We start from the raw sequence: 57,671 nt of genomic DNA, 5'->3' as shown, positions 1-57,671 counted from the left end.
AGCAATTGGATCAGTAAGTTTTGGTGCCGAACGCAAGTTTGCTTTCAAACATAAAGAATCTAAAGAAACGGTTTCTCTAATTCTGGAACACGGAAGTTTATTGGTGATGAAAGACGAAACACAAACGCATTGGCTACATCGATTGCCTCCAACAAAAACGACTCAAAAACCAAGAGTAAATTTGACTTTTAGAACTATTGTGAGATAAAAAAGTTACTTCTTTTTTGTCGCAACATTTTCATACGAGCGTATTAAAGCGTCTTCAAACATTTCGGGTCTTACTCTTGAAAGTTCGACAATTGTCCAGCCTTGTTCTCCCCATTTGTTCGGAACTTCATAGAAAATCTTTTCGCTTGACGCACAAAAAACAGATTGATCTATTTCGTTTAATTTTAAAACGGCATGATTATTTTTTTCGTCAAAAGTGGCAAAAATCTTCTTTTTGATTCGAAAGGAAGTTTTCTCAAAATGAGGCTCTTCAGTTACATCTGGAAATGACATTGCTAATTTTCTGAATTCTTCAATTGAAACCATAATACCATTTTTTAAAGATTAAAGTTTACTTTTTACCAGCCTTGATTTAGTCCGTTTTTAAGTACCTCATTATATTTCTCTTTATCAAAAGAATATAAGTTTGGAGCTTTGTGTGCAACGTTACTTTTCTTTTCATCCAATTTAGTAAGGATTCCGATATTGGTAATTTTGCGTAAAAAATTTCTTCGATCGAGCTTTTTGTCCAAAATCGTTTCATACAATTTTTGCAGTTCAGGAATAGTAAATTTCTCTGGCAACAAATTGTAACCAACTGGCATTAAATTCAATTCGGTTCGTAAAGTATCCAATGCTTTATCCAAAATTTCTTTATGATCTAAGATCAATTCTGGAACTTCTTTATGATCAATCCACTCAACAACTTCATATCTTCCTGTTGGATTTGGGAGAATTTTAGAAAAATCTACCAAAGCATAATATCCAATTGTAACAAAACGGCGAGTTAGCCATTTTCCTTTTTCTTCTTCAATCTGAAGAAATTCCAGCGTTTTTTCATCAAAATGCTGATGGTTGCGATTTACTTTTCCAAAGGTTGCAAATTGTCTTAAAAACACTCCGTCAACACCTGTTCTGCCATTCAAAACCGTGATTGCTGCCGTATCAATATCCTGATCTACAGGAATAAAACCACCTGGCAGAGACCATTTATTGGCACGTTCTACTTTAATCAATAAAACTTTTAATTGATTATCGTGAAAACCAAAAATGACACAGTCTATAGAGAGTCCGGGCTGATAATTTTCGTTATTATCTAAAATGTCTTTTAACATCAGATTGGTATAAATTCTTTCTTTTAATAACTCTGCAATTTACTTCATTTTTATAAAACTGAAATATTTTCTAAAAACAAAGACTTCACTTTTAAAAACAGAAGTGTTGAAACTACAATTTTAACGTAAATTTAAAATCAAATTTAAAAAAAATAAGTACATTGCGTCATTATAACACATTAATGATTTTAATTGTTATAATTCAATCAAAAACAAAGAAAAATAATACAAGCTGTTCCCATTTTTCTTCAAGTGAGCGTAGAAATTTAAATACAGAAGTTATGATTACCAATCCTTTAAAAGACATCAATAAAAAAATTAGAACCAGAATATGGTCTTCATTCGGATTTGTTTCTAAAACCTATCTTCTGGAAGAATCTCTAAGATATAGTGAAGAACAGGAGCGAATCTTTAACGAAATGATTGTTGAAACTGATGTAAAAGATAAAAAAGCAAAACGAGAAGCTTATGAAAAAGCCTTGTATGCATCTTATAAAGGAATTGGCGCAATGGATTTTATAAATACCGTTTTAAAATAAATACCTACACATTTTTATAATTTATAATGCAGGCCTCACTTCGGTGAGGTTTTTTATTATAAATTTTACACTAAAATGAAAGAAAATGGTCATTTATTAATTATTTTAGCCACTTTAAAGTAAGAATATACCCCTATAGAAAAAGTACATGGAAAACATCATTGAATCAGAAAGTTACAAAATACAAAAACCAGAGAGCTGGGCGCCTACAATTAATGACGATCAGCTTATTGACTATATACAAGAATCGGATTTCTCCAACAAGCAAGTTGAAGAAGGTCGTGATTTCTGCTACTTCTTAGATAAAATCTACTACACAAGCGATACTGAAAACAGTGAATATGCTTGCGTTGCCTATACGCTGAACGAGCCATCAAATCTTGAAAGTGCTTCTGTAAGAGACGTTGTGGTAGAAGAAAATGAAACGTATTTGATACACAGAATCAGTGTGTTGAGAGATGGCGTTTTGATCGATAAAATTCCTGACACTAAAATTAAAGTTTTAGATAGCGAAAATCAGAGTGAAGGCGGAATTTTGAGCAGCAACAAAAAAGTAAATATTACGATTAAAGATTTACGTCTTTATGATATTTTAATTACGGAAGATTCGCGTACAAAGGTTTTTACAGATCGTGATTTTATGCGAAAAGAATTTCTTAAGTATGTGTATGTAACGCCAAGTACTTACTGGGCTTATGGCAAATACAAGTTTTCTTTTATCAATGACAGAAAAGAGGCCATCACATACAAAAAAACGTTCTTTAGAAATGAAGAAGGAAATGTTTTGGAGCCAGAAATTAATTTCTTGAAAAAAGGAGAGAAATTTGTAATCGAAAAAGAAGATTACATCAACTCTTTCGATTCAAACCGAGAAATTGCTCCTTTTATTGATTTTGCAACAGATCGCAATTGGACTGATTTATCAAATTACATTTCTCCGCTTTACGAAGAAATATACAGTAAAGCTTCTTTAACTGAATTTGCTCCGAAATTGGTAGAAAAGCTAGATGCAATTGCTGATCAAGATGAGAAATTGCAGTTTGCCATTGATTATGTGCAGAACCACGTTTACTATGTTTACAATGCTGATGAAATGAACGGTCACAAACCGCAAGAACCATCGGTTACTTATGAAAACAAACAGGGAGATTGCAAAGCTAAATCGGTTTTACTTAAAGTGGTTTTAGATTATATTAATGTTGATGCTTCTGTTGTTTTGGTTAATTTCAATTCTGACCATTACATGAAATATTACCTTCCGTCGCTATTGACTTTTAATCACGTTATTGTAAAAATCAATTATAAAGACGAAACTTATTTTGTTGATGCTACTTCGAGAGATGAATTTGGATTAATTGAAAATCGCGGTTACATCTATTTTATGCATTATCTGGAGGTAAAACCAAATCAGGAATTACAGATTAAAAAACCTTCTAAATTTCCTTATTATGGCATCAATGAAAAAGCAGATTTCAGTGCTCAAAATAATACTGGAACCCTAAAATTGGTTACGACTTACAAAGGAAATCGTGCCAATTATATGCGTAAATATTTCAAAAACACGAACAAAAGAGAGATCATTGACAGCTGGAATAATTTCTTGTTTTATACTTTAAATTATTCGAATGATAGAAATGGAACTGACATCAGAACCATTTTTAAAGATGCATCGATCGAAATTATAAGTGATGATAAAAAACTGAATGAGTTTACGATTCAATATAATACTTCTATTGAAAATCCGTATTTTACAGATGCTGAGAAGAATCGTTTTTTAATGTATTTTGATCGCAATGTGGTTAAAAATTCTGCTCGTGATTTTATTCATACGGACCTTTTGTTCTGGCATAATTTTGATAACGAGAAATACGAAATCAATTTAGCAACAGATCAAAAAATTGACACTCAGGAAAAATATACAATTCAGGAAAGTACAATTACAAATCCTTATTTTGATTATACAAGTCGTAAAAAAGTGACTAAAAATAGTGCTTCTATCTATGTTGATTTTAAACCATTAATCAATTTAGAAATTCCAAGCGAAGATTTTGAAGATTTTAGAAATGCACACCATGAAGTTGCTGACAGTAATTTCGGAATCGGAATTGACATTATCGAAGAAGGTTTATTGAATATGCTGAAATACAGTTTCAAGAAACGTCTAAAATAATTGAACATAAAAAAAGCGAGGTTGTAAAGACCTCGCTTTTTTATTTAATATATTGTACTTAATCAATTTAACACATAGAAACATAGTTCTTAAAGACTTAAAAAAGGCGTTTCACTAATTTCAATACACATAGGCTATGTGTTAAAGCTTGCTTTTTCTTTAGTCTTAAATAGAAACTATAAAGTCTATGTCTCTATGTGTTAAATTAAATTTCATTCTATTTCCTCGATGGATTAATTTACTAATTCAAAATCAGATTTTAATTTAATATCTGCTGATGAAGTTCCGATCATTACTTCAAAATCTCCTGGTTCAGTTCCCCATTCTAATTTATTATTGTAGAAAGAAAGTTTCTCTTTGTCAATTGTAAACTCGATTGTTTTAGATTCTCCTGCGTTTAATTTCACTTTTTGGAAATCTCTTAATTCTAAAACTGGTCTTACAACAGATCCGAATTTATCTTTCAAATACAATTGCGCTACTTCTTCTCCAGCTACTTTTCCAGTATTTTTCAATTGGAAAGAAACTTTGATTGTTTCGTTGTTTTTTATTTTAGTTGAAGATAATTTCAAACCAGAATAATCAAACGTTGTATAACTTAATCCATATCCAAAAGGAAACTTTGGAGAGTTTTTTAAGTCGATATAAGCTGAAACATAATTTGTTGCATTTTCATCTTTTGCAGGTCTTCCTGTGCTGAAATGATTGTAATAAATTGGCACTTGCCCTACTTCTCTTGGGAAAGTCATAGGCAATTTTCCAGACGGATTGTAATCTCCAAATAATACATTTGCGATTGCATTTCCTGCCTCAGTTCCTAACCACCAAGTGTAAAGAATTGCAGGAACATTATCTGCAGTATAGTTAAAAACTAAAGGTCTTCCAGCATTTATTAAAACTACAACTGGTTTTCCTGTTGCCATAACTGCTTTTACTAAATCTTCTTGAACTCCTGGCAAATGAATGTCGCTTCGGCTTTTTGCTTCACCGCTCATATCGTGTCTTTCTCCAATACTCAAAATTACAACGTCAGCTTGTTTTGCTGTTTCAACTGCTTCTGCAAAACCGTCTTTGTTGTCACCAGTAACATCACAGCCTTTTGCGTACAATAATTTTGTGTTCTTGCCTACTTTATTTTGTAAACCATCCCATTGCGAAACAACCCATTGATCGTATTTTACCTCTGGAAGTTCAACAGCCCAAAATCCCATATTGGCTTTGTACTCTTTTACCATTGGTCCGATGAAAGCAATTGTTTTTACGCTTTTAGAAATTGGTAAAGTTTGGTTTTCGTTCTTTAATAAAACGATACTTTTCTCTGCCATTTCACGAGCCGCTTTTCTGTGCTCTGGATTATTTAAGGCTTTTTCTTCACGTTTTCCATCCGAATATTTGTAAGGATCATCAAATAATCCTAATTCGAATTTCTTGCGAAGAATACGTCTTACTGCATCATCAACTAAATCAATAGAAACTCTTCCTTCTTTTACTAACTGAGCTAGATTGCCACGGTAAGCATTGCTTTCCATATCCATATCGCTTCCTGCAGTAATTGCTGAATAAGCTGCTTCTTTCAAATCTTTAGAATATCCGTGCGCTACCATTTCTCCAATTGATCCCCAATCTGAAACTACGAAACCTTGAAAATTCCATTTTCCTTTTAAGATATCTCTTTGCAAATGAGCATTTCCAGTTGCTGGAATTCCGTTAATATCATTAAATGAATTCATGAATGTTGCTGCACCAGCGTCTAAAGCTGCTTTAAACGGAGGCAAATAGGTCTCCAAAAGCATTCTTTCGCTCATGTCCACAGAGTTGTAATCTCTTCCTCCAACTCCTGCTCCATAAGCAGCAAAGTGTTTTACGCAGGCCATAACAGAATTTAATTCTCCCAATTTATTTCCTTGAAAACCTTTTACTCTCGCGTAAGCAATTTTAGAACCTAAGTAAGTATCTTCTCCCGCACCTTCCATTACACGTCCCCAACGAGGATCGCGACCGATATCTACCATCGGAGCAAATGTCCAGTGAATTCCGCTTGCTGCTGCTTCAGTTGCTGCAACTCTTGCGCCTAATTCGATTGCCGCTAAATCCCAACTTGCCGCTTCCGCTAAAGGAAGAGGAAAAGTCGTTTTGTAGCCGTGAATAACATCTTGTCCAAACAACAACGGAATTTTAAGTCTTGACTGCATTGCCAATTCCTGATATTGTCTGGTATATTTTGTTCCGATGACATTTAGCATCGAACCAATTAAACCTTGTTTGATTTCGGTTTGTTTGTTCGGATTAATGGTAATTGGTCCAGTTGCCTGGTTGTCTCCAGTGTACTGATTCAACTGACCGACTTTTTCTTCAATTGTCATTTTTTTCAACAGATCATTGACTTTCTGATCTATTGACTGCTGCTGGGCTGACGCCATAAGCGACAGCATAAACAGCGTAATTGTGGTTACTTTTTTCATAGTTTAAGTTTTTACCAAACGTAAGTAGCGACTGCTCCAGCGTTTAGTGTGGTTGTGGTTTGTTGTTGGTTGTATTTAATATTAAATGTTTCTGCCGAAGCTCCGTCATTTTCTACAATTAAAACAGTTTGTCCTGACGGAGTTTTGAAAGCTACATTATATAAGTTTCCTGCTATATTACTTCCTATTCTTACCGAACCTTCTGGAACAAATTTAGAAGCGTGTCCGATAATATAATATCCTACTTCTCTTTTGATGTTTTGATTTTGGTCAATCATCAAAGCGCCTTTACAAGTTGAACATCCTCCAGGTGTAAAAGGTTTGTAGAATTCATCATTTGCCAATCCCCAAGAAAGTGTATTTTTACTCCAGTTTCTCATAGAACCGATTACTACATTTTTTACACTCCATTTTAAATCGCTTTCAAAATTGCTTCCTGATCCTGTGTATTGTTCTGTAAAATACAAATCTTTATTTGGAAATTCATTATGAACTGTTGATAAAGCGCTAATGTCACCTTCGTACAAGTGAAAAGCCGATCCTGTTACAAACGGATTTGCTTTTGGATCTCTTAAAATCGTCAAAGGATATTCTGGTTTGTTACAGTTGTGATCGTAAACAATGATTTTGGTTTTGATTCCTGCTTTCGCGAAAGCGGGACCTAAATTATTCCCAACAAAATCTGCTTGCTGTTCTGCCAACATCAATAAACTCGGATTGTTTCCTGGGTGCAAAGGCTCGTTTTGAGGCGTAATCGCGTCAATAACAATTCCGTGAGATTTCATTGCTTGAATGTATTTCACGAAATATTCTGCGTAAACTTGATAGTATTTTGGCTGTAAACTTCCGCCTTTTGAACTTCCGTTGTCTTTCATCCAAACTGGCGGAGACCACGGAGAGCCCATTATTTTAATCTTAGGATTTATAGCTAAAATTTCTTTTAAAACCGGAATTACATCGTCTAAATCTGGTCCAAGATTAAAGTGTTCCAGTTTCAAATCGGTTTGTCCTTCTGGCATATCATCATACGAAAAAACTTTCTCATTCAAATCTGATGCTCCAATACTAATTCTTAAATAACTTAAACCAATTGCATTGTCTTTTCTTGAAAATAATTCCTGAAGTAATGCTTCTCTTTTTGACTTATCTAATTTTTTAATAGCCTGAGCGCTTCCTCCCGTTAAAGAAAATCCGAAACCTTCTACAGTTTGAAATTTCTCAGCTGGATTTATTTCAATGGTTTGATTTGAATTTGTTTCTGAAACAAAAGCCAAATCAGTTTGTTTTTTAAGTTTTGACGTTTCATCTGTTGTGGTAATCCAAGACGAAACTTTTCCAGTATTTTTTACAGCATTTGTTGAAGATCCACAGTTGAACTGCATTGCAATTAATGGCAGTAGAACTAGGATTTGAAGTTTTTTGTTGATGTTTTTCATTTTAATCTATTTCTATTAAGACAGGCAAATGATCCGACGGATATTTTAAATCCTTTGAATCACTTAACACTGCGTGTTTTTGAATTTTTAGACCGCTATTTTTTGAAATAAAAATGTAGTCTAATAATAATGTTACGGGTTCGTTGTGTTTGAAATCGTTGAAAGTTCCTGAAGGTCCAAAAGGTTTTTCTACTGAAACATCTTTGGTATCGTCCATCACTTTTTTGATTTCTCCAATTTGCGTTGTGTTTGGTTCCGAATTGAAATCACCCATTAAAAAAGCAGGATAATTTTTAGTGTTTAATTCTTTCATTTTAGAAAGCGCAAGCTGTACGCCTTTTACTCTCGCCTCTTCGCCCATGTGATCTAAATGCAAATTGAAAACCCAAAATGTTTTTTTAGTTTTTAGATCTTTAAAAAGTCCGTATGTGCAAACTCTGTTGCATGCTGCATCCCAACCTCTTGAAACCACATTTGGAGTTTCAGACAACCAGAAAGTATTTGATTGCTCCACTTTAAAACGGTCTTTTTTATAGTAAATCGTGCAAGCTTCTCCTAAACCTCCTTCTTCTCTTCCCACTCCGAATTTGTTATAATTTGGCAAAGCCGCAGCAATATCTAACACTTGATTTGGCGTTGCTTCTTGAACTCCGAAAATATCCGGACTGTAAAAACCGATTTGAGATGTAAAATAATCTTTTCGGTTTGGCCAAGCATTTTCTCCATCTGAAGCAACATCCAAACGGATATTATAAGTCATAATTTTTAAATTCTGACCATAAAATGAGTTCATGGTTAAAAGCAGCATTACTGCAAAAACAAGTTTGTTTATCTTTTTCATGTTAAAAAATTTTAATCTGGTAAAGCTAGTGTTTGCAAGACTTTAAAGAAAAAAATCTATTTAAAACTTATGTTAATTATATACCCTTACATAATCAATTTCATAAGTTGATCTTTGAAAATTTGGATCGACTGCTCCTCCAAAATTTCCTCCCATTGCAAAGTTTATAATCACAAAGAATTTCTCATTAAATGGAGTTGTGCTTGAGTTTTTGTAGGTGTAAAACAAATTATCATCTACAAAAAATTTGATGTTTTCGGCATCCCATTCGGCAGCATAAATATGAAACTCCGTTGTCGAATTTGGAGCCGTTGTTGTTTTGGTATCTGGCGTATTTCCTGAACGTCCTGGAGAATGCAATGACGAATGAATTACATTTGGATTGTTCCCAACTGATTCTAAAATGTCTATTTCTCCGCATAACGGCCAACCTGCAGTATCAATATTATCTCCCAACAACCAGAAAGCCGGCCAAGTACCACCGCCAACTGGTAATTTTGCACGAACCTCTGCTCTTCCGTATTTAAATGAAAATTTACCTTTTGTCAGCATTCTACTTGAAGTATATTTACTTCCTTGATAATCTTCTCTGATTGCTGTGATTTTCAAAAGGCCACCTTCGATTTTTACATTTTCAGAGCGGTTTGTGTAATATTGCAATTCGTTATTTCCAAAACCGTTTCCAGTTCCTAAATCGTAACCCCATTTATTAGAATCGGGAGCTCCATCTGTATTAAATTCATCTGACCAGATTAATTTTCTGGCTACGAAAATATTTACTGTTGCAGAAGTATTAGTGTATTTTATTCCATTAAATGCTGTAACATCAATGGTATAGGTTTGCGTTCCTGGCTTGGTAAATTCATAGGCGAAATTGCTGGTTGTAAACTCTTTTGTTTCGTTGTTTACCACAATTTTATAAGACTTCGCACCAGCAGCATCTATTTTTAAATTAATTTTTCCGCTTCCGTCTCCATTTGGCATTTCGGCAGTTTTACCCACTACATCAACTTGCACAGAAATTTTATCAGGAGTTACCACTGGAGGAGTTTCAGGCGAATCGTTGTTACTGCTACAAGACTGAAATACAAACAACAGGATTAAAGTAAAAATTCCGGCTCTATTTACGAGATTAATCATTTTCATCTTTTTATTATTTAATGGTTTAGTTAATAAATTGAATATCAAGATAAATATTATTTCTTCTACTTTTTTTTTTTTAATAACAAAAAAATTCAGGTTAAAAATGAGTTTTAAAATTGAAATGTTATTTCCAAGTGTAAGTCCCAACTGATCCAGCTTCTAGCGAAGTTGTTACCCATTTCCCATTAAATTTAATATTGAAAGTTTCTGTTGCAGAACCATCATTTTCAACAATCAATACTTTAGAACCCGAAGGTGTAATGAAAGCAACATTCTGCAAACTTCCTCCAGAATTACTTTCGATTCTTATAGATCCCATCGGAACAAATTTTGAAGCATGAGCAATAATATAATAAGCCACATTACGCTGAAAGGCATCACCTGAAGTTATCGTGATAGCACCTTTACACATGGTACAACCGCCATCTGTATGTGGCCCATAATTTTGATCATTAGCCACATTCCATTCTAATGCATTTCTACTGTAATTTCTCATTGATCCGATAATTACATTTCGAAGATGCCATTTTAAATCACCATCAAAACTACCTTCAGAAGAAGTCCATTGTTCTGTAAAATATACGTTTTTAGTCGGATAAGAGTTAAAAACATTAGTTAAAGCGCTAATATCTCCAGCATATAAATGGAAAGCCGATCCGTCTACAAATGGAAATGCATCTGCATCTGCCAGAATTGCTTTTGGATAGTTTGGATTATCGCAGTTGTGATCGTAAGCAATAATTTTTACGCTTAGATTTGCTGTTTTAAATGCTGGTCCTAAACTATTTTTAATAAAAGCTCCCTGATCTGTAGCAGACATATACATACTTGGATTATTTCCGTCATGTAAAGGTTCGTTTTGGGGAGTTACCGCATCGATTGTAATTCCTTCTGCTTTCATCTGCTGAATGTATTTTACAAAATATTTAGCATAAACATCATAATATTCTGTTTTCAGTTTTCCTCCTTTAAAACTAGCCACATCTTTCATCCAAATTGGTGCAGACCAAGGTGTTGCTAAGATTAAAATTTTAGGATTAATTGCTAAAATTTCTTTTAGCATGGCAATTAGATTTTTATCTTTTTCTAAACTAAATTTATCTAGATTCAAATCTGTTTCTCCAGCCGCAAGATCATCATAAGTAAAAGTCGATGCACTTAAATCTGAAGCTCCAATACTAATTCTGATGTAACTTACTCCGATTGAATTTTCGCCAGAACCAAATAATTCCTGCAAAAGAGTAGTTCTTTTTGTTGGATTTAATTGATTTATCACATCAACACTTCCTCCTGTTAAGGTATAACCGAAACCGTCAATAGTTTGATATTTTTGAGCAGCATTCACTTCAATATTTGCGTATGCATTTGATGTTGTACCAAATCCAAGTGTTCCAGATTGTTTTGCCAATAAAACGCTTTGATTCCCTTTTGTTAGCCAAAAATCAACATCGTTTGTAATCACTACAGGAGGTGTTACTGGTGGATCTACTGGAGGGTTTTCTACTGGATCGCTTGAAGAAGAGCATTTTACTTGAGCCAATACGGCTGCCATAAATAAAAATGCTTTTATGGTATTTTTTAAATTAAACTTCATTTTTCGTGGTTATTTAGTTAGTTGACAATTAATATACAATTGTCTGTATAGCGTGTGCCGGAATTGTAATTGTGGTTTTTTCCGTTTGATTTTCTAGCGAATAAACAATCTCTTTTTCAGATTGATTCATTACTACGGTAATCAATTGTCCGTTAGCATTTTTAAAAGAAGTACTTAACAACGATTTGTTGCTTATGGTTTCTATTACTCTTTTTGCATTTGGTCTAATGAATTTTGAGAAATGTCCAATATAATAATACATTGGCGTGTAGATTAATTCATCTTTTGTTATGTCAGCATGAATCGGTGCGAAACAGAAATTTCCAACATGATTTGGACCTCCTTTTTGGTCTAAAAGAATATTCCAGTCTGTCCAACCTACTGTTCCGTTATTAAAATCATTAATCATATTGATTCCGTAACGCTCTGCATTTCCCCAAAACTGATATTTTGAAGCATCAAACTTTTCGATACAGCCTTCTGTAAAAAGCAGATTTTTATTTGGAAAAGCTTCGTGAACTTCTGCTACAGATTCGAATTGAGGAGGGCCTCCGTTCCAAGTTTCATACCAGTGAAATCCAATTCCCCAAGCATATTTAGAAACCTCAGGATCTGAAAAAACAAGATTAGCTCTTTTGGTTAGCATATCTCCACGATTATGATCCCAAATAATAACTTTTTTAGAACCCAATCCTTCTTTTTCTAAAGTTGGCCCAAGGTTATTTTTAAGAAAATCTCTTTCTGCTTCCGGAGTGTAAATGCAAGATTCCCAACTTTGTCTCGCCATTGGTTCGTTCTGAACTGTCAATCCCCAGATCGGAATTTCTTCTTTTTCGTATTCCTTTATGAACTTCGTATAATACAATGCCCAAGCTGGAGCAAATTCAGGCAATAAAACGCCGCCGTGCAAAATATCATTATTGTCTTTCATGAAAGCTGGGGGACTCCAAGGACTGACAAATAAAGTTAGTTTTCCGCCGGCTGTTTCAATTGCTTTTTTGATTAAAGGAATTCTATATTTGCGATCGTGGTTTATATTAAAAGTCTTTAATTCTTTGTCTCCTTCAGAAACATAAGTATAGCTGTCACTGCTGAAATCGCAGCTGTGAATGTTTGTTCTAGCTAAAGAATAACCAATTCCTTTATTTTTATCGTAATAAGCAGTTAAGAATTCCTGCTGTTTTTTAGGCGATAATTTTGCGAAAACTTCTGCGCTTGCATCTGTAATTGCACCTCCGATTCCGAGGAAGGTTTGGTCTGTTTTTTTAGTATTTACAGCAATTGATACTGTTGCTATTTTTTGTGTGTTGTTTGAAATTAAATCATTTGATAATGACAATTTCCAGTTTGTATTTTCGGCAGTAGTAAAAACCTTTATTTTATTATTTTTTTGAGCTATTATTTGTGAATTAAAACAGCTTAATTGAATAAAGGCAAAGGTTAATAGCAATATTGGAGTTGTAACTTTCATATTGTTCTATAAACAGTTTTAAGGTAAAGTAAATAGAAGGCTAATAACTAATTCAAATTAGCCTTCTTCATTACTTCTAACAAAATATTAGTAAACAAGTGTTTGTATAGCATGAGGCGGAATTTTTACTTCTGCCTTTTTATCACCAATAATTAAATTGTATGTAAGATCATTTGCTGATTGGTTCATGACAATAGTTGCCATTGTTCCATCAGCATTTAAAAAAGATGTGCTTAATAAAGCGCTTTTGCTTGCAGCTGTGCTTACGCGAACAGCATTTAAGCGAATGAACTTTGAAAAGTGTCCAATGTAATAATAAGATGGAGTGTAAATTAATTCTCCTGTTGTCGTATCTGCATGAATTGGTGCAAAACAGAAATTTCCAACATGATTAGGGCCTCCGTTTTGGTCTAAAAGAATATTCCAATCTGTCCAAGCCACAGTTCCGTTATTAAAATCATTAATCATATTGATTCCGTAACGTTCTGCATTACCCCAAAATTGATATTTCGAAGCGTCAAATTTTTCGATACAACCTTCAGTAAACATCAGTTTTTTATCTGGATAAGCTTCATTTACTTTGCCTACATTATCAAACATCGGCGCACCGCCTGACCAAGTTTCGTACCAGTGAAATCCCATTCCCCAAACATATTTTGATGCTTCAGGATCTGAATAAATTACATTGGCACGGTAATTCATCAAATCACGGTTATGATCCCAAACGATAATTTTTTTATCGCCAAGATTTTCTTTTTTCAAAGTTGGGCCAAGATAATTTTTGATGAAATCTCTTTCTGCTTCAGCTGTGTAAATACAAGATTCCCAAGTTTGAACCGCCATTGGTTCATTTTGAGTAGAAGTTCCCCAAATCGGAATTCCTTCTTTTTCGTAAGCTTTAATAAATTTTACATAAAAGTTAGCCCAAGTCTGGTAGTATTCAGGAAGTAAAGTTCCTCCTTTTAATACATTTTTATTACTTTTCATAAAAGCATTTGGAGACCATGGCGCAACATAAGTTGTCAATTTTCCACCTGCTTTTTGAATAGCTTGTTTGATTAAAGGAATACGAAATTGCTTGTCGTGATCAATAGAAAAAGTCTTCAGATCTTTATCTCCTTCTTCGATATAAGAATAGCTTCCACTGCTAAAATCAGAACTTTGAATCGTTGTTCTTAGCAAAGAATAGCCAATACCTTTTTGCTGATCGTAGTAAGCATTTAAAAATTCTGCTTGTTTTTCTTTTGAAAGTTTAGCAAATATTTCGGCGCTAGCATCTGTAATAGCACCACCTATTCCCATAAAAGTCTGAAACTTTTTAGATGGTTGTACGAAAATAGAAGTTTCGGTTTCCAGAGGTTGTTTTGCGACAGAAAAAGTCAAATTATCTGTAGTAGTTAATCGTAACTTAGAGTTCTCTGCTGTAGTATAAACGGTTATTTTTTTTCCGTCGGTTGTAAACTCTTTTTTTGTTTTTGGCTGTTGTGCAAAAGCTGCAGCAGAAAACAAAAGGCATATAATTTTTAGGCTATTTTTTTTCATTCGCTTCTAATTATTATGTTTTAAAATTGAAGTTTAGAAGAAATCAAAAAAATGAGTTCTACCCTTTTGAAGGATTTAAAAAATAGCCCATACTCATAATGATTATGGGCTATTTACAACCAAACTTAAACTTAAACTTAACTTAACTTTTTATTTTCCTCTGAACTCAACCTTTTTAATTGTAATTGGTTCATTACCTGTTTTATTACTTCCAGATCTAATTACAAGATATATTGTACCATTTTCAGAGAATTTAACTACATTAGAAACTGTTTTCGTTGCATCATTTTTCACACATCCAACTCCAGATAATCTTCCAGAAAATTTAGCTTTTCCGCAACCATCCCAAGTACTTATTCCCATAACTCTGTTTTCTTTATACTCAGTACCTAGAACTGGCGCTGTTTTACCAGCGTATACTTCAAACCAAGTCTCATCTAAACCACTAGGGCAAGAAATTGTCATATCGATTGTGTACTCTCTATCTTTTACAACTTCGATAGCTTGATAAATACCTTCTTGAGCACCTCCGCCTGGCAAATGAATTGTAGCACCGTTGGCGCTGTAAGACCAAAAAGCAGCACCTGATGGGCTTAATTGTGCACTAGTCCATTTAGCTTGATCTGCAGCTGTTGCAAAATTCCCTCCTTGCACTAAGTTTCCTTTTGCAGGGTCTGTTTGTGCAACCACAATCTGTTGAGAAGAAGTTCCAGTAGCTGCTCCTGCTCCATAAGCTGTATGCGTAACTGTGTAAGTTCCTGCATCAGGTAAAGAAATCACTTGATTCATTTTTCCTGGACTTGCACCATCACCAGTATCCCAATGCGAAACAATAACTCCTTTAGGTTGCGCGGTTAGAAGATAAGTATTCATAGCTCCTGCAACTGGTGTTATAGTAAACGAAGCGTCAACATTTGTAGCTACAAGCGGATTCTCATTAACTTCTTCACTACAGCTGTTTAGTGTTCCTAATGCTAAAGCTAGCATTAGGTATACACTTTTTCTAAAATATATATTTAGGTTCATTTCTTTTTGTTTTGGTTATTAGTAAATACTATTGGTAATTAGGATTTTGTTTCAATTTAGTACCGTTAAGTTCTGTGTACGGAATTGGTAAAATCTCGTCTGTTCCAGCATCAAAACCTCTATCAGATAATGCTGCTGCTGCATCTCCCCATCTTACTAAATCAAAGAATCTATGTCCTTCACCTGCTAATTCCATTCTTCTTTCATGTTTAATAGCCTCTAATGTTACAGGAACAGAACCTAATCCAACTCTCTCTCTAACTGCATCAAGTAACGCTTGTGCTCTTGGTCCAGAACCTAAAGCTTCTGCTTCCATTAAGTAAGTATCTGCAAGTCTGATTACATAAGAGTTTTGTTTGTAGTTCAACTCTGAGTTACCTCCACCAGTACTAACATCTGACTGTCTTGGAAGATATTTGTTTAAGAAAAATCCAGTATCTTGGTAAGCTGGGATATAATCTGCTTTACCTGCAGCTTTTAATGCTTTTAAGTCAAGAATTGTAGCTCCTAAACGTGGATCGCCTTGCATTGCATCATATAATTTTTGAGTTGCAACGTTGAAAGCCCATCCTGCTGGAAGATCTGGTGCATCAGAACCTTTTGGTCTAGAATATCCTCTAGGTCCAACCATGATGTTTAAAGAGTTTCCTTCGTCTTTACCTTGTCCCCAGAATGTCCAATCAGAGTTACCAGCGCTACTGTGCGATACTTCGATTATTGATTCTTCGTTGAATTTATTTGAAGTTACCCATAAGTCGCTAAAATTATCCAATAATTTATTTCCATATTGATTTACCGCTCCTGGAGTACCATTTACTTCCGCAAGAACTGCCGCTGCTTGAGGTTTTTTACCTTCAAATAAAAGCACTTTTCCTAAAAGAGCCTGAGCTGCTCCTTTGTTAAATCTTCCTGATTCAGTATCTGCAGCTACAGTATTTGGCAAATCTGCAATAGCTTCTGTTAAATCTTTTTCGATTTGAGCATAAATTACCTCTGGTGCAACTTGTTCAGGATTGTAAATTGTTTCTGTAGTTAATGGCTCTAAAACTAAAGCAATGTTTTTGAACATTCTTACTAAATTAAAATAGTAAAACGCACGTAATGTCTTAGCTTCTGCTGCAAATCTCTTTCTAACTCCACCATCCATACTAGCATCTGGCAACTTAAACAATAAAAGATTTGCTCTAGAAATACCTTGGTAATGATCGTTCCAGTAACTTGCTGGAATAGTAATTGAAGAAAGTGAGTGTGTAGAGAAATTTTGAATTCCAGTTCCATCTGTAGAACTACCTCCACCAGCATAAAAATCATCAGAACCAGCATTTAGCAATGCTACTAAATTTTCAAAACCACCTGTATTTTTTCTCAATGGATCGTAAACTCCAACCAAAGCAGCGTAACATTGCTGTTCATTAGAAAAATACGTACTTGTGTCAAATTTTCCTTCAGGGTTAGTGGTCACAAAATCTTCAGAGCAAGAGCCTAGAACAGCCAATGCCACAGCCACATATATATATTTAAATTTTATCGTTTTCATGATTCTTTATTTTTTAAAATTGAACGTTAACTCCAAACAAAATAGATCTTGCTTGCGGGTAAACTCCCTTGTCTATACCAAAAACTTGGCCTCCAATTTCTGGATCAAATCCAGTGTATTTTGTAAAAGTGATTAAGTTTTCTCCTGTTAGATAAAAACGTAATTTATCTGCTCCAATTTTAGATGATAAACTAGCTGGCATTGTGTATCCAAGAGTTACTACTTTTAAACGGAAATAAGCTCCATCTTCCAAGTAAAAATCAGACATGTTAGTGTAGTTTTTATTTGGGTCATTATTTGTCAATCTTGGGTAATCGTTTGAAGTTCCTTCTCCAACCCAACGCTCTAAAGCTTTAGTTTGGTAGTTTGCATTAAGTACATCTAATCTTCTTAAACCTTGGAAAATTTTGCTTCCCGCAGCTCCTTGAGTAAATGCCATAAAGTCGAAGTTTTTGTAGTCTAAGTTTACTGTGAAACCAAAAGTATATTTAGGAATATTTGTTCCTAAGAATTGTTTATCATCATCAGTAATAGCTCCATCACCATTAGAATCTACCCAACGGAAATCTCCAGGTCTAGCATTTGGCTGAATTAAACCTCCATTTGCATTTTTGTAAGCAGCAACTTCAGCCTCATTTTGGAAAATTCCAGCTGTTTTAAATCCGTAGAATTCGTTAAATGAATGTCCAACTTGTGTTCTAGTTACAGGTCCCATAGATTGGAAAGTAGCATCTCCAACAATGAAATTAGTAGATGATCCTACATAAGTAATTTCGTTTTTCAAGTAAGCAAAGTTTGCATTAACTCCTAAATTAAAGTCTCCAAGTCTTTTCTTGTAACCTAATTCAACCTCAAAACCTTTATTGTCCATATCTGCAATGTTAGCAGAAGGTGCATCAGTTGCTCCAACATATCCAGGAATTACAACGTTTCTTAAGATTCCTTTTGTTGATTTTTTGAAATAATCAAGTGTAAGAGAAAAATCATTGAATAATTTTGCATCAAGACCTACAGTAGTTTGAGATGTTTCTTCCCATCCTAAGTTTGCATTTGGCAAAGTAGAGTTTCCGTATCCTGTTGTAATGCTTCCACCATTTCCAATAGTATAATTGTAACCTCCTACAACCGTAGCTCTATATTTAAATTCTTCGATATTATCATTACCTACAACTCCATAACCTCCACGGAATTTTAAAGTGTTTACCACATTGTTTTCTTTCCAGAAGCCTTCTTTAGAAACTACCCATCCTAAAGAGAATGAAGGGAAAACTCCAAATTTATTGTTTTCACCAAAACGAGTTGATCCATCACGACGAACGATTCCAGTGAAAAGATATTTCTCCATGTAATCGTAGTTAGCACGTAAAAACAATGAAGCCAACTTGTGTTCTACTTTATCGCTTGTTCTTGTTGTTCTATCAGCTTGAGGAATATCAAAATTCCAAGAAGCATCTTTGTAACTTGTAATTGGAAGACCAAACATTGTTGTTCCGATAGTGCTACCAATATTTTCTACATAAGCACCCTGTCCAGCTAAAACACTTACATTATGCTCTCCAAATTTGTTAGCATAAGACAAAGTGTTTTCTAAAGTCCAAGAAAGCGCTTTTTCATTATTTTGGTTGTAGTTATTTCTGTCAGCTTTCATGTTTGGGTTTAAGAAGTTAACCGGAGTAAACATTTCATTCCCCCAGTAAGCTAACTTACCACCAAGTGTTGTTCTAAATTTTAAATGACTAGTGATGTTGGCCTCTAAATAAGCATTACCAACAAAATCGTCTGACCAGTCAAATCCTCCTAATCTAGTTTGAGTATAAGCTAGAGGGTTTGTCATCTCTTGTTGCACTAAAGAAGAAATTCCGTAAGGATTACCGTTTGCATCTCTAACAACATTTGGGTTTGTGTAGTAACCTGAGTTTGCAACAGCAGGATCAGTAACTACAAGTGGAGTAAGCGGATCTAAGTTAATAGCAGAGCTTAAAGGTCCACCAAACTCATTGTTTACGTTACCAATTCCTTTAGTTTTTTGGTGTGTGTATCCAAAAGTCTGTCCGAAAGTAAAATAATTAGAAATTTTGTGTGTTGAGTTTAATCGGAAGTTTTTCTTTGTATAGTTAGAAATATCTGTCACAACAATACCTTGTTGATCTTGAATTCCGAATGAAGCGTAGAAAGTAGATTTTTCACCACCACCGCTAATGCTTAATTCATGTGTGTATCTGAAAGCAGAGTCATTAAAAATTGCATCCTGCCAATCTGTACCTTTTCCAAAAGCTGCTGGGTTTGCATATTTAATAGCGCCACCATCATTTAAAGACTTTTCATTCATGATAGTTGCATACTGAGTAGCATTCAACATATCTAATCTTTTAGCTGGAGCAGAAATACCTGCAAAACCGTTATAGTTCACAGAAATTTTTCCAGATTTTCCTTTTTTAGTAGTTACTAAAATAACCCCAGTAGCAGCACGAGTACCATAGATTGCAGCAGAAGCAGCATCTTTAAGCACCTCGATAGACTCAATATCAGATTGATTGATAAAACCAACTGCACCAGCATCAATAGCAATTCCGTCAACTACCCATAAAGGATCATTTCCACCTTCTCTAAAAGTAGTGATACCTCTTACACGAACTTTAGAAGCTGCACCAGGACTTCCGGAAGTAGCTGCAACAGAAACCCCTGCTACTCTACCTTGTAAAGACTGCTCAACTCTTCCGTTTGGTACTTTCTCAAGGTCCGCTGCTTTTACACTAGAAATAGCTCCAGTTACAACAGATTTCTTTTGAGTACCGTATCCAACAACTACAACCTCATTTAAAGATTGTGATTCTGGTTTTAATTGAATAGTAATTTTTGTTCTTCCGTTTATTGCTTCTGTTACTGTAGCGTAACCAATAAACGTAACTGTTAATGATCCGTTTGAAGGTACTTGCATCTGGAACTTTCCGTCAAAGTCTGACGCAGTAGATTTAGTAGTACCTTTTAATAAAATTGTTGCACCTGGAACAGGCATACCAGTTTCATCTTTAATCATTCCATTTACTGTGACATCCTGAGCCACAGCTATAACCGAGAATAACAAAGATGAAATACAAAAAACAAGTAATTTTGTTAATTTCATTTTTCTAAAAATTTTGGTTAATTAATTAGTAATTTGATGCAATACTAAAACTAAATTTTTACTTTTCACACTCATAAGTCATTACAAAAACACATCAAAAAGAAAAAAATAATATTATAAAAACACATCAAAAAAAACATAAATTATTGATTTTTAAATATTTAAAAAAACAAAAAATAGTACTAAAGAAAAGTTAATTTAAAAAAATAACACTACATGATATTTTCAGAAGAATACTTTACTAAAAATTATCAAAACTACAACGTGATAGTGCCTACTATTACGTTGTAAATCGTTATTATATAAATAATTAGACATAAAAAACCATCATTTTTTATAAAACATAAAAAATAAAGAATATCATTTTTTTACCCTACTTTTTTTACATTATCCATAATTATTTTTGCTATAAGAAAAAACTTATTTTGTAAAATTTTACAAGAAATTACGCTCTTTTAAAGGTTTTTTCAAGCATAAAAACTGAAAATTAGCACCCTGAAAAATGGAAAAAACGTCATTTTTGGCACAAAATGATGAATACGTCCATTTTTAGATGAAAATCTAATCCTTAAATTCTGGCTTTGTCCAAAGCGTTTTTAAGGGCTTTAAACGATTTATAGTGATAGAGAAAGAAAAAATCGAAGAGAACATTACAAAAGCTTTAAAGGCATTAAAAGCGCTATAATTTCACATGTTAGATCCGTCAATACTACTTTAAACAAAGATGGGAAGAGAATTTATTGGAATATGCCTTAGAAATCGAATGAAAGAATGTATTTCTAAATTTATAATCACATTTTACGGCTATATTTGAGTAGTTTCATCAACAAATAATTCAAGTCATAATAAGGCAAAAAAAATAGCCCATAATCGAAATTATGGGCTAAACCAGGCAATAAACTTAACTTAAACTAACCATAGTTTAAATCTTAAATATGCTTCATTTTAGAATGAAGCATAAAATGTTTGAAATTCGAAAAAGGAATTTTTTAGTCTTCCTTTTTCGAAATAACTAACACAAAATATTTTTATTCAGGTTTAAAAATAAAAGTCCAACCTGTTTTATTTGCATCATTATTGCTTAAATGAAGAACTAGTCTAGTTTCAGTAAGCTCAATAACTTCATATATGCCATCTGCATTACCTGCTTCATATCCTAACATTTTAGAATTGGAAATGGTCAATAACTTATTCTTAATATCTAGTTTAAAAGCACCTTTTGTAGGCGTAGCTGTTTTTGTTTCATAATGATTATAGTTTGCTGCTCCGTTAAGGTCAAAATGCATTTTTCCATCAACATCAACAGGCACTTTATCCCCAGAACCACCGGCATTCCACCAAACTACATCCCATTTATCTTTACCTCCATTGGCTATGTCTGGAGACATATACCACCAATGTCCACCATCTCCTCCAACACCATCAAAAACCCATGTTTTACCAGCAGATGTGTTCTCACTTACTAAATCATACCAATCTTGATCTAAACGTGTATCAATCCTGTCGACCTGAACATCAATAGTCTTTGTAAAAAACGTAGCTCCTAAAGTTCCAACAAAAGTAAAAGTCGATTTACCTGGAATTGGATAAACAATAGTTGTCTCATTCGTTAGTGATTTGTCTAAACCATAGTCCCAATAACCTGTAACTCCAGGTGTATTCATGCTAAGCGTAATTTTATTACCTCCTGGAGGAGATTGAGTAGCTACTAATTCGACTCCGGCAACATCGGTTGAATCCGCCAAATGTTGTTCATCTACAATTGGATCACACGCTGAAAAAATCAGCATAAAGACAGCAATTAGTAAATATTTTATATTATGAATTTTCATCTTTCTAATTATTAATAGTTATTAAAATATTACCAACCTGGATTTTGATTGTAAACTCCATTTAATAGTCTCACTTCAGTTTCAGGAATCGGAACTAACCCTTTAGTTTCAGATCTGTATTTTACACTATAATTAGCAGTAACACCAGAGTTTCTAACTTGAATTACATCATTAAAAGCAGTATCAACATCACCCCAACGAACTAAGTCAAACCAATGTAATCCTTCGAAAGCTAATTCATGCAAACGCTCTGTTTTGATATTATCAAGAGAATAGCCAACTGGCCCTAGATTAGCTCTAAGCCTTACTGCATTCATACCTTCTGGTGTTTTAGTAATTTCAGAATGCATTAATAATACATCAGCAAAACGCATGAAAATAAAGTCTTGAGCATGCATTAACTGCATATCAGTAATTTTCCAATCATACATCTGAACAAACATTCCAACATTTGATCCTTTACCATTATCGTGCTGTAATGAAACATATTTTTTATTAAAATACCCTGTTTCATGATCTCCTTTATCTGGTGCATAACTAGCAGTTCCTTGTTCTGCTTTACCTACTTCAAGTATAGAACCTCTCTTTCTTGGATCGGCATCATCCCATCCTGTAAATAATTTTGGGTTTACAGTACACCATCCCCAACCTTCTCCAAAAGGTGCTAATGAGTTGCCACGCAATGAATTAAACAGAGCAAGTCTATTAGTATAACTTTGACCATTTGTCCAATCCCAGTTACCAAAAGAATATCTTTGCATAAACATCGTTTCAAAGTTTCCTGTTCCAAATGTTGGTGTAGCGCCATCTTGACCTACCCATGATAAACCTTCTGTTGCTGCCCAAGGCAGTACAGTGTCACTTTTTGCACTTTTATTTACATAAGAATATGGCCAAAGATTTCTAAAATCAGATGCTAGCTTATAACCACTATTATTGATACAATCATCTAAATAAGCCCCAACTTGTGTTGCTGTTAAAGCACCGCCTTCAACAAGAGGCAAATCTGTCGTTGCTTGCTTTTCGATGTTGCTCATGTAACCTGTATAAAACAAAAATACACGCCCCATATATGCTTCTGCAACCCATTTATTAGCATGACCATATCTTGCAGTCGGAATGCTTGGAAACGGTGTAGAAGGCATAGTTTCGATAGCTAGTTTTAAATCAGATGCGATTTGTGCGAATGTCTCACTGTAAGTTGATCTAGCAACTAATCTATCTCCATCATATTTTATAACCAATGGCACTCCGCCAAAGAATTTTGCTAATCTGAAGTAAAAGAAAGCTCTCATAAACAAAGCCTCTCCAAGCGCTTGCTTTTTAAACTCATCTGCTTGTTGTGGTGTATCAAAATACTTAGAAAAATCTGCAGTTGGAACTTTTTCAATAATGGCATTTGCTCTCGAAATTCCGTTATATGATTGTCTCCACATATCGCGATAGGTATCTTCAGCAGGATCTTCAAAATTATCTACCCATTTTGCAGATTTATCATCAGGACCTCCTCCGCCAAACATCATATTGTCCATCAAGTTTGCAGCTACTTGTTCTTCACTATGAACATTCGCTGTATAGATAGCATTGTAAATACCTGCCATTGCTTCGTCTATATCAGTAGGAGATTTATAAAAACTTTCTAAACTCTTTTCTGAAAGGTTCTCCGTATCCAGTTCATCATTACAGCCATACACTGCAAAAATTGCTGAAATCGCTATTATATATCTTAATTTTTTCATTTTCAATGTTTTAATTATTAGAAATCTGCACTTAATCCAAACATTACTGTTCTAGATTGTGGATATAAACCTAAATCTACTCCCGAAGCCCATGAATAGTTTGTATTATCTCCTCCCCAACGCACTTCTGGATCCATACCATCATACTTTGTAAATGTGTATAAGTTATTTACAGCAACGTAGAATTTAAGATTTGAAATAAATTTAATGTCTTTCAATAATTCATTAAAATTATAACCTACTGTTAAATTGTTAATTCTCAAATAATCAGCATTGTGCATGTAGATATCAGAAATATAATTTGTATTTCTATTTGAAACAGAACTTAAACGAGGCATTTTGTTTGAAGTTCCCTCTCCGTGCCAACGATCAAATACATCTGAAGTATAGTTTTGTTTTGGACTATCAGCAAATGATCTGTACGATTGCATTACCTGCATACCGTATTTCCCAGCCATTGTAGTATTCAAATAAATATTTTTGTACTCGAAGTTTAACTGGATTCCTAATTGGAAATTTGCATTTGGATCTCCAAGAATTACTTTGTCTTTTTCATCAATAACACCATCGTTATTTTGATCAACAAAACGAACATCTCCAGGACGTTGGTCACTAAAATACGGCTGACCTGTAGGTCCTACATAAGCATCTGCTTCTTGTTGGTTCTGTAAAATTCCAGCTGTTTTAAAACCATAGAAAGATCCAATTGGATAACCTACTTGCGCTCTAGAAATTTCTGAAGTTCCTTGTGATAAAACGTGAGGTAAGCCATTAATTATACCATTTCCATTGTCAATCCTTGTAACTAAATTTTTGTTGAAAGCGCCACTTACCGTTACACCATATTTAAAATCTCCAGCTTTATCTTTCCAAGATAAAGAAAGTTCAAAACCTTTATTTTCGATATCCCCTCCATTTTTGTAAGGATCATCAGCACCCGCAGTTCCTGGTAACTGTGCTTTAACCAGCCAGTCTCTAGTTGTTTTCTTATACCAGTCAAATGTTACTCCTAATCTTGAATTGAAAAAACTTGCGTCTAATCCTAAATCTAACTGTTCAGATGTTTCCCAGCTAACTGAAGGATTTGGTACTGATGCAGGATATGCAGTTTGGCCAGAAACCGGTTTAGTATCTCCAAAAAAGTAACCCGGGAAAGCATATTTAATACTAGATGTATAATAGAAAGCATAATCTGTATATTGGTTACCATTTTGTCCCCAGCTAGCTCTTAACTTCAAGAAATTAAGGTATTTTGAAGTACCTGCCATGAAATCCTCCTTGCTAACAACCCATCCAGCAGCCACTGACGGGAAATTACCATATTGATAGTCTTTGGCAAAATTAGAAGATCCGTCACGACGTATAACAGCAGAAAGAAGGTATTTTTCTTTATAATCATACTGCGCACGTGCAAAATAAGACATAATTGCACCTCCACCAGCAGCTTTATCAAAACCTGTGGTATTAATATCTGCTATAGAACTTGGGCTTTTCGTATTGTCTAAATAAGCATATTTTGGATCATTAGGAAATGACAAACCATTTCTTGAACCGTAAATATTATTTTCAACAATTCTTTGCCATAACTCTGTACCAATTACAGCGTTAATATTATGATTTCCAATTTGTTTTTGATACGAAAGAGTGTTCGTCCATGTTGAATTTGCACCAAAATACTGAGATTGTGTTGCACCGTCAACTGCATCATTGTAAAGTACTCCCAAATGGTATGTTGGGTTCATTGTTCTGTTATAACCAAACCATGAATCAATTCCATAAACCGTTTTAAATCTTAAGTTAGAAATTGGCTCAATCTCTAAAAATACGTTACCTATAATTTTATGATCTTTTGGATAATTGTAATTACTTCTGTAATACATTACCGCCAAAGGATTCGTCTGGTTTGTATTTAAACCGTCTAATGTAGGCGTAAATCCGAATTCACTAATATTTCTATCAAGTGATGTTTGCCAATAAGCAGGCTGTAATGGGTTTTGCGTAAGAGCATTATGCAAATCATTACCATAAATATTACCGTTAGAAACATCGCGTTTTTGAATATTTGTATACGTTAAATTTTCTCCTATCGTAATGATATTGTGGCTATCATTCTTTTTCAAGACCATTTGCGTATTCAATCTTGTAGTCAATCTTTTAAATCCAGCATCTACGATATTACCACCTAAGATACCATCTTGATCAAAATACGAAACTCCAAATGAATAGGTAATGTCTTCAGATCCTCCTGTGATATTAATAGAATGATTTACTATTGGAGCGTCTTTTTTAGACATTTCATTTATCCAGTTTGTTCCTGTCCATCCATTTTGCAGTTTATTCCATATATCGTTTCCTAACTGAGTTCCTGCTCCAGGATAATTTCTCTCTAGCCAGTCATTACTAGTTAACATCGCTTTCCAATCGTTTGGCGCAAGTCCGTCGTTAACTCGTCCTTCATCTTGAATGTACATATATTCTTGTGCATTTAAAGGATCTAGATTTTTGTAGATGTTTTGAATTCCAAAATAAGTATCATAAGAAATTCTAGCTGGTCTTCCTTTACGTCCTTTAACTGTAGTTACCAAAACAACTCCATTTGCTGCCCTCGAACCATAGATTGCTGCAGAAGCAGCATCTTTAAGAACGTCTATAGATTCAATATCTGAAGGGCTCAAGTAATCTATATCTCCTACAGCAACTCCATCTACTATATACAATGGATTAGAATTTCCGATTGTACCGATACCACGGATTACAACTTTAGTACCAGCTCCCGGTGAACCACTATTTCTTGTGATACTAATACCTGGCGCAATACCTTGAAGAGCCTCCATAGCCGACCCAGTGTTCAATTCTTTTAGTGTTTCTCCCTTTAAGTTTGTAGAAGCACCAGTAATCAAAGCTTTCTTTTGTGTACCATAACCGATAACCACAACTTCATTTAAACTTTGAGATACTGCTTTAAGAGCAATAGTAAGCTTGGTTCTTCCGCCTATTACCTCATTTACAGTTTCAAAACCAACGAAACTAATTGTCAAAGTTCCATTAGAGGGAGCACTAATCTGAAATTTCCCATCAAAGTCAGAAGCAGTTGCTTTGGTTGTCCCCTTTACTAAAACCGTCGCACCTGGGACGGGTAATCCACTTTCGTCATTAATGATTCCATTTATTGTCACATCCTGAGCCAATGCGACAACTGAAAACAGTAAAGACGAAACACAAAAAATAAATAATTTTGTCAATTTCATTTTTCTAAAAATTTTGGTTAATTAATTAGTAATTTAATGCAATGATAATGTTAAATCTGAAAAAATTCATATTAAAATTCTTTACAAAAACACTTCAAACTAAATATCAACACACTACAAAAACACAACATTTATTTTTTAAAATACTTATTTTCTGTATTTTAGCTATTAGAAAATTTTGTTATAAAAATGTTAATTAAAAAAAACGTATATTACATTAGTATAACGGCAACTATTACGTTATAATTTAAAAAAAATTCAAAAAACGTGATTTATTATCATTGATAAATCAACAATTTAAAATCAAAATAACGCATTTCTAATAAAAATATATTTAAAATTTTATGAAATCCATAGTTAGGTCTATTATATTAATTTTATTATTTTTCTTACAAATAAAGGGTTTTTCGCAGGTAAAAAATATTGGAATTCCAGATATAAAAAATTACAAAAGATCAGAATATAAAGGTGGAACGCAAAACTGGAGTATTGATCAAGATAAAAATGGCAACATATATTTTGCAAATAATAGCGGTTTGATTCAATTTGATGGTTCAAACTGGCATAAATACTCTTTACCAAACAAATCTGAAATTAGAAGTTTAAAAATTGATGCATTAGGAAGGATATTTGTTGGAGGAAATAACGAATTTGGATACTTTAAAAATGATGAAAAAGGAATATTAAAATACCACTCGCTCTACAATCTTTTAAGTCCAATAGACAAAGAAAACATCAATCTGATCTGGAGAATTCATATTTTTAACGGAGAAGTTATTTTTCAGTCTTTTAGCAAAGTTTTTTTTCTGAAAAATGAAAAAGTCACTACACTTACTGCTCCACACAAATTTCAATTTTCATTTTTAGTAAACAATCGTCTATATTTTCAAGACAAAACACTTGGAGTGCTTGAATATAAAAACAGGAAACTTACCGCCATAAAAGGAACTACTGTTTTTAACGATAAGGAGATTTGGTCTCTTTTCCCGCTGTCAAACAACCGATTATTATATGCAACTCTAGAAAAAGGCCTTTATGTTTCAGAAAATGGCGTTATCAAACCATGGGCGACAGAAGCCAACGAATTTATCAAGAAGAATACTTCTCTGGGCGGGTCAATCATTAAAAACAAATTTATAATACTTAATTCTGTATTAGACGGGGCAATTATTTGCGATTTAAACGGAAAAATAATTCAACATTTAAATCGTCAAAAAGGCATTCAGAACAACACAATATTAGCTTCTTTTGTAGACAATAAAAACAATATTTGGCTTGGATTAGATAACGGTATTACCTTTATAAATGAAAATTCTCCTTTCTCTTATTTCGACTACAGCTACAATATAGGTACTGTATATGCCTCTACGATGTATAATGGAAATCTTTATGTGGCCACAAACCAAGGATTGTTTTATCACCCTTGGGGAGGTGCTTTCAAAGACAGCCCGTTTACAAGAGTTGAAGGAACAATTTCTCAGGTTTGGAATATTCAGGTTCTAAATAATGTATTAATATGTGCCAGCAATAGCGGTGCTTTGATTATTGAAAACAACAGAGTATCTAAAATACTTGATAACAAAGGTTATTTTGGATTTAAAAAAATACCAGATCACGAAAACTACATAATAGGCGAAAGCTACAATGGGTTTTCGGTCTTCAAACGTTCTTCAACTGGATACGATTACTTGCATCAAGTAAAAGGATTTGATGAAACCACAAATAATTTTTCTGTAGAAATAGATGCAAATTATTTATGGCTAAAGAAAAACCCCTTTTTATATCAAGTGAAGCTCTCAGAAGATTTACAACGATTTGATTTCATAAAAAAACATGTCAATATTTCTGAGAAGTACAAAGGAATAAATAGTATCCAAAATATCAATGGTAAAGTTTATTTTCAAGTGAAAAACCATTTTTACAGATATTCTGTGGAGCAAGAAGCGTTTTTTGAAGATAAAAAGATAACCAACTTATTTAACGGAATTCCGACTATCAATACCTTAATTGAAGATCCTGCTGGCAATCTTTGGTATGCATTTAATGAATCTCTTGGCGTATTAGTTAAGAACAAAAATGGAACTTTCGCAAAGAAACAAGCCATTTTCTCCAACTTAACCGGAAACTTGGTAAACAATTACATTTCTGTAAATACCATAGACCCACAAAACATTTTTATTGGATTGACAGACCGTTTGGCACATTACAACTCGACAATACCGAATACATTCATGACAAAACCAAAAGCTTTTATTGAAAGCTTTACAAATCCTGGAGACACTATTTTAACAGGCAATTTGGCCAATAAACTAGATTCATACAGCATTCCATATAAATATAACCGTGTCAAATTTACTTTTGCATCGCCTACATATGAGAATCAAGAAAATGTGATGTATTCATACAAATTGGAACCTTTTGAAGAAAATTGGCGTGGCTGGTCATCAACAGCAATAAAAGAATATACCAATTTGAGGGAAGGCAATTATGTAATGAAATTAAGAGCCAGAAACAGCTATGGTATAGAATCAAGCATCAGCGAAGTCGAATTTACAGTATCTCCGCCATGGTACAGACACTTTTTGGCTTATTTGTTTTACCTCGTACTCATTCTATTAGCTGCGTATTTAATCTCGGTTAGAATTAAGCTAAAGATTAGAAAAAATAGATACTACGAGACAATTGAGCAGAGAAGATTATATCTTGAAAAAGAGTCTAAAATCAGGCATGAACAGCATGATTTGGAAAAAGAGATCGAAAAACTGAAGAATGACAAGCTTCAAATTAAAATCTTAGCTAAAGATAAAGAACTAGTAAACAATTCTTTACAAGTTGTAAAAAAGAATAAAGTTTTGAACGGAATCATTCATAAACTGAAAGATATTGATACTGGAATTTTAGATGAATCCACCAAATCTGAGTTTAGTAAACTGCATAAAAGCATTGTTAAAGAAGTAAATACAGATAAGAGCTGGAAAGACTTAGAAAAGCACATTAAAAACGTTCATTTTGAGTTTTTAAAGCGTTTAAAAGGACAATATCCAACTATTTCTCCGAGAGAATTAGACTTATCTACCTATTTATTAATGAATATGTCTACGAAAGAAATAGCCGAAATTATGAATATTTCGACAGGCGGAGTTGAATTGGCTCGTTATCGTTTGAGAAAGAAATTAGGACTAAATAAAAAAGAAAATCTAATTGGATTTTTAATGAGTATTTAAAAAGAAAGCCATTCAGTATTGAATGGCTTTCTTTTTATAAAATATAATCTAAAGTTCGCTCTAAGGCCATACCTCTGGAACCTTTTATCAATATCATATTAGAATCAAATTTAAAGGTCTTTAAAAACTCAGCAAAAGCATCGAATGTTTCAAAAAACTGAATTTTTTCATTTGAAATCTTATTAGCAAAAAAAGCTTTTCCAATTAAAAAACATAATGCCTCTTTTTGATCTGCTAAAGAATCGACTATAGCATTATGTTCCTGAAGACTTTCTTCTCCTAACTCAAACATATCTCCAAGAATCATAATCTTATTTTCCTTGTCTAATTGAAGAAAGTTAGCAATCGCAACAGCCATACTGCTCGGATTAGCATTGTAAGCATCTAAAATAATCTCATTTGAACCTTTTTGCATCATCTGAGATCTATTGTTTGCTGGAATATATTTCTCAATAGCACTCTTTATATCGCTTACTTTTACATCAAAATATTTTCCAATTGCAGCGGCCGCATTAATATTATTAGCGTTGTAAAGTCCAATTAAATGAGATCCAATTGAAAAATCATTGTAAGCAATAGCAACAAAAGGATTTGCTGTAATATTCTGAATATTTAAATCTGCATTTTCCTTTTTCACACCAAAAGTAAATGCTTTAATCCCTTTTGATTTCTCAATCTGAATTGGATCTTCCAGATTTACAAAAACAGTTTTCTGGTTTGCTGAAAGATATTGGTACATTTCACTTTTACCGGCAATTACACCTTCAACTCCGCCAAAACCTTCTAAATGCGCTTTCCCAAAATTGGTTATATATCCAAAATCAGGTTGTGCAATTTCACACAAAAATTGAATTTCCTTTTGATGGTTGGCTCCCATTTCAACAATTCCGATTTCTGTTTCTTTCGTAAAAGAAAGCAACGTCAATGGCACGCCAATATGATTATTTAAATTACCAATAGTAGCTTTAGTTTTAAACTTTTTTGACAAAACAACGTTGATTAATTCTTTTGTTGTAGTTTTTCCGTTGCTACCCGTTAAAGCAACAATTGGAAGTCCTAAATAGGTTCTGTGAAATTTTGCTAATTCTTGAAGGGTTTGCAAACTGTTCTCTACCAAAACAGTTCTTTCATCTATAAAATAAGATTCGTTGTCAATAATAACAAACAAAGCTCCTAAATCTAACGCTTCTTTAGCAAATGTATTAGCATCAAAATTCTCTCCTTTAATAGCAAAAAACATCGAATTCTTTTCGATTTTTCTTGTATCAATAGACAGAGAACTGCATTGTAAAAACAAGTTATGAATGTCTTGAATATTCATTTATAATTTTTTAAATATGTCATAAAAGTAGAAAAAAAACAATAAAAAAATTCCAAATTCCAGACTGAATATTCAGCTTTTGGAATTTGGAATTTTCTATGTTTTAATTCCTAAATATTAGTTTCTAGGAGACTTTCTTTTTTCAGCTTTAGAACCTACTCTAGACATTGCACATCTGAAACCAATGTAATCAGTTGCCATATCTTGTGGGAAGTATCTTCTTTGTGCTGGGTCTAACCAGTAAGCTCTATCTCTCCAAGATCCTCCTTTGTAAACTCTTACTTTATCATCGATTAAAGTAGTACGTTTACTAGAGTTGTCATATTTTCTGATCATTTTTCCTAAACTGTCTGTTGTAACGTTGTGTTTAGGAGAATTGTACATTGCTTGCTCTGTTTTAGATCCAGACTCTGAATCACCAAAATCGAAATATCTAGAAGATTGTTTATCACCATCTCTGTAGTTGATATTGTCGCTAGTGCTAAAGTTTTGTCTTAAATATGTCTCTTGCTCGTCAACCGGAACCTGAGCAATTTCTCCAGGAAGGTTTCTAGCGATAACTTTACCGTTACTTAAAGTGTCATATTTAATTGTAGCAGTAGAAACGATTTCAAGCTTACCATCTTTACCGATTTTGTTTTTAGCGTATTGGTTTCCTCTGTAGTAGTTGAAATCATTTGCTTCATTATCAATAATAGGTCTGTAAACGTCAGCTACCCATTCTGCAACGTTTCCTGCCATATCATAAAGACCGAAATCGTTTGGTGCATAACTTTTTACTTCATTTGTAATATCAGCTCCATCATCTGACCAACCTGCAATTCCACCGTAATCACCGTTTCCTTGTTTAAAGTTAGCCAATTGGTCACCTTTATTTTTACGTTTGTTAGAACGTGTATAATCTCCAGACCAAGGATATTTCTTTTGTCCTTTGTAGATGTTGTATTCTCTTTGTCCAACGTCTGCAGCAGCTGCGTACTCCCATTCTGCTTCAGTAGGAAGTCTGTACTCTGGTAAAATAACACCAGATGAACGTTGAGCATAAACGTTTTTCTCTTCAGGAACTACACCGTCTTTACCAGCTTTAGGTCTTCTTCCGTTAGGGTTTTTCTTTAATACTAACTCTTCATTTCCTCCATAAGTTGTAGATGGAGATGCAACGTAAGCTTCAGTATTAAATAAACTTTCAGCACTTACATCATTTGTTTTAGCGCCTTTTTTAAGATAACCATTTTTTTCTAAAACAGCCTCGTTTACACGGTCTGTTCTCCATTTACTAAATTCAACAGCTTGAATCCAGTTTACACCAACTACAGGATAGTTAGCATAAGAAGGGTGTCTTAAATAGTTATTAGTCATCGTTTCGTTGTAACCTAAACGATTTCTCCAAACTAATGTATCAGGAGATGCTCCTTCGTAAATATTCTTGTAATTTTCTTCTGTTGGTGGAAAAACTTTCTTTAACCACTCAAGGTATTCTAAGTACATACCGTTCGTAACTTCGGTTTCATCCATATAGAATGATTGAACGTGTTGTTGAGTTGGTGTGTTATTCCAATCATGCATAACATCATCCTGTACTTTACCCATAGTAAACGTACCTCCTTCAACAAAAACCAAACCAGGACCAGCCTGTTGTTTTTTACCTGCATTTCTGGCAGCAGTTCCATTCTGACTATCTACATCCCAGCCAGTAGCTCTAGAAGCATGGCTCGAACTCGATTTTTTGCTACAACTAGCCGTGCCCAACATCAATACCATTGACATCATTAACTGCAAGACTACAATTTTGTTTACTTTCATACTCATTCTTAGGTGATAAATTTAGGTGCTGCAATATAATAATTAACATTTAATTGGCAACATCTGTTCTCATAATTTTATTTAGCTGTTTTTTACCAGAAAATAACCTTTAGTTACGAACGCAAAAATATACTTTTTATTATTACTATAACATGAAATACTATATTTTTACTTACTAATTATTTTTTAATTAAATTTCGGTTTTTAAACTCATGAAACAAGCAATACTTATTTCTCTTTTTCTATTTCCAATTCTCTTGTTTTCCCAGATAAATGGGACTACGACGATAGATTGGCAGAATAAAAAAGAGATAAATTATGGCGAAAATAAATTCTCAATTCCATACTTCACAGGAAGCAGTTTTCGCTTCGACATTACAAAAAAAAGCATAACGTTTCTTCAAAATCTAAACCAATCGAACGTTTCAAACGGCAGTTCTGTACAAATTAGCAACGTCATTTATGAAACAATTTCAAGAGCAGATTTAGGAGATTTAACAACCGAAAACATCTCTGAAAAGCCAAATGAATCCCTAATAGTTACCAATGCAAGAGATCTCAGATACTCTTTTCTTTCTTTATCTCCCATAATTAAGGAAGGAAACAGCTATAAACGCATAAAGTCTTTTTCTTACAATATTAGCAACGCCAACGCACGAACTGCAGCTACTTCTTCATTTCAAAAATCAGCAGCGATTTCAAATTCTGTTTTAGCTTCTGGCGACTGGTATCGCTTTTATATTCAGAAATCTGGCGTTTACAGAATAGACAGGTCTTTTTTGCAAAGTTTGGGATTTGACGCTTCTAAAGTTGATCCGAAAAAAATAAAAATCTATGGAAATGGTGGAAGAATGCTACCTCTTGCGAATAGCGCTTATTATCCGAGCGATTTAACAGAAAATGCAATACAGATTGCAGGCGAAAATGATGGTGTTTTCAACAATGAAGACTTCATTCTTTTTTATGCCGAAGGAACTGACAATTGGAATTCAGAAAGCCAAACCAACTTAAATTTATACGATACCAAGTCCTATTATTATATCACGGCTTCTGGAGGTGACGGAAAGAGAATTCAAAACCTAAATCAGCCAACTGGTAACACCTCTTTAGAACTAAACACGTTTGATGACTATCAGTATCATGAAATTGATCAAACCAATATTGTTCATCTTGGCCGTCAATGGCTCGGAGAATCATTTGACATTAATCAAGAACAAGAATTTTCATTTAGCTTTCCAAACCTTGACACTACTATTCCTGTAAAAATAGAAGCAAGTGTAGCATCGGCATCCTTAACCACTACTTCTTTTGCAATAGCAGCAAACGGTCAAAATGCAGGTTCGATAAGCCTTTCTCCTTTAATTACAAATTCTGACACTAAATATACCACAGGAAAATTGCCTTCAAATGCCCAATTTACTGGAACAGACAATATCAAAATAAAACTTACCTATAATAATAATGGTGTTCCTGGATCAAAAGGCTACTTAGATTACATCAATTTAATTGCAAAACGAAAACTTTTAGGAACGGGCAAACAATTTCATTTCCAATACAACGCGGCTGGTTCTGCAGCAGGAATTGTCAATTATACAATGGGCAATGCATCGAAAATAACACAGATTTGGGACATCACAGACCTATATAATGTATCTAAAATAGAAAATGCCAATCAGGCTTCTTTTAGCTTTAAAGCCAATTTGGGAGAAATTAGAAAATATATTGCGATAGATCCTTCAGATTACTATGCTCCTTTAAAAGAAAATCAGTCAAAAGTTGCCAATCAGAATTTAAAAGGAACCATTTTCAGAAACAACCAAAACACTTTTCAGGATATTGATTATGTCATCATAACTCCAAAATCATTAGCTTCTCAAGCTGAAAGATTGGCTAGTTTTCATAGAACAAATTCTAATTTGAATGTAAAAGTCATTTCTTTAGAAAACATCTATCAAGAATTTTCTTCGGGCAAGCAAGACATTGCTGCTATTAGAAATTGCGTAAAATACATTTACGACAATGCTTCTTCTTCAGACAAAAGAGTACGTTATGTAAATCTGTTTGGAGATGCTTCGTTTGATTATAAAGACCGAATTTCTAACAACACCAATATTGTACCTATATATCAATCTCTAATAAGTAACACCGTTGGCGAAGCCTCATTTGCTTCTGATGATTTTTACGGATTGATGGATTCTAACGAAGGAGTTGTTATTCCTTCTCTTGCCGGAATTGATATAGCCATTGGACGAATGTTAGTTTCAGATAATGCGCAAGCCCAAGAAATGGTAAATAAAGTATTAGAATATCACGACACAAAATCATATGGAAACTGGAGAAACAATGTTGTTTTAATTAGCGACGATTCTGATAAAGCCGGCGACCAGACTTTACAAGCAAATCAAAATGTACTTGCAGACCAAATCGCTACAGAAAAACCTTTTTTCAATATCGATAAAATATTTTTAGACGCTTACACACAAGAAGCTTCTGCGGGAGGATCGCGATATCCTAAAGCAAGAACCGATTTTTTTAATGCTTTTGAAAAAGGTGCTCTAATATTTAATTATTTAGGACACGGTGGAGAGGACGGACTGGCGAGTGAAAGAATTTGGGAGAAATCAGACGGACAAAATCTAACCAATCAATACAAGTATCCTTTATTTATTACCATAACTTGCGAATTTTCTCGTTTTGATGATCCCACAAGGCCAACTGCTGGCGAATATGTTTTTTGGAATCCGAAGGGTGGCGCTATTTCAATGTTGACTACAATTCGCGAAATCGGGCAGGCAAATGCAGAAGAATTCAACAAAACACTTAGCAAAAACCTTCTTTCATATGGCTCTAATCAATACAATACTATTGCTGAGTCTTTACGAATATCCAAAAATGAAAATCCAAGCTCTGCTAGCAACGTTGTGTTTTATTTAGGAGATCCTGCTTTAAAGCTTGCCATTCCGAAACCACGAATTAATTTAACGAAAGTAAACGATATTGTGATTTCACAAGCAATTCCTGATTTAAAATCGTTATCAAAAATTAAAATTTCAGGAGAAATCACAGACGAAAACAACACACTTTTAAGTAATTACAATGGAGAATTAGCTACAGCTATTTTCGACAAATTAATTACAAATACAACTTTAAACAACGACGGTTTTAGTCCTCCAATGCAATTTAAAACTCTTGGAGAAACCATTTTCAGAGGAAATGCTTCTGTTACAAACGGACAATTCGAATTTAGTTTTGTGGTCCCTAGAGACATTAGAATTCCTGTTGACAATGGCCGAATTAGCTTTTATTCAAAAAAAAATGAATCATTAGAAAACCAAACTGGCTACAACAATATTATTAAAATAGGAGGAATTAACGAAAATGCACCTCAGGACAATATAAGTCCAAAAGTGAAGTTATATATGAACGACGAAACTTTTGTATCTGGAGGAATCACAAATGAATCGCCATTTCTTTTGGCGTTTTTAGAAGATGAGAATGGAATCAATACAGCTAGTGGAATCGGGCATGATATTGTCGCTATTTTAGACGGAGATGTAAGCAATCCTTATATTTTGAATGATTATTACCAAACAAAATTAGACGATTACACGAACGGAAATTTACGTTTCCCTTTCCGAAATTTAGCTCCTGGGTTGCACACTATAAGTTTTACCGCTTGGGATGTTTACAATAATCCCGTTACAAGCGAAATTCAATTTACAGTTGTAGGAAACGATTCCTTGACATTATCACACGTTCTTAATTATCCAAATCCATTTTCGACTTATACACAATTCTGGTTTTCGCACAACAGACCTTACGAACCATTAGACGTACAAGTGCAGGTAATGACCATTACAGGGAAGGTAGTTTGGACAAAAAATCAAACTGTTACAACAGAAGGATTTTTGTCTAGAGAAATAACATGGGACGGAAGAGACGATTTTGGAGACAGAATCGGAAAAGGAGTGTATATTTACAAACTGACTGTAAAATCTAATTTAACAAATAAAAAAGCAGAAAAATACGAAAAACTTGTCATCTTATAATTCCTATAATATTATATATTTGCACTACCAAAAACACTAGTCCCATAAATGAAAAAACTATCACTCTTATTAATTTGTCTTTTTAGCATTTTAAATTCAAAGGCCCAGGAATCAAGACCTATTGTAACTGGAGTACCTTTTTTACTAGTCGCTGCTGATGCTAGAGCGGCAGGTTTAGCCGACCAAGGTGTAGCTACTTCTTCAGACGTTTTCTCACAACAATGGAACCCTGCGAAGTATGCATTTTCAGAAGACGCACAAGGTCTTTCTATCAGTTACACTCCTTATTTAACAGATCTTGCCAATGATATTTCATTAGGCCAGCTAACGTATTACAACAAAATCAACGAGCGAAGTGCTTTTGCGGGAAGCTTTCGTTATTTTGGTTTTGGAGGAATCGAATTAAGATATACTGGAGATCCAAATGAAGCTGTTCGAGAAGTAAATCCAAATGAATTTGCTTTAGACGGATCGTATTCACTTAAATTAAGTGACAAATTCTCTATGGCAGTTGCAGCACGTTTTATTAGCTCAAATTTAAAAGTTGCCTCAGAAGAAGTTGACGCTACCTCTGCAAGCCAATTTGCTGTTGACGTGGCCGCTTTTTATCAATCAGAAGAAATTGCTTACCAAGATTTCAATGGTAGATGGAGAGCTGGTGTCAACTTTCAAAACATGGGGCCAAAAATCAGTTACGATAACGACGATGTAAGCACAAACTTCTTACCTGCTAATTTAAGATTAGGAGGAGGATTTGATTTTATTTTCGACGATTATAACAAACTTACTTTAAGCGCCGAACTTACTAAGCTTTTAGTTCCAACTCCTCCAGGAATAGGAACACCTGTAGATGTAAATGGCGACGGAGATTTTGACGATCCTGAAGATATTTCTCAACAAGAAGCAACAGACATTGGTTATAGAAATTACAACGACATTGGTTGGTTTCAAGGAATCTTCAAATCTTTTGGAGATGCGCCAGGCGGATTTAAAGAAGAAATAAAAGAAGTAACCTATAGTGTTGCGGCTGAATATATGTACCAAGATGCTTTTGCAATGCGTTTAGGATACTATCATGAAAGTCCAGAAAAAGGTGCGAAACAATTTTTCTCTTTAGGAGCAGGATTTAAATACAACATCATGAAAATCGATGTTTCGTACTTATTCTCAGCATCGAAAATAAAAAATCCTTTAGAAAACACACTTCGTTTCTCTTTAACGTTTAACTTTGGAGACAAATACGACAATTATTAAAGAGAAGACATTACAATAAAAACAATTCAATCCAAATTCCAGCATTTTAGGAATTTGGATTTTTTTTCCCTTAAAAACAGATGAAAGAAATCAATATAACAACTTCATTTACAATATTTGACAATTTAAACGAGCTTCCTGCCGAAATTCAAGATTTAATGAATCAAGCCATCGAGGTTAGAAAAAAAGCTTATGCACCCTATTCAAAATTTAGAGTTGGCGCTGCCCTACTTTTAGATAACGGAAAAGTTATTTTAGGTTCTAATCAAGAAAATGCTGCTTATCCATCTGGACTTTGCGCTGAAAGGACTGCAATTTTTTACGCAGGAAGCACTTATCCAGAAGCAAAAATCTTAAAAATGGCAATTACAGCAGCTTCAGACACCAATCAGACTACTGCTCCTATTCCACCTTGTGGATCTTGCCGACAATCGATAGCAGAATACGAGATAAAACAAGACACACCGATAGAAATCTATTTTATGGGAGAAATTGGTGAAGTTTACAAATCATCATCATTAAAAAATTTGCTCCCATTGATGTTTGATAAAAAGTTCTTGTAAAAAAAAGCCAAAAAGTGGTCATTAAATTTTAGTTCTTAAATGTAATGTCTTATTTTTGCATCCCGACCTTTCGGGCGCAAATTTGTGGGAGGAAACTATTTTGCGTTACAGGCACAATAATCGATAACACAAACAACTTTAGCAAAAGAAAGAATTCAGATGAAAGAAGTTACAAAAGAGGTATATTTAAAGTGGTATGAAGACATGCTACTTTGGAGAAAGTTTGAAGACAAACTTGCAGCGTTATACATTCAACAAAAAGTTAGAGGTTTTCTACACCTATATAATGGTCAGGAAGCTGTATTAGCGGGTGCTCTACACGCTATGGATTTGACCAAAGATAAAATGATTACTGCTTACAGAAACCACGTTCAACCAATTGGTATGGGAGTTGATCCTAGAAACGTAATGGCAGAACTTTTAGGAAAAGCAACAGGAACTTCTAAAGGTATGGGAGGTTCTATGCACATTTTCTCTAAAGAACATGGCTTTTACGGAGGACACGGAATCGTAGGTGCTCAAATTCCTGTGGGAGCTGGTATTGCTTTCGCAGATAAATATTTTAATACTGGCGGTGTTACTATGACCTACTTTGGTGATGGTGCTGCTAGACAAGGTTCTTTACACGAAGCTTTCAACATGGCAATGTTATGGAAACTTCCAGTTGTATTTATCGTTGAAAACAACGGTTACGCAATGGGAACTTCTGTAGAAAGAACTGCAAACCATACTGATATCTGGAAATTAGGTTTAGGTTACGAAATGCCTTGCGGACCTGTTGACGGAATGAACCCAGTAAAAGTTGCTGAAGCTATGCACGAAGCTATTGAAAGAGCTCGTCGCGGAGACGGACCAACTTTCCTTGAAATGAAAACGTACCGTTACAGAGGACACTCTATGTCTGATGCACAATTATACCGTTCTAAAGAAGAGGTTGAAGAGTACAAAAAAATTGACCCAATTACTCAAGTTCTTGATGTAATCTTGGATCAAAAATATGCTACTGCTGAAGAAATTGAAGTAATTGACCAAAGAGTTAAAGACTTAGTTGAAGAGTGTGCGAAATTTGCTGAAGAATCTCCATACCCAGACTTACAACAATTATACGATGTAGTATACGCACAAGAAGACTATCCATTTACACCTCATAAATTATAACATCATGGCGATTAAAGTAACAATGCCTCGTTTGAGCGATACTATGACGGAAGGAACGGTAGCGACTTGGTTAAAAAAAGTAGGCGACAAAATTAGCGAAGGAGATATCCTTGCTGAAATTGAAACAGACAAAGCAACAATGGAGTTCGAATCTTTTAACGAAGGAACTCTTTTACATATCGGAATCCAAGCTGGAGAAACTGCTCCTGTTGATTCATTATTAGCAATTATTGGAAATGAAGGAGAAGATATCTCAGCTTTATTAGCTGGTGGTGATGCCCCTGCTGCTCCAAAAGCTGATGCTGCTCCGGCTGCTGAAGCAAAAACTGAAACTGCTGCTCCTGCAAAAGCTGCAACTGAATTACCTAAAGGTGTTATCGTTGTAACTATGCCTCGTTTGAGCGACACTATGACTGAAGGTACAGTAGCAACTTGGTTAAAGAAAGTTGGAGATGCTGTTGCTGAAGGTGATATCTTAGCAGAAATTGAAACAGACAAAGCTACTATGGAGTTTGAGTCTTTCAATGCTGGTACATTATTATACATCGGAATTCAAGAAGGAAACACTGCTCCTGTTGACAGTTTATTAGCTATCATCGGACCTGCAGGAACTGATATTTCTGGAATTGCTGAAAACTATACTGCCGGAGGTGCTGCACCTGCAAGCGCTCCTGCTGAAGAAACAAAAGCTGCTCCTGCTGCTGAAAAAGCAACAGAAACTGTAGCTGATAATTCAAATGGAGGAAGAATTTTAGCTTCACCTTTAGCTAAAAAAATCGCTTCTGACAAAGGAATTCAATTGAACCAAGTTAAAGGTTCTGGAGAAAACGGACGTATCGTAAAAAGCGATATTGAGAACTTTACTCCATCTGCTCAAGCACAAACTGCTGCTTCTGCACCAGCTGCTAAACAAGAAGCGTCTGCTCCTGCTGCGCCAAAAGTATTCGTTCCTGCTGGAGAAGTTTACACAGAAGAGATCAAAAATTCTCAAATGCGTAAAATCATTGCAAAACGTCTTGCTGAATCTTTATTCACTGCACCTCACTACAACTTAGTAATCGAAGTTAGCATGGACGAAGCTATGCAAGCAAGAGCTGCTATCAATAGCGTTCCAGATACAAAAGTATCTTTCAACGATATGGTAATCAAAGCTTGTGCATTAGCATTGAAAAAACACCCAAAAATCAACTCTCAGTGGAAAGAAGATGCTATCATCATCAACCACCACGTAAATATTGGTGTTGCTGTAGCTGTTGAAGACGGATTAGTAGTTCCTGTATTGAAATTTACAGATGCTATGAGTTTATCTCAAATCGGCGGAAGCGTTAGAGATCTTGCTGGAAGAGCTAAAAACAAAAAACTTGGACCACAAGAAATGGAAGGAAGCACATTTACAGTTTCTAACCTAGGAATGTTTGGTATTACTGAATTCAATTCAATTATCAACCAACCAAACTCTGCAATCCTTTCTGTAGGTGCAATTGTTGAGAAACCAGTAGTTAAAAACGGTCAAATCGTAGTTGGAAACACAATGATGTTATCATTAGCTTGTGACCACAGAACTATTGATGGTGCAACTGGAGCTCAGTTCTTACAAACATTAAAACAATACATCGAAAGCCCAGTTACAATGTTGGCGTAATCTTTGTTAATTTTATAATTAAATCCCGTTTTGTTTATTCAAAACGGGATTTTTTATTTAATTTTCATCCTCAAATTCAAAACCTCATAAAATGAAGAAACTAATCCTTGTAGCTTTATTTCTGTCAGCCATTGCTTGCCAGAAAAAAGAGCAATCAGAAAAACCTTCGGCTGTTGTTGACGAACACAGTTATTCTAAACCAGAACTTGCTGTCGTAAAACATCTTGATCTTGATATCAAAGTTGATTTTGACACTCAAACTATTTCAGGAAAAGCATCTTGGACTATTGATAATAGCAGCAAAGGAAACGAAATCATTTTCGATGAAAACACTTTAAATATTACAAAAGTAACTTTAGGTGACGAAGAAAAAGAAACTAAATTCGAACTTGGAAAAGACACTGAATTTCATGGAAAACCGCTTCATGTAACTATTGAGCCGAATACAACTAAAGTAAACATCTACTACAATACAACAAAAGAAGCCGTTGCATTACAATGGCTAAAACCAGAACAAACAGCCGACAAAAAGAAACCTTTTTTATTCTCTCAAGGAGAAAGCATTTGGTCTCGTACTTGGATTCCGTGTCAGGATTCGCCAGGAATTCGTTTTACTTATAACGCAAAAGTTACCGTTCCTAAAGATTTATTAGCAGTAATGAGTGCTGTAAATCCACAGAAGAAAAACGATACTGGAGTTTATACTTTTAAACAAGACAAAGCAATTCCGTCTTATTTAATGGCGATTGCCGTTGGAGATATCGAATTTCAAGCAATCGATAATAGAACTGGAGTTTACGCAGAACCATCAATGTTGAAAAAATCGGCTTGGGAATTTGCTGAACTTGGAAAAATGGTTGTTGCAGCAGAAAAATTATACGGACCATACCGTTGGGGGCGTTACGACGTTTTGGTTTTACCTCCAAGTTTTCCTTACGGTGGAATGGAAAATCCGAACGTGACTTTCTTGACTCCGGGTGTAATTGCAGGAGATCGCTCGCTAACAAGTTTATTAGCACATGAACTTGGACACAGCTGGAGCGGAAACTTAGTCACAAATGCAACTTGGGATGATATTTGGTTAAACGAAGGTTTCACCACTTACGTTGAGCATAGAATTGGCGAAGCTATTTTCGGGAAGAAAGAATTTGAAATGCAAAACGTTATCACCAACAAAGAATTGACTGATAACGTTGCTGAATATGGCGATACAAATCCAGATACAAGATTAAAAGTTAGTTTGACTGGAAGAAATCCTGACGACGGAATTAGCCAAATTCCTTATGTAAAAGGATATGCATTTTTAAGAGTTATTGAAAACGCTGTTGGAAGAGAAAAATTCGATCCGTTTATTAAAAACTATTTTGATTCTCATGCTTTTCAATCAATTACAACAGAAGATTTTGTGAAATATTTGAATGAGAATTTAATTAAAAGAGACAAAACTTTAGCAGATAAAATCAAATTAGACGACTGGATTTACAAACCAGGAATTCCGTCAAACATTGTTCCTGTAAGTTCTGCTGATTTTGATGCAATTGATGCTATTCAAAAAAGCTGGAGAGAGACTGGCGTTGCAGGTTTAAGTAAAAAAATTACAACAACTGCAGAGAAACAACATTTTATAGATCATCTTCCTGCTGATATTACAGTTGCAGAAATGGAAGCTATTGACAAAGAATTCAACTTTACAAAAGGTGGAAATTTTATCATCAAACGACAATGGTTTGTTCAGGCTTTACGCCATCAATACAAACCAGCATATCCTGCAATTGAGCAATTCTTAATCGGAATCAGCAGAACTGGATCTGTAATGATGCTTTATAAAGAAATGGTTAAAACTCCTGAAGGAAAAGTTTGGGCAAAACAGGTTTTTGAAAAAGCAAAATCGGGTTATCATGCTACAACTATTCAAGCTGTTGAAGGTGTTTTGAAATAATTTTTCTTAAAACATAATTTTTAAAAGCGGTTGTCTTTATGAAGACAACCGCTTTTTTATTACTGACAAGTCCCAGCGGGACGAAATATGTATAGAAATAATTAATTTCATTTAAAAAAGCTCCAGCGGAGTGACATATCCAGTTATCGAACATATGTCGCTCCGCTGGAGCTTTTTTAAATATCCTAGACAATTAATCTATAAATATTTCATTCCTCCGGAATTTTTATTCCTAAAAAACATCTTATAAAAAACGAACACCCTAGCCCCGATAGAAGTGGAAATCCTTTTGTGGCGGGGTTCGCCACAAAAGATTGGAACGGATAGCGGGATTAGCTCCTGAAAAATCATATCATTTTACTCTAAAAAACTATCAGGGAAAATTGTCCATCACATAGCGTCAATCCTCCATGTTCTAAGATCTGTAATCGTCGCACCTTTGTAATGTCAAAAGACAACAACAAATAACAACAATTAAATATCAAATAAAATGACACGATTAACAGCATTAAACCCAGAAGAAGTAACAGGAAAAACTAAAGATTTATTCAACGCTGTACAAGCAAAATTAGGCGTTGTACCGAACATGATGAGAACAATGGGGAATTCTCCAGCAGTTTTGGAAGGATATTTGAACTTGAGTGGCGCTTTGAGCCACGGAAAATTAAGCGCAAAAACAGGTGAATTAATTGCTTTAGCAGTTTCAGAAAGCAATTCTTGCGATTACTGTTTAGCCGCTCACACTTTTATTGGTGAAAAATTAGTAAAAGCTGATCCAGCAGTTTTACACGCAGCGAGAACAGGAAATTCTACTGACGCTAAAACAGAAGCTATTTTACAATTAGCAAAAACATTAATCAGCAAAAATGGTTTAGTAAATGACGAAGATGTAAACAAAGCTAAAAACGCTGGAGTTTCTGATGCAGAGATTGCCGAAACTGTTGCACATACAGCTTTAAACGTACTAACAAACTACTTCAACAATTTAGCGAATACTGAAATTGATTTTCCTGCAGTATAATTAAACAGCACTTTCGCAATAACAAAAAAGAATGTATAAAGATAGCTCCGAATTTATTTGAGAGCTATCTTTATATTTCCAAAAATGAATAAATTATGAGTTCACAAAATGTTTTCACTTTAATAAATCCGCAAAATGGGAATTTGGCTTTCAAAATTCTTGCTTTTGATGATAACAGCCATTTTGATCATTTACAGCGAAATAATTATTATTCGTTGATTTGGATAACCAAAGGAAAAGGCAAAGTAAAAGCCGATTTTGCTGAACATTATTTTGAAGAAAATTCACTTCTCGCCTTTTCGCCTTATCAGCCCTTTATGCTTTGTGTAAATGAGCCAATTGAAGGAATTGCGATTCATTTTCACCCTGATTTTTACTGCATTCACATGCATCAAAAAGAGGTTTCTTGCAATGGTGTTTTGTTCAATAATATTTATCAGCCGCCTTATGTGAAAGTTACAGAACAAGCTGCATTAACATTTAATATGGTCATTGACCAAATGAAATCTGAGATTCAAAATGCTGAATTGGCGCAATATGAATTGCTTATTTCTTATTTGAAAATCTTTTTAATTACAGCTTCAAGATTAAAAACGGATCAATTGGAAGAAATGAAATCGGTTCCAGATTCAAAAGAACCAATTATTCTTCAGAACCTAAAAGATGCCATCGAACTGAATTTCAAGACCAAACATTCAGCTGGAAATTATGCAGATTTATTGAATATTTCTCCAAAAGCATTGGCTAAATTATCTAAGAATTATTTCAACAAAACCTTAACTGATTTGATTTCTGAACGAATTATTATTGAAGCTAAAAGAGAATTATACCTAACCAATAAAACAGTTAAAGAAATAGCCTACGAATTAGGCTATGATGACGAACATTATTTCAGCCGTTTCTTCAAAACAAATGCTGATGTTTCGCCTCAAATTTATCGCGAAACTGTAGGTTTTGGAAAAATGGAAGCTTAATTTTTTAGTCACAGTTTTCAGTCACAGTCTCAGTTGCAGATTACTGTAAACTGAGACTGGGACTGCTTACTTATTTTTCGCTTCAATCCATTTTGACATGTACATCGTGCTTTTAAACGCGTGATGTTGCAATAAATTCCCCATAAAGTTGTGGAGACGATGGCTTTTTGAATCTACTAAAAGTGAATTTGTCAATGAAATAAGTTTTTCTGCATAATCACTTTTTTGATAGCATTTATTAATGATTTCAATTCCTTTTTTTTGAGATTCTTTCCAGAGATTTTCATCTTGATAAAGGGCAATGGCTTTTTTAGCGAATTCTGCTGGATTATCTTCAATAAAACCATTCCAAGCTAAATCTTCATGCATTGCTTCAGAACCAATAGAAGTCGTAATACTTGGCGTTCCGCATTGCATGGCTTCTAAAAGTTTGCCTTTTAAACCTGCTCCAAAACGAATTGGCGCTAGAACAATTTTAGCTTTTTTTACAATTTCATTTGCATCTTCTGTCCTTCCCATGATATAAAAACCATTTTTAGGCTGATGCAATTGTAATACTTTTTGAGACGGATAAGCTCCATAAACTTCCAAAACAGCTTCTGGAAAATCTTTTTTTATAGAAGGCCAAATTGCTTCTTTTAAATATTGAACGGTATTCCAATTCGGTTCATGAAGAAAGTTTCCGATGAAAACAAAGTTTTTTCTTTCGTCAAAAGAAGGCAATTTTAAAAGCTCTTCTTCTTTCATTTCATCAACTAAAAACGGAAGATAAAAGAGTAAAATTTCATTAATTCTAAAAACATCTTTTAGAACATTCATTTCAAATTCAGAAATAATCAAAGACAAATCACATCTTAAAATGCTAGCAATTTCTCTTTTTGCTACTTCTTCAGATAATAAATCTTGGATTTCGAAAGTTCGATTTTCTTTGAAAGCTTTTTGTCTTGCCGTTCTCAAGCAATGTAAATCTTCGGTGTCTAAAATTCGAATTGCTTTAGGGCATTTTTCAATCACTCGCCATCCAAATTGTTCTTCGATCATAAAACGATCAAATAGAACAACGTCTGGATTTAATTCCAAAATAAAATTATCAAAAGTAGAAGAATTGAGTTCGATGCTCTTTTTTATCACTCCAAACTCAGATAAATCAACCATAAAATCGCTGTCTTGTGCAGCGCTGGCAAAAGTAATTTCGAATCCATTTTGTTTAAAAATCGAAATCAATTGCATCATCCTTCCGCCTGCAGCAGAAGACTTTGGCTCAGGCCACACAAATCCAATTATCAAAAGTTTTTTCGACTGTTCCATTTTATTTGGTTTCATTTTACAAAATAATGCTTTTTTGCACATTTTTGCACCATATTTACTGACTTTTGGTTGTAAAAAAAGACTAATTTTGCAGCAAATAAATTACCGCTGTCATGTTAGGATTAAAATTAGCTACCGACCCTCGATGGGTAAACATCGTCGAATCAAACATCGAAGAAATTTTAACGGATCACGCTTGGTGCGAACAAAAAGCTGCTTCAAACGCAATCAGTATTGTTACGTATAACTCTGAATTAGAGGAGTTAGTAACTGAAATGCTTGAAATTGCCAGAGAAGAATTGGAGCATTTTCAAATGGTTCATAACATCATAAAGGAGCGCGGACTTACACTTGGTCGTGAAAGAAAAGATCATTATGTAAATGAACTTTTTAAATTTATGAAAAAAGATGGCAGCCGCAGAGACGCTCTTTGCGACCGATTATTGTTTTCTGCGATGATCGAAGCTAGAAGTTGTGAGCGTTTTAAAGTTCTTTCGGAAAATATTAAAGACGAAAAACTAGCTAAATTCTACAGAGATTTAATGATTTCTGAGGCTGGACATTACACTACATTTTTAGGCTTTGCCAGAAAATATCAAGACAACATCGACATCGACAAACGATGGAAAGAATGGATTGAATATGAAGGTTCTATTATTACCAATTATGGTAAAAACGAAACCGTTCACGGATAAATTACGCTCTTTTTTTATTACTCTATTTTTATATTTAAATACCACATTTCGCTATGCAGAAAAGTAAATCCAGATCAATCGTTTTTAAAATTGCGAAGTATTTCGGAATAACTTTCGCGGTTATTTTAGGATTATTATTTTTAACGCCTATCGTCTTTGAGGACCAAATTAAAGAACAAATAAAGAAAACAGCCAACGAAAGATTAAGCGCAGAATTGAATTATTCTGATGTTTCTGTTTCGTTTTTTCGCCATTTTCCTTCTCTTACTTTAACTTTAGACAATTTAAGTTTAAACGGTTCTGCACCCTATAAAAACGAAAAATTCATCACTGCAAAAGAGGTTTCTTTTGGAATCGATGTCATGAGTTTAATTTTCAGCAAATCGGTAAAAATTGATCAGATTTATTTATCAGATTCTTTTATAAATGTAAAAGTGAATCCGAATGGAGAAGCGAATTACAACATTTATAAATCGCAAGAACAAGCAGCTAAGTCGAATGACACCACAGAAACTGCTTTAAAATTGGAGCGAATTGAAATTTTAAACAGTAAAATTGTTTACGATGATCAATCGACAAAAGTTCATTTTGATGCTTTCGGATTCAATTATTTAGGAAAAGGAGATTTAAACAAAGCGGTTTTTGACTTGTATTCGAAAGCCAAAATCGAGAAATTAAATATCGTTTACGAAAATGAACCGTATTTAATGAACAAAAAGATTGATGCCGATTTGATTACAAAAGTCAACATCAACTCACTTTCTTTCTTTTTCCAGCAGAACAACCTTAAAATCAATCAGCTTTTGGTTGACTTTAAAGGGAAATTTGACATTTTAAAAGATGGTTACAACATGGATTTCGTTATTAAATCTGATAATAGCGAGCTGTATGACGTATTTACTGCTTTCCCGCCAAAATATATTACTTGGCTTTCTCAAACTGAATTAAAAGGAAAAACAGACCTTCTTCTAACTTTAAAAGGAAAATACATTACTTCTCAAAATATTGCTCCAGATTTAGATTTGGATGTAAAAGTAAAAGATGGTTTTGTAAATTATAACAAGAGCGCATTTCCTGTTTCTAATTTAAATTTAGACATCAAAACAAAAGTTCCGTCTTTAAATCCGGATTTAGTTATTGTTGATGCTAAAAACCTTTCTCTAAATGTTAATGAGGATTATTTAAAATCTAAGTTTTTCATTAAAGGATTAAAAACCTCAGAGATTAATGCTGATTTTAAAGCTAAAATAGATCTTGAAAAATTAAGTAATGCTCTTGGAATTCCTGGTATCGAATTAAAAGGAGCCTTAGCGGGCGACGTAAAAGCTAACGGAGTATTTGATCAGAAAAACAAACGTTTTCCCGTTACAAACGGAACAATTAATTTGGATAATGGCTATTTAAAAACATCTTATTACCCAAATCCAATTACGAATATTACGATCAAATCTAACATTAAAAACCAAAAAGGAACTTTTGAAGATTTAAAGATAAGCTTAACGCCAACTCAATTTACTTTTGAAGGAAAACCAGTTTTTGTTCAGGCAGATTTAAGCAATTTTGATGATTTAAATTATGATATAAAAGCCAAAGGAGAATTGGACGTGAACAGAATTTATAAAGTTTTCTCTCAAAAAGGTCTTGATCTTGATGGTTTTATAAAAGCTGATTTAGCCTTGAAAGGAAAACAAAGCGATGCCGAAAAAGGAAATTACAGCAAATTAAACAATAAAGGAACTCTTGAATTAAGAAACATTGGAATTGCTTCTGAATATCTTCCAAAGAAATTCATTATCAAAGAAGGTATTTTCAAAATCAATCAGGATAAAATGTCGTTTAATAATTTCTTGGCAGCTTACGGGCAGTCTGACTTTAAGATGAATGGTTATTTACAAAACGTTTTTAATTATGCAATGACCAATACAGGCGTTTTAAGAGGTTCTTTCAAAGTTACTTCTCGCTATATCAATGTTGACGAATTTATGTCAAGCGTAGATCCAAACACACCTGTAACGCAAGCTCCAAAAGCAGAGACAAAACAATCAGAAAAGGCGCAGACTGGTGTTATCATTATTCCGAACAACTTAAATTTACAATTGATTGCAAATGCTCAAAAAGTAAATTTCGACAAACTAAACCTTCAAAATGCAACTGGAAATTTAACTATGAAAAAGGGTAAATTGACGATGCAAAACACTGGTTTCAATTTAATTGGATGCAATGTTGCTATGAATGCCAATTATCAAGCGGTCACTCCGCAGAAAGCAAATTTTGATTACGCTATAAAAGCTACAGATTTTGACATCAAAAGAGCTTACAACGAAATCGACGTTTTCAGAAAAATGGCTAGTGCAGCAGAGAAAGCGCAAGGAATCGTTTCTTTAGATTATCAATTAAAAGGTCGATTGAATGGAAATATGGAACCTGTTTACCCTTCTCTTGTGGGTGGCGGAACACTTTCTGTAAAAAATGTAAAAGTGAGAGGTTTAAAAATGTTTAATGCCGTAAGTAAACAAACGAATACACAGTCTATAAAAAACCCGGATGTTTCTAAAGTTGATATTAAAACAACTGTTAAGAACAATATTATAACTGTAGAACGCTTTAAATTTAAGTTTGCAGGCTTTAGACCAAGAATTGAAGGAACAACAAGCTTAGACGGCAGATTGAACTTAAAAATGCGTTTAGGATTGCCTCCTTTTGGAATTTTCGGAATTCCGTTAACTGTAACAGGAACTCAAGATAATCCAAAAGTAAAAGTCGGCAAGAAAACAGAAGATCTCGAAGAGACCAAGGATACAGAATAATTAAATTCTAATTATATAAAAGAAAACCGAAGCTTATGCGCCTCGGTTTTTTTATTTTAAACTCCATAGAGAATCTTAGAAACATATAAAATCCCTTTGGCCAACAGCCACAATAAGGCAGCTGCTCCTAAAAGTTTCCAAGCCCAAGCTTTACTCCTTTTCCAATCAGAGAAAAACGAAAAGATCTCAAAATATTTAATTACTACATAAACACTTGTTCCTATCAGCGAAAACCAAACAATTTCATTTAAATGATAACTGAAGCCGTACAAGAAGGTTAAACCCAAAAAAAGTACGGTGACAAACTGCAGATAGTAATAATTTCTGAATTCATATCTGTAGTTCATTTTTAAAGACAAAATCAAGAACGATATGGCCAACAAGCTTATTAAAGCCGATATGACATTATAAAAAAGAGAATTCTCTTGAAGAATAAGCACTACAACCGCAGTAAGCGCAATAACAGTACATCCTCCTAGAGAATTTATTTCTCGATCTCTTTTATCATTTTTAAAAGGAAACAAAATTGGATATAAATATTTTTCTAAAGTGCGCCAAAAAGGTAAAGCATAAATTGTCGCAATTCCCGACAATACAATTTCATAGTTATAAAAAACGTCCTGAGGAACTTTGCACAATACATATACAAGCGCAAGCGTAAGAAATAATCCAGGTAGAGAAATTGTTTTTACCGCTTCCCATGGACTTTCCGCCCAAAAATTATTTTCTACTTTAAAAATGTACTTCTTAATAAAATATTCTTTAGTAAAGATCGCTGTCGTCTGACTCCACAATAAGCACAATCCGACATGAATAACAACCGTGCGTAGTACAAATTCTTCGATAGAAACTCCATAATAAACACAGAAAGCTCCAGCAATCAGCAATTCATAAGTCAGTAAAACGGGCGAAAATAAAAATCGAAATAAGGGCGCCAAATGTCTAATCACAAGATCAATCAGCAAATTCCAATATCGCTTAAACAGAGCAATAATGGCACAAATAGCAATAAATGCCGACAGATAAAACATCCAATTTGCCAGCGATTGCGCTTGTATCCAAAATTGAATTGCCGAATCTTTTGGCAGAGTATATACGATTTGAGAATTAGCAAGAACCTCAGAAGCTAACTGATCTCTTACTTCATCATCAAATTTAGGAAATTGACTTTTATGTTTCGTCCAGAATTGTTCTGTTTCAAAACCATTCTTTTTAAGAACCGCCAATTCATACAAAACATTTTTCTGTTCGCTGTTTAATGAATTCAATTTAACATTGATACTGTCTGAAGCAGTTTTTGCATACATACTGAAACAAGACAGCAGTATAAGTAGTATTATTTTTTTCAACTTTAAATATTTAAAAACAAAATCTAAAAGTAAATATAAGTCTTAAAGTCTTTATAAAAGTATAAAAAACAAAAAACCCGATCATTTCTGAACGGGTTTTTTATAAAAAGCAATCTATGATTATTATGCCTCGAATGGGATAATAGATACATAAGATTTGTTATCTCTTTTCTTTTGGAACTTAACAACTCCAGCAACTCTTGCGTGAAGAGTGTGATCTTTACTAATGTAAACGTTTTCACCTGGATTGTGTTTTGAACCTCTTTGTCTAACGATGATGTTCCCAGCAATAGCAGCTTGTCCACCATAAATCTTAACGCCTAGACGTTTTGATTCTGATTCTCTACCATTCTTCGAACTACCGACACCTTTCTTGTGAGCCATGACGTATGAGTTTAAATATTGTTATTATTCTTTAGTAGCTTCTTTTTTAGCTTTTGGAGCTGCTTTTTTTGCTTTTGGAGCTTCTACTTCTTCAGTAGATGCTTCTTCTGCTACAACCGCTTTTTTAGCTGCTGCTTTTTTAGTTCCTCCTGCTGCAGTAATACCTTCAATTACAATTTGTGTAAGATATTGTCTGTGACCATTTCTTTTTTTGTATCCTTTTCTTCTTTTCTTTTTGAAAACGATAACTTTATCACCTTTTAAGTGTTGTAACACTTTAGCTTCTACTGAAGCACCTTCTATAGCTGGGGCGCCTAAAGTTACATTTCCGTTATCGTCTAATAAAAGAACTTTGTCAAAAGAAACTTTTGAACCTTCTTCGTTAGCCAAACGGTGAACATAAACCTTTAAGTCTTTGCTTACTTTAAATTGTTGCCCTGCTATCTCTACGATTGCATACATACCAAATTGATTTATTGATTTTTAAGGTTGCAAATATACAACTAATAATTTACTGTGCAATCCCTAAAAGCAAAAATATTTTCACTTATAAAAACCTTGTTTTTCAAGCAGTTCCACGCCAAAAATCAAATTAATTTAAAGTAAAAGATTGTTAAAATCCTATTTATTTGAAAACAAATCTGTAATACATAAGTAAAAAAAACTACTTTTGATATAATCAAAATCAACTCTTGTCTACCTACTCTTGTTGATATTTTAAAATTATTAATCTTTATGAAAAAATCAATAATGATGTTAAGTGCTGCATTAATGCTTGGCGGAGTGGCTCATGCCCAAAAAGTAGCTTTCGAAGAATACGATCTAGAGAATGGGCTTCATGTCATTTTACACAATGACCCTTCTGCTCCAGTTGTTATCACTTCGGTAATGTATCATGTTGGATCAAAAGACGAACGTCCTGACAGAACCGGCTTTGCACACTTTTTTGAACATCTATTATTTGAAGGAACCCAAAATATAAAACGTGGGGAATGGATGAAAATTGTTACTGCAAATGGAGGCGTAAATAATGCCAACACATCTGATGACAGAACTTATTATTATGAAGTTTTTCCTTCTAACAGTTTAGAACTTGGCTTATGGATGGAGTCTGAAAGACTAATGCATCCTATTATTAATAAAATTGGAGTTGACACGCAAAATGAAGTTGTAAAAGAAGAAAAAAGAATGCGTTACGACAATCAGCCTTACGGAAATATTCTTCCGGAGGTTAAAAAGAATATGTTCAAAAAGCACCCATATAGATGGACTACAATTGGTTCTATGGAGGATTTGGACGCTGCAAAACTAGAAGAATTTCAAGCTTTCAATAAAAAATTCTATACGCCAAACAATGCAGTTTTAGTTGTTGCTGGAGATTTTGAAAAAACAAAAACAAAAGAATGGATTCAGAAATATTTTGGACCAATTCCGAAAGGCGAAGAACTTAAAAAACAAACTTATACAGAAGACCCAATCACTCAGCCGATTAAAGCAACTTATGAAGATCCGAACATTCAAATTCCAATGATTGTGGCTTCATACAGAACGCCTTCAATGAAAACTAGAGATGCAAGGGTTTTAGACTTGATTTCGTCTTATTTAAGTGATGGAAAAAGCTCTAAACTTTACAAAAAAATCGTTGACGACAAAAAAATGGCGTTACAAATTGGCGCAGTAGGATTTAGCCAAGAAGATTACGGAATGTACATTCTTTACGGTCTTCCAATGGCTCCATACACAACAGCCGATATTTTAAAAGAAATGGATGAGGAAATCGTAAAAATTCAAACCGATCTAATTTCTGAAAAAGACTATGAAAAATTACAAAACAAATTCGATAACAATTATGTAAATGCCAATTCGAGCGTAGAAGGAATCGCAGAAAATCTTGCTTCGTATTATTTACTTTATGGCGACGTTAATTTAATTAATACCGAAATCGACATTTACCATTCTATTACAAGAGAAGAAATAAGAGAAGTTGCTAAGAAATATTTAAATCCGAATCAGCGTTTGACTTTAGATTATATTCCAACTGCCAAATCTCAAAACTAAGAATATCGAATCATGAAAAAAATATATCCTTTTTTAATCCTTATTTTCCTAACTGGAACTATGCAAGCACAAGATCGTCCACAACCCAAACCAGGAAATGCCCCGGTAGTCAACATCAAAAAACCTCAAACCTTTGTTTTATCAAACGGAATGAAAGTTTTAATTGTTGAAAACCACAAATTGCCTAGAGTTAGTTTTACACTTACACTAGACAACGCTCCATTTACTGAAGGCAACAAAAAAGGGGTTGACGAATTGACGAGCAGTTTAATTGGAAACGGAACTAAAAAAACAACCAAAGAAGCATTCAATGAAGAGATTGATTTTTACGGAGCTAATATCAACTTTACTTCTCAAGGAGCTTACGCAAGTTCATTATCAAAATATTCTGGACGTGTTTTAGAACTTTTAGCTGAAGGTGCTTTACAGCCAAATTTTACTCAAACTGAATTTGACAAAGAAAAAGCAAAACTTTTGGAAGGTCTTAAAGCAGACGAAAAAAGCGTTCCAGCTATTTCAAATCGAGTAGTCGATGTTTTGGCTTTTGGAAAAAATCATCCTACCGGAGAATTTCTTTCTGAAGAAACTGTAAAAAATGTAACGCTTACAGATGTTCAGAACAATTACAACACTTATTTTGTTCCAGAAAACGCTTATTTAGTAGTTATTGGCGACATTAAATTTAAAGAAGTAAAAGCGGCCGTTGAGAAATTATTTGGCGGATGGAAAAAACAAAGCGCACCAAAAAACACTTATCCAACTCCAGAAAATGTTGCCAACTTACAAATAGATTTTGTTGATGTTCCAAATGCGGTTCAATCTGAAATTTCATTAGTAAATACTGTAAATTTAAGAATGAGCGATCCAGATTTTTTTCCTGCTGTAATTGCAAATCAAATTCTTGGCGGTGATTTTAATAGTTATTTGAACATGAATTTACGCGAACAGCACGCTTGGACGTATGGCGCAAATTCTAGCATTGGAAGCGGAAAATATGTTACTAAATTTAAAGCTGCTTCAGCGGTAAGAAATACGGTAACAGATAGCGCCGTTGTTCAATTTGTAAAAGAAATCAAAAGAATTAGAACAGAAAGAGTTGATCCAGAAGTTTTAAGAAATGTAAAAGCAGGATATATCGGAAGATTTGTAATGCAAGTTGAAAAACCTCAAGCTGTTGCGCGTTATGCTTTAAACATTGAAACAGAAAAACTTCCTGCTGATTTCTACGAAAAATACATTCAGACCATCAATAATGTTACTGCAGACGATATTTACCGTGTTGCCAACAAGTATTTCTTATTAGACAATATGCGCATCGTAATTGTCGGAAAAGGAACTGATGTAATTCCTGGTTTAGAAAAATTACAAATTCCGATTCATTATTTCGATAAATACGGAAATCCAGTTGAAAAACCTGCCACAAAAAAAGAAGCGCCAAAAGACGTTACAGCAAAAACAGTTTTTGAAAACTATATTAAAGCTATTGGCGGAGAAAAAGCTGTTACTGCAGTTAAAACATTATACATGAATGGCTCAACAACTGTTCCTCAAGCTCCTACTCCATTAACTTTTACTTCTAAATTAGATTCGAAAGGTAAAATGATGGTTTCGCTTTCTATGGGAACAATGAATTTAATGAAACAAGTCGTGAATGAAAAAGGCGCTTATGTTGAACAGCAAGGAAAAAGAAAAAACCTTGAAGGCGAAGATTTAGCGGACATGAAAGCAAACGCCGCTCCTTTTGAAGAATTACAGCTCGTAAAAAGAACCGATTTAAAAGTAGAAGGAATCGAACCAATTAACGGAAATGATGCTTATGTAATCAAAGACGGCAAAACAACGTATTATTATGATGTTAAATCTGGCTTAAAAATAGCAGAATCAAAAGTTCGTGAACAAGGCGGAAAATCAGTTGAGCAAATCACTAATTTCAACGATTATAAAGAAGTAAAAGGTGTTAAAGTTCCTTTTAATTTAGTTCAAAATGTTGGTTTCGAATTGGACATCAAAATGTCTGATATTAAAATAAATGAAGGAGTTTCTGAGAAGGATTTTCTTTAATCTAAGATGCTAAGGTTCTGAGATACTAAGATACTAAGATTCTGAATCACCAAAACTAAAAAGCTTTGTCAAAGTTTGAAACTTTGACAAAGCTTTTTTTTATTTATCTCGTTTGTCTGGCTGAACCCTTCGTTCCTCAGAATAAACTCCATCGAAGCCCTTTGCGCTCTTCGACTCCGCTCAGAGTGACAGATAAAACTTCAATCCATTTTACATTGCACAAAAGCAACTTTAACTCATAACTTACAATTCATAACTTATAACTCGAAATCATTTTTTTGCCGACAAATAAACTCCGATCAAAATAATAAACGCCCCAACAGATTGAATTGGCGTTAGGAATTCATTATCCAATAATCCCCAAAAAAAGGCAACTATCGGAATCAAATAAGTTACTGACGTTGCAAATACAGGCGACGACATTTGAATTAGTTTAAAGAAAAGAATGTTTGCAATTCCAGTTCCTAAAACACCTAAAATCATTACAAAAAGTATAGAATGTTGCGTTTCTACAAAATGTACTTTTTGACTGATATCGGTTGTGCTTAAAATAATTAAAGCAGGCAAAAACAAAACTGCAAAATTCCCTGTTGTGATACTAACCGAATTCAGATCGTGCAAATATTTCTTAATTAGATTTACGTTGATAGCATAACTAAGCGTTGCAATTACAACCAAAACAACATAAAGATAATTTTGAGTTCCGCTAGAAGAATCTCCGCTTAAAACTAAAAGCAAACAACCTACAAGCCCAACAAAAACTCCCAAAACTTGTCGTTTTTGAAACTGAATTCCGAAAGCTATAATTCCTAAAACCAAAGTATTTAAAGGCGTGAGCGAATTCAAAATTGCTACAACAGAGCTATTTACCTGAGTTTCTGCAATCGCAAAAAGATAAGCTGGCATAAAAGTTCCGAAAAGGGAAGTTATGGCAACATATTTCCACTGACGTTTAGAAATTTTCTTTAGACTATTAAAACCAAAAATCAACAGAAAAAGTGCGGCAAAAATAATTCGGAAAGAACCAACTTGGAT

At 34.0% G+C, this 57,671-nt stretch carries 38 protein-coding genes (1 of these 38 running past the window's edge); 16 read left to right on the top strand and 22 right to left on the bottom strand.

Features of this window, described 5'->3' with window-relative positions; genetic code table 11:
• Nucleotides 1-208, top strand: the end of a protein-coding gene (locus ACE01P_RS16530) for an alpha-ketoglutarate-dependent dioxygenase AlkB family protein (RefSeq protein WP_379699984.1). The gene continues 401 nt to the left of window position 1, outside the view; the window shows 208 of its 609 coding nt (coding positions 402-609); the start codon falls outside the window, past its left edge; its stop codon occupies nt 206-208.
• A 5-nt stretch (nt 209-213) separates the two neighbouring features.
• On the opposite strand, the gene ACE01P_RS16525 is transcribed toward ACE01P_RS16530, so the two are convergent.
• Nucleotides 214-534, bottom strand: a complete 321-nt coding sequence (locus ACE01P_RS16525) for an MmcQ/YjbR family DNA-binding protein (RefSeq protein ID WP_379699983.1) — start codon at nt 532-534, stop codon at nt 214-216.
• 32 nt (nt 535-566) lie between these two features.
• Nucleotides 567-1,322: an NUDIX hydrolase gene (locus ACE01P_RS16520; protein ID WP_379699981.1), complete on the bottom strand. Its 756-nt coding sequence runs from the start codon at nt 1,320-1,322 to the stop codon at nt 567-569.
• 281 nt (nt 1,323-1,603) lie between these two features.
• Between ACE01P_RS16520 and ACE01P_RS16515 the strand changes: the two genes are divergently transcribed.
• Both ACE01P_RS16515 and ACE01P_RS16510 read left to right on the top strand, forming a co-directional pair.
• Entirely contained in the window at nt 1,604-1,861 is a 258-nt protein-coding gene (locus tag ACE01P_RS16515; RefSeq protein WP_379699979.1) for a hypothetical protein, read from the top strand.
• Between the two features lie 148 nt (nt 1,862-2,009).
• On the top strand, nt 2,010-4,031 hold the full coding sequence (locus ACE01P_RS16510) for a hypothetical protein (protein ID WP_379699978.1): 2,022 nt from the start codon (nt 2,010-2,012) through the stop codon (nt 4,029-4,031).
• A 233-nt stretch (nt 4,032-4,264) separates the two neighbouring features.
• On the opposite strand, the gene ACE01P_RS16505 is transcribed toward ACE01P_RS16510, so the two are convergent.
• The 13 genes from ACE01P_RS16505 to ACE01P_RS16445 all read right to left on the bottom strand — a co-directional run bounded on the left by ACE01P_RS16505 (nt 4,265) and on the right by ACE01P_RS16445 (nt 27,026).
• On the bottom strand, nt 4,265-6,493 hold the full coding sequence (locus ACE01P_RS16505; RefSeq protein ID WP_379699977.1) for a glycoside hydrolase family 3 N-terminal domain-containing protein: 2,229 nt from the start codon (nt 6,491-6,493) through the stop codon (nt 4,265-4,267).
• 11 nt (nt 6,494-6,504) lie between these two features.
• Nucleotides 6,505-7,929, bottom strand: coding sequence for a glycoside hydrolase family 30 beta sandwich domain-containing protein (locus ACE01P_RS16500; protein WP_379699975.1), 1,425 nt, complete (start codon nt 7,927-7,929; stop codon nt 6,505-6,507).
• Nucleotide 7,930: 1 nt separating this feature from the next.
• Nucleotides 7,931-8,770, bottom strand: a complete 840-nt coding sequence (locus ACE01P_RS16495) for an endonuclease/exonuclease/phosphatase family protein (protein ID WP_379699974.1) — start codon at nt 8,768-8,770, stop codon at nt 7,931-7,933.
• Between the two features lie 72 nt (nt 8,771-8,842).
• A complete protein-coding gene (locus ACE01P_RS16490; protein ID WP_379699971.1) occupies nt 8,843-9,910 on the bottom strand; it encodes a family 16 glycosylhydrolase in 1,068 nt (355 codons plus the stop codon).
• 127 nt (nt 9,911-10,037) lie between these two features.
• On the bottom strand, nt 10,038-11,507 hold the full coding sequence (locus ACE01P_RS16485) for a glycoside hydrolase family 30 beta sandwich domain-containing protein (RefSeq protein WP_379699968.1): 1,470 nt from the start codon (nt 11,505-11,507) through the stop codon (nt 10,038-10,040).
• Nucleotides 11,508-11,535: 28 nt separating this feature from the next.
• Nucleotides 11,536-12,978, bottom strand: a complete 1,443-nt coding sequence (locus tag ACE01P_RS16480) for a glycoside hydrolase family 30 beta sandwich domain-containing protein (protein ID WP_379699966.1) — start codon at nt 12,976-12,978, stop codon at nt 11,536-11,538.
• Nucleotides 12,979-13,065: 87 nt separating this feature from the next.
• Complete coding sequence (locus ACE01P_RS16475) at nt 13,066-14,520, bottom strand: glycoside hydrolase family 30 beta sandwich domain-containing protein (protein ID WP_379699964.1); 1,455 nt, start codon at nt 14,518-14,520, stop codon at nt 13,066-13,068.
• Nucleotides 14,521-14,670: 150 nt separating this feature from the next.
• The gene (locus tag ACE01P_RS16470; RefSeq protein WP_379699961.1) at nt 14,671-15,546 is read right to left on the bottom strand and encodes a hypothetical protein; all 876 of its coding nucleotides are present in this window, start codon (nt 15,544-15,546) and stop codon (nt 14,671-14,673) included.
• Between the two features lie 28 nt (nt 15,547-15,574).
• Nucleotides 15,575-17,083 carry a RagB/SusD family nutrient uptake outer membrane protein gene (locus tag ACE01P_RS16465; protein ID WP_379699959.1) on the bottom strand — a complete coding sequence of 503 codons (1,509 nt, stop codon included), beginning with the start codon at nt 17,081-17,083 and terminating at the stop codon, nt 15,575-15,577.
• Nucleotides 17,084-17,096: 13 nt separating this feature from the next.
• Nucleotides 17,097-20,207: a SusC/RagA family TonB-linked outer membrane protein gene (locus tag ACE01P_RS16460; RefSeq protein WP_379699956.1), complete on the bottom strand. Its 3,111-nt coding sequence runs from the start codon at nt 20,205-20,207 to the stop codon at nt 17,097-17,099.
• Nucleotides 20,208-21,235: 1,028 nt separating this feature from the next.
• Nucleotides 21,236-22,039 carry a hypothetical protein gene (locus ACE01P_RS16455; RefSeq protein ID WP_379699954.1) on the bottom strand — a complete coding sequence of 268 codons (804 nt, stop codon included), beginning with the start codon at nt 22,037-22,039 and terminating at the stop codon, nt 21,236-21,238.
• Nucleotides 22,040-22,068: 29 nt separating this feature from the next.
• Complete coding sequence (locus ACE01P_RS16450) at nt 22,069-23,778, bottom strand: RagB/SusD family nutrient uptake outer membrane protein (protein ID WP_379699951.1); 1,710 nt, start codon at nt 23,776-23,778, stop codon at nt 22,069-22,071.
• Nucleotides 23,779-23,795: 17 nt separating this feature from the next.
• A complete protein-coding gene (locus tag ACE01P_RS16445; protein ID WP_379699948.1) occupies nt 23,796-27,026 on the bottom strand; it encodes a SusC/RagA family TonB-linked outer membrane protein in 3,231 nt (1,076 codons plus the stop codon).
• 344 nt (nt 27,027-27,370) lie between these two features.
• On the opposite strand from ACE01P_RS16445, the gene ACE01P_RS16440 reads away from it, so the two are divergent.
• Complete coding sequence (locus ACE01P_RS16440) at nt 27,371-30,250, top strand: triple tyrosine motif-containing protein (RefSeq protein ID WP_379699945.1); 2,880 nt, start codon at nt 27,371-27,373, stop codon at nt 30,248-30,250.
• A gap of 34 nt (nt 30,251-30,284) precedes the next feature.
• Here ACE01P_RS16440 and murF read toward each other — a convergent pair whose 3' ends face one another.
• Together murF and gldJ are read right to left on the bottom strand one after the other, a co-directional pair.
• Complete coding sequence (gene murF, locus ACE01P_RS16435) at nt 30,285-31,571, bottom strand: UDP-N-acetylmuramoyl-tripeptide--D-alanyl-D-alanine ligase (protein WP_379699943.1); 1,287 nt, start codon at nt 31,569-31,571, stop codon at nt 30,285-30,287.
• Between the two features lie 117 nt (nt 31,572-31,688).
• The gene (gene gldJ, locus ACE01P_RS16430) at nt 31,689-33,374 is read right to left on the bottom strand and encodes a gliding motility lipoprotein GldJ (RefSeq protein WP_379700049.1); all 1,686 of its coding nucleotides are present in this window, start codon (nt 33,372-33,374) and stop codon (nt 31,689-31,691) included.
• Between the two features lie 212 nt (nt 33,375-33,586).
• Here gldJ and porU point away from each other — a divergent pair, with 212 nt between their 5' ends.
• The 8 genes from porU (at nt 33,587) to ACE01P_RS16390 (ending at nt 45,974) form a co-directional block, all read left to right on the top strand.
• Nucleotides 33,587-37,423 carry a type IX secretion system sortase PorU gene (porU, locus tag ACE01P_RS16425; protein ID WP_379699939.1) on the top strand — a complete coding sequence of 1,279 codons (3,837 nt, stop codon included), beginning with the start codon at nt 33,587-33,589 and terminating at the stop codon, nt 37,421-37,423.
• Between the two features lie 48 nt (nt 37,424-37,471).
• Nucleotides 37,472-38,677, top strand: a complete 1,206-nt coding sequence (gene porV, locus ACE01P_RS16420) for a type IX secretion system outer membrane channel protein PorV (RefSeq protein ID WP_379699936.1) — start codon at nt 37,472-37,474, stop codon at nt 38,675-38,677.
• 80 nt (nt 38,678-38,757) lie between these two features.
• The gene (cdd, locus tag ACE01P_RS16415) at nt 38,758-39,240 is read left to right on the top strand and encodes a cytidine deaminase (RefSeq protein ID WP_379699933.1); all 483 of its coding nucleotides are present in this window, start codon (nt 38,758-38,760) and stop codon (nt 39,238-39,240) included.
• A 159-nt stretch (nt 39,241-39,399) separates the two neighbouring features.
• Nucleotides 39,400-40,398 carry a pyruvate dehydrogenase (acetyl-transferring) E1 component subunit alpha gene (pdhA, locus tag ACE01P_RS16410; RefSeq protein ID WP_012023629.1) on the top strand — a complete coding sequence of 333 codons (999 nt, stop codon included), beginning with the start codon at nt 39,400-39,402 and terminating at the stop codon, nt 40,396-40,398.
• A gap of 4 nt (nt 40,399-40,402) precedes the next feature.
• Nucleotides 40,403-42,040 (top strand): 2-oxo acid dehydrogenase subunit E2, encoded by a 1,638-nt coding sequence (locus tag ACE01P_RS16405; protein ID WP_379699929.1) that lies wholly within the window; start codon nt 40,403-40,405, stop codon nt 42,038-42,040.
• 91 nt (nt 42,041-42,131) lie between these two features.
• A complete protein-coding gene (locus ACE01P_RS16400) occupies nt 42,132-43,979 on the top strand; it encodes a leukotriene A4 hydrolase C-terminal domain-containing protein (RefSeq protein WP_379699926.1) in 1,848 nt (615 codons plus the stop codon).
• 490 nt (nt 43,980-44,469) lie between these two features.
• Nucleotides 44,470-45,000, top strand: a complete 531-nt coding sequence (locus tag ACE01P_RS16395; RefSeq protein ID WP_379699924.1) for a carboxymuconolactone decarboxylase family protein — start codon at nt 44,470-44,472, stop codon at nt 44,998-45,000.
• Between the two features lie 95 nt (nt 45,001-45,095).
• A complete protein-coding gene (locus ACE01P_RS16390; protein ID WP_379699922.1) occupies nt 45,096-45,974 on the top strand; it encodes a helix-turn-helix domain-containing protein in 879 nt (292 codons plus the stop codon).
• 66 nt (nt 45,975-46,040) lie between these two features.
• Here the strand turns inward: ACE01P_RS16390 and ACE01P_RS16385 are convergent, their stop codons facing one another.
• A complete protein-coding gene (locus tag ACE01P_RS16385; protein ID WP_379700048.1) occupies nt 46,041-47,282 on the bottom strand; it encodes a glycosyltransferase in 1,242 nt (413 codons plus the stop codon).
• Between the two features lie 113 nt (nt 47,283-47,395).
• Here ACE01P_RS16385 and ACE01P_RS16380 point away from each other — a divergent pair, with 113 nt between their 5' ends.
• Together ACE01P_RS16380 and ACE01P_RS16375 are read left to right on the top strand one after the other, a co-directional pair.
• Nucleotides 47,396-47,977, top strand: coding sequence for a tRNA-(ms[2]io[6]A)-hydroxylase (locus ACE01P_RS16380; RefSeq protein WP_379699919.1), 582 nt, complete (start codon nt 47,396-47,398; stop codon nt 47,975-47,977).
• Between the two features lie 53 nt (nt 47,978-48,030).
• The gene (locus ACE01P_RS16375; protein WP_379699916.1) at nt 48,031-50,784 is read left to right on the top strand and encodes an AsmA-like C-terminal region-containing protein; all 2,754 of its coding nucleotides are present in this window, start codon (nt 48,031-48,033) and stop codon (nt 50,782-50,784) included.
• Between the two features lie 56 nt (nt 50,785-50,840).
• Here the strand turns inward: ACE01P_RS16375 and ACE01P_RS16370 are convergent, their stop codons facing one another.
• From ACE01P_RS16370 to rplU, 3 genes are all read right to left on the bottom strand, one after another.
• Nucleotides 50,841-52,133 carry a hypothetical protein gene (locus tag ACE01P_RS16370; protein WP_379699913.1) on the bottom strand — a complete coding sequence of 431 codons (1,293 nt, stop codon included), beginning with the start codon at nt 52,131-52,133 and terminating at the stop codon, nt 50,841-50,843.
• A 123-nt stretch (nt 52,134-52,256) separates the two neighbouring features.
• Complete coding sequence (rpmA, locus tag ACE01P_RS16365) at nt 52,257-52,517, bottom strand: 50S ribosomal protein L27 (protein ID WP_012023622.1); 261 nt, start codon at nt 52,515-52,517, stop codon at nt 52,257-52,259.
• Nucleotides 52,518-52,541: 24 nt separating this feature from the next.
• A complete protein-coding gene (gene rplU, locus ACE01P_RS16360) occupies nt 52,542-52,979 on the bottom strand; it encodes a 50S ribosomal protein L21 (protein WP_379699910.1) in 438 nt (145 codons plus the stop codon).
• A 273-nt stretch (nt 52,980-53,252) separates the two neighbouring features.
• Here rplU and ACE01P_RS16355 point away from each other — a divergent pair, with 273 nt between their 5' ends.
• On the top strand, nt 53,253-54,575 hold the full coding sequence (locus tag ACE01P_RS16355) for a M16 family metallopeptidase (RefSeq protein WP_379699907.1): 1,323 nt from the start codon (nt 53,253-53,255) through the stop codon (nt 54,573-54,575).
• 12 nt (nt 54,576-54,587) lie between these two features.
• On the top strand, nt 54,588-56,636 hold the full coding sequence (locus ACE01P_RS16350; protein WP_379699905.1) for an insulinase family protein: 2,049 nt from the start codon (nt 54,588-54,590) through the stop codon (nt 56,634-56,636).
• A gap of 270 nt (nt 56,637-56,906) precedes the next feature.
• Here the strand turns inward: ACE01P_RS16350 and ACE01P_RS16345 are convergent.
• Nucleotides 56,907-57,671, bottom strand: a 765-nt coding sequence (locus ACE01P_RS16345; RefSeq protein WP_379699902.1) for a DMT family transporter, incomplete at its 5' end; no start/stop codon positions are given.

Origin of the sequence: Flavobacterium sp. HJSW_4, from assembly GCF_042436695.1 — a bacterium.
In the GTDB taxonomy this organism is placed as follows: Bacteria; Bacteroidota; Bacteroidia; order Flavobacteriales; family Flavobacteriaceae; genus Flavobacterium.
The sequence above is the reverse complement of the archived record's forward strand: the minus strand, read 5'-3'. Positions and strand labels throughout refer to the sequence as shown.

Coding starts and splice junctions, on each gene's coding strand:
- ACE01P_RS16375 (WP_379699916.1), top strand. CDS start 48,031: ATGCAGAAAAGTAAATCCAGATCAATCGTTTTTAAAATTGCGAAGTAT.
- ACE01P_RS16520 (WP_379699981.1), bottom strand. CDS start 1,322: ATGTTAAAAGACATTTTAGATAATAACGAAAATTATCAGCCCGGACTC.
- ACE01P_RS16500 (WP_379699975.1), bottom strand. CDS start 7,929: ATGAAAAACATCAACAAAAAACTTCAAATCCTAGTTCTACTGCCATTA.
- ACE01P_RS16450 (WP_379699951.1), bottom strand. CDS start 23,778: ATGAAAAAATTAAGATATATAATAGCGATTTCAGCAATTTTTGCAGTG.
- ACE01P_RS16405 (WP_379699929.1), top strand. CDS start 40,403: ATGGCGATTAAAGTAACAATGCCTCGTTTGAGCGATACTATGACGGAA.
- rpmA (WP_012023622.1), bottom strand. CDS start 52,517: ATGGCTCACAAGAAAGGTGTCGGTAGTTCGAAGAATGGTAGAGAATCA.
- ACE01P_RS16470 (WP_379699961.1), bottom strand. CDS start 15,546: ATGAACCTAAATATATATTTTAGAAAAAGTGTATACCTAATGCTAGCT.
- ACE01P_RS16440 (WP_379699945.1), top strand. CDS start 27,371: ATGAAATCCATAGTTAGGTCTATTATATTAATTTTATTATTTTTCTTA.
- ACE01P_RS16350 (WP_379699905.1), top strand. CDS start 54,588: ATGAAAAAAATATATCCTTTTTTAATCCTTATTTTCCTAACTGGAACT.
- murF (WP_379699943.1), bottom strand. CDS start 31,571: ATGAATATTCAAGACATTCATAACTTGTTTTTACAATGCAGTTCTCTG.
- ACE01P_RS16505 (WP_379699977.1), bottom strand. CDS start 6,493: ATGAAAAAAGTAACCACAATTACGCTGTTTATGCTGTCGCTTATGGCG.
- rplU (WP_379699910.1), bottom strand. CDS start 52,979: ATGTATGCAATCGTAGAGATAGCAGGGCAACAATTTAAAGTAAGCAAA.
- ACE01P_RS16400 (WP_379699926.1), top strand. CDS start 42,132: ATGAAGAAACTAATCCTTGTAGCTTTATTTCTGTCAGCCATTGCTTGC.
- ACE01P_RS16355 (WP_379699907.1), top strand. CDS start 53,253: ATGAAAAAATCAATAATGATGTTAAGTGCTGCATTAATGCTTGGCGGA.
- ACE01P_RS16515 (WP_379699979.1), top strand. CDS start 1,604: ATGATTACCAATCCTTTAAAAGACATCAATAAAAAAATTAGAACCAGA.
- ACE01P_RS16445 (WP_379699948.1), bottom strand. CDS start 27,026: ATGAAATTGACAAAATTATTTATTTTTTGTGTTTCGTCTTTACTGTTT.
- ACE01P_RS16395 (WP_379699924.1), top strand. CDS start 44,470: ATGACACGATTAACAGCATTAAACCCAGAAGAAGTAACAGGAAAAACT.
- ACE01P_RS16385 (WP_379700048.1), bottom strand. CDS start 47,282: ATGGAACAGTCGAAAAAACTTTTGATAATTGGATTTGTGTGGCCTGAG.
- ACE01P_RS16480 (WP_379699966.1), bottom strand. CDS start 12,978: ATGAAAGTTACAACTCCAATATTGCTATTAACCTTTGCCTTTATTCAA.
- ACE01P_RS16485 (WP_379699968.1), bottom strand. CDS start 11,507: ATGAAGTTTAATTTAAAAAATACCATAAAAGCATTTTTATTTATGGCA.
- ACE01P_RS16465 (WP_379699959.1), bottom strand. CDS start 17,083: ATGAAAACGATAAAATTTAAATATATATATGTGGCTGTGGCATTGGCT.
- gldJ (WP_379700049.1), bottom strand. CDS start 33,374: ATGAAAGTAAACAAAATTGTAGTCTTGCAGTTAATGATGTCAATGGTA.
- ACE01P_RS16525 (WP_379699983.1), bottom strand. CDS start 534: ATGGTTTCAATTGAAGAATTCAGAAAATTAGCAATGTCATTTCCAGAT.
- ACE01P_RS16460 (WP_379699956.1), bottom strand. CDS start 20,207: ATGAAATTAACAAAATTACTTGTTTTTTGTATTTCATCTTTGTTATTC.
- ACE01P_RS16380 (WP_379699919.1), top strand. CDS start 47,396: ATGTTAGGATTAAAATTAGCTACCGACCCTCGATGGGTAAACATCGTC.
- ACE01P_RS16495 (WP_379699974.1), bottom strand. CDS start 8,770: ATGAAAAAGATAAACAAACTTGTTTTTGCAGTAATGCTGCTTTTAACC.
- ACE01P_RS16510 (WP_379699978.1), top strand. CDS start 2,010: ATGGAAAACATCATTGAATCAGAAAGTTACAAAATACAAAAACCAGAG.
- porV (WP_379699936.1), top strand. CDS start 37,472: ATGAAAAAACTATCACTCTTATTAATTTGTCTTTTTAGCATTTTAAAT.
- cdd (WP_379699933.1), top strand. CDS start 38,758: ATGAAAGAAATCAATATAACAACTTCATTTACAATATTTGACAATTTA.
- ACE01P_RS16455 (WP_379699954.1), bottom strand. CDS start 22,039: ATGAAAATTCATAATATAAAATATTTACTAATTGCTGTCTTTATGCTG.
- porU (WP_379699939.1), top strand. CDS start 33,587: ATGAAACAAGCAATACTTATTTCTCTTTTTCTATTTCCAATTCTCTTG.
- ACE01P_RS16475 (WP_379699964.1), bottom strand. CDS start 14,520: ATGAAAAAAAATAGCCTAAAAATTATATGCCTTTTGTTTTCTGCTGCA.
- ACE01P_RS16390 (WP_379699922.1), top strand. CDS start 45,096: ATGAGTTCACAAAATGTTTTCACTTTAATAAATCCGCAAAATGGGAAT.
- pdhA (WP_012023629.1), top strand. CDS start 39,400: ATGAAAGAAGTTACAAAAGAGGTATATTTAAAGTGGTATGAAGACATG.
- ACE01P_RS16490 (WP_379699971.1), bottom strand. CDS start 9,910: ATGATTAATCTCGTAAATAGAGCCGGAATTTTTACTTTAATCCTGTTG.